47 protein-coding genes and 1 pseudogene are annotated in these 48,329 nt (G+C 63.5%); 23 read left to right on the top strand and 25 right to left on the bottom strand.

The genetic code is table 11. From position 1 onward, the window contains the following. A pseudogene (locus EOA19_RS35700) lies at positions 1-187 on the bottom strand (hypothetical protein); the annotation flags it as partial. 556 nt (positions 188-743) lie between these two features. Between EOA19_RS35700 and EOA19_RS29925 the strand changes: the two are divergent. Continuing rightward, positions 744-2,747 carry a PhoX family phosphatase gene (locus EOA19_RS29925; protein WP_128305641.1) on the top strand — a complete coding sequence of 668 codons (2,004 nt, stop codon included), beginning with the start codon at positions 744-746 and terminating at the stop codon, positions 2,745-2,747. A gap of 225 nt (positions 2,748-2,972) precedes the next feature. Further along, positions 2,973-3,197, top strand: a complete 225-nt coding sequence (locus EOA19_RS29920) for a hypothetical protein (RefSeq protein WP_013528677.1) — start codon at positions 2,973-2,975, stop codon at positions 3,195-3,197. Here the strand turns inward: EOA19_RS29920 and EOA19_RS29915 are convergent. Further along, positions 3,189-4,379, bottom strand: a complete 1,191-nt coding sequence (locus tag EOA19_RS29915) for an NAD(P)/FAD-dependent oxidoreductase (protein ID WP_128305640.1) — start codon at positions 4,377-4,379, stop codon at positions 3,189-3,191. The genes EOA19_RS29920 and EOA19_RS29915 overlap by 9 nt on opposite strands. A 351-nt stretch (positions 4,380-4,730) precedes the next feature. Between EOA19_RS29915 and EOA19_RS29910 the strand changes: the two genes are divergently transcribed. Beyond that, positions 4,731-5,768 (top strand): phosphatidylglycerol lysyltransferase domain-containing protein, encoded by a 1,038-nt coding sequence (locus EOA19_RS29910; protein WP_128305639.1) that lies wholly within the window; start codon positions 4,731-4,733, stop codon positions 5,766-5,768. A gap of 153 nt (positions 5,769-5,921) precedes the next feature. Here EOA19_RS29910 and EOA19_RS29905 read toward each other — a convergent pair whose 3' ends face one another. Then, complete coding sequence (locus EOA19_RS29905; RefSeq protein ID WP_128305642.1) at positions 5,922-6,683, bottom strand: ABC transporter permease; 762 nt, start codon at positions 6,681-6,683, stop codon at positions 5,922-5,924. Between the two features lie 14 nt (positions 6,684-6,697). Beyond that, on the bottom strand, positions 6,698-7,624 hold the full coding sequence (locus tag EOA19_RS29900; RefSeq protein ID WP_127268578.1) for an ABC transporter ATP-binding protein: 927 nt from the start codon (positions 7,622-7,624) through the stop codon (positions 6,698-6,700). A gap of 260 nt (positions 7,625-7,884) precedes the next feature. Here EOA19_RS29900 and EOA19_RS29895 point away from each other — a divergent pair, with 260 nt between their 5' ends. Both EOA19_RS29895 and EOA19_RS29890 read left to right on the top strand, forming a co-directional pair. Then, entirely contained in the window at positions 7,885-9,246 is a 1,362-nt protein-coding gene (locus EOA19_RS29895; protein ID WP_128305638.1) for a cytochrome ubiquinol oxidase subunit I, read from the top strand. Positions 9,247-9,255: 9 nt separating this feature from the next. Further along, positions 9,256-10,260, top strand: a complete 1,005-nt coding sequence (locus EOA19_RS29890) for a cytochrome d ubiquinol oxidase subunit II (protein WP_128305637.1) — start codon at positions 9,256-9,258, stop codon at positions 10,258-10,260. A 145-nt stretch (positions 10,261-10,405) separates the two neighbouring features. Here EOA19_RS29890 and EOA19_RS29885 read toward each other — a convergent pair whose 3' ends face one another. The 5 genes from EOA19_RS29885 to EOA19_RS29860 all read right to left on the bottom strand — a co-directional run bounded on the left by EOA19_RS29885 (position 10,406) and on the right by EOA19_RS29860 (position 14,326). Then, positions 10,406-10,693 (bottom strand): GIY-YIG nuclease family protein, encoded by a 288-nt coding sequence (locus tag EOA19_RS29885; RefSeq protein ID WP_031213667.1) that lies wholly within the window; start codon positions 10,691-10,693, stop codon positions 10,406-10,408. Positions 10,694-10,878: 185 nt separating this feature from the next. Further along, a complete protein-coding gene (gene msrA, locus EOA19_RS29880) occupies positions 10,879-11,616 on the bottom strand; it encodes a peptide-methionine (S)-S-oxide reductase MsrA (RefSeq protein ID WP_023813457.1) in 738 nt (245 codons plus the stop codon). A 142-nt stretch (positions 11,617-11,758) separates the two neighbouring features. Then, positions 11,759-12,016 carry a hypothetical protein gene (locus EOA19_RS29875; RefSeq protein ID WP_128305636.1) on the bottom strand — a complete coding sequence of 86 codons (258 nt, stop codon included), beginning with the start codon at positions 12,014-12,016 and terminating at the stop codon, positions 11,759-11,761. A gap of 102 nt (positions 12,017-12,118) precedes the next feature. After that, positions 12,119-12,811, bottom strand: coding sequence for a DUF1223 domain-containing protein (locus tag EOA19_RS29870; protein ID WP_128305635.1), 693 nt, complete (start codon positions 12,809-12,811; stop codon positions 12,119-12,121). A 345-nt stretch (positions 12,812-13,156) separates the two neighbouring features. Then, the gene (locus tag EOA19_RS29860) at positions 13,157-14,326 is read right to left on the bottom strand and encodes a TadE/TadG family type IV pilus assembly protein (RefSeq protein WP_128305634.1); all 1,170 of its coding nucleotides are present in this window, start codon (positions 14,324-14,326) and stop codon (positions 13,157-13,159) included. Positions 14,327-14,585: 259 nt separating this feature from the next. On the opposite strand from EOA19_RS29860, the gene lepA reads away from it, so the two are divergent. Further along, positions 14,586-16,391: a translation elongation factor 4 gene (lepA, locus tag EOA19_RS29855; RefSeq protein ID WP_128305633.1), complete on the top strand. Its 1,806-nt coding sequence runs from the start codon at positions 14,586-14,588 to the stop codon at positions 16,389-16,391. An 858-nt stretch (positions 16,392-17,249) separates the two neighbouring features. Here the strand turns inward: lepA and EOA19_RS29845 are convergent. Beyond that, a complete protein-coding gene (locus EOA19_RS29845) occupies positions 17,250-17,459 on the bottom strand; it encodes a DUF1508 domain-containing protein (protein WP_128305631.1) in 210 nt (69 codons plus the stop codon). 534 nt (positions 17,460-17,993) lie between these two features. On the opposite strand from EOA19_RS29845, the gene EOA19_RS35470 reads away from it, so the two are divergent. Continuing rightward, positions 17,994-18,563 carry a hypothetical protein gene (locus tag EOA19_RS35470; protein ID WP_245486371.1) on the top strand — a complete coding sequence of 190 codons (570 nt, stop codon included), beginning with the start codon at positions 17,994-17,996 and terminating at the stop codon, positions 18,561-18,563. Positions 18,564-19,015: 452 nt separating this feature from the next. On the opposite strand, the gene EOA19_RS29830 is transcribed toward EOA19_RS35470, so the two are convergent. From EOA19_RS29830 to EOA19_RS29775, 9 genes are all read right to left on the bottom strand, one after another. Next, positions 19,016-20,656, bottom strand: coding sequence for an ABC transporter substrate-binding protein (locus EOA19_RS29830; protein WP_128305630.1), 1,641 nt, complete (start codon positions 20,654-20,656; stop codon positions 19,016-19,018). A 484-nt stretch (positions 20,657-21,140) separates the two neighbouring features. Further along, entirely contained in the window at positions 21,141-22,088 is a 948-nt protein-coding gene (locus tag EOA19_RS29825) for an alpha/beta hydrolase (RefSeq protein WP_128305629.1), read from the bottom strand. A gap of 11 nt (positions 22,089-22,099) precedes the next feature. Beyond that, positions 22,100-22,780, bottom strand: a complete 681-nt coding sequence (locus EOA19_RS29820) for an isochorismatase family protein (protein ID WP_128305628.1) — start codon at positions 22,778-22,780, stop codon at positions 22,100-22,102. A gap of 346 nt (positions 22,781-23,126) precedes the next feature. Then, entirely contained in the window at positions 23,127-24,431 is a 1,305-nt protein-coding gene (locus EOA19_RS29810; protein ID WP_128305627.1) for a Xaa-Pro peptidase family protein, read from the bottom strand. Between the two features lie 302 nt (positions 24,432-24,733). After that, on the bottom strand, positions 24,734-25,705 hold the full coding sequence (locus EOA19_RS29800; RefSeq protein ID WP_128305626.1) for a GlxA family transcriptional regulator: 972 nt from the start codon (positions 25,703-25,705) through the stop codon (positions 24,734-24,736). Between the two features lie 295 nt (positions 25,706-26,000). Further along, complete coding sequence (locus EOA19_RS29795; protein WP_128305625.1) at positions 26,001-27,197, bottom strand: PLP-dependent aspartate aminotransferase family protein; 1,197 nt, start codon at positions 27,195-27,197, stop codon at positions 26,001-26,003. Then, positions 27,194-28,615, bottom strand: coding sequence for a pyridoxal-phosphate dependent enzyme (locus EOA19_RS29790; RefSeq protein ID WP_128305624.1), 1,422 nt, complete (start codon positions 28,613-28,615; stop codon positions 27,194-27,196). Before EOA19_RS29790 ends, EOA19_RS29795 begins: the two co-directional genes overlap by 4 nt. Before the next feature lie 360 nt (positions 28,616-28,975). After that, on the bottom strand, positions 28,976-30,310 hold the full coding sequence (locus tag EOA19_RS29780) for an FAD/NAD(P)-binding protein (protein ID WP_128305623.1): 1,335 nt from the start codon (positions 30,308-30,310) through the stop codon (positions 28,976-28,978). 31 nt (positions 30,311-30,341) lie between these two features. After that, positions 30,342-30,845 carry an Rrf2 family transcriptional regulator gene (locus EOA19_RS29775; RefSeq protein WP_128305622.1) on the bottom strand — a complete coding sequence of 168 codons (504 nt, stop codon included), beginning with the start codon at positions 30,843-30,845 and terminating at the stop codon, positions 30,342-30,344. Between the two features lie 910 nt (positions 30,846-31,755). On the opposite strand from EOA19_RS29775, the gene tauA reads away from it, so the two are divergent. From tauA to EOA19_RS29730, 9 genes are all read left to right on the top strand, one after another. Next, entirely contained in the window at positions 31,756-32,769 is a 1,014-nt protein-coding gene (gene tauA, locus EOA19_RS29770; protein WP_128305621.1) for a taurine ABC transporter substrate-binding protein, read from the top strand. A gap of 162 nt (positions 32,770-32,931) precedes the next feature. Further along, positions 32,932-33,741 (top strand): taurine ABC transporter ATP-binding protein, encoded by an 810-nt coding sequence (locus tag EOA19_RS29765; protein ID WP_128305620.1) that lies wholly within the window; start codon positions 32,932-32,934, stop codon positions 33,739-33,741. Continuing rightward, complete coding sequence (locus tag EOA19_RS29760; protein WP_128305619.1) at positions 33,738-34,598, top strand: ABC transporter permease subunit; 861 nt, start codon at positions 33,738-33,740, stop codon at positions 34,596-34,598. The genes EOA19_RS29765 and EOA19_RS29760 overlap by 4 nt, the downstream gene beginning before the upstream one ends. A gap of 29 nt (positions 34,599-34,627) precedes the next feature. Next, positions 34,628-34,813: a hypothetical protein gene (locus tag EOA19_RS29755; RefSeq protein WP_013528709.1), complete on the top strand. Its 186-nt coding sequence runs from the start codon at positions 34,628-34,630 to the stop codon at positions 34,811-34,813. A gap of 181 nt (positions 34,814-34,994) precedes the next feature. Then, on the top strand, positions 34,995-35,168 hold the full coding sequence (locus EOA19_RS29750) for a GIY-YIG nuclease family protein (protein ID WP_128305618.1): 174 nt from the start codon (positions 34,995-34,997) through the stop codon (positions 35,166-35,168). 257 nt (positions 35,169-35,425) lie between these two features. After that, entirely contained in the window at positions 35,426-36,397 is a 972-nt protein-coding gene (locus EOA19_RS29745) for a sulfonate ABC transporter substrate-binding protein (RefSeq protein ID WP_128305617.1), read from the top strand. 91 nt (positions 36,398-36,488) lie between these two features. Further along, positions 36,489-37,652, top strand: coding sequence for an FMNH2-dependent alkanesulfonate monooxygenase (gene ssuD, locus EOA19_RS29740; protein WP_164893076.1), 1,164 nt, complete (start codon positions 36,489-36,491; stop codon positions 37,650-37,652). Further along, positions 37,649-38,425: an ABC transporter permease subunit gene (locus EOA19_RS29735; RefSeq protein WP_128305615.1), complete on the top strand. Its 777-nt coding sequence runs from the start codon at positions 37,649-37,651 to the stop codon at positions 38,423-38,425. The genes ssuD and EOA19_RS29735 overlap by 4 nt, the downstream gene beginning before the upstream one ends. A 10-nt stretch (positions 38,426-38,435) precedes the next feature. Beyond that, positions 38,436-39,227 carry an ATP-binding cassette domain-containing protein gene (locus EOA19_RS29730; RefSeq protein ID WP_127268050.1) on the top strand — a complete coding sequence of 264 codons (792 nt, stop codon included), beginning with the start codon at positions 38,436-38,438 and terminating at the stop codon, positions 39,225-39,227. Positions 39,228-39,245: 18 nt separating this feature from the next. On the opposite strand, the gene EOA19_RS35465 is transcribed toward EOA19_RS29730, so the two are convergent. Beyond that, a complete protein-coding gene (locus tag EOA19_RS35465; protein WP_164893075.1) occupies positions 39,246-39,488 on the bottom strand; it encodes a hypothetical protein in 243 nt (80 codons plus the stop codon). Positions 39,489-39,797: 309 nt separating this feature from the next. Here EOA19_RS35465 and EOA19_RS29725 point away from each other — a divergent pair, with 309 nt between their 5' ends. The 5 genes from EOA19_RS29725 (at position 39,798) to EOA19_RS29700 (ending at position 43,936) form a co-directional block, all read left to right on the top strand. Next, positions 39,798-40,157 (top strand): septal ring lytic transglycosylase RlpA family protein, encoded by a 360-nt coding sequence (locus EOA19_RS29725; protein WP_023813428.1) that lies wholly within the window; start codon positions 39,798-39,800, stop codon positions 40,155-40,157. 234 nt (positions 40,158-40,391) lie between these two features. Continuing rightward, positions 40,392-41,669 carry a polyhydroxyalkanoate depolymerase gene (locus tag EOA19_RS29720; protein ID WP_128305614.1) on the top strand — a complete coding sequence of 426 codons (1,278 nt, stop codon included), beginning with the start codon at positions 40,392-40,394 and terminating at the stop codon, positions 41,667-41,669. A 235-nt stretch (positions 41,670-41,904) separates the two neighbouring features. Further along, positions 41,905-42,522 (top strand): transglutaminase-like cysteine peptidase, encoded by a 618-nt coding sequence (locus EOA19_RS29710; protein ID WP_128305613.1) that lies wholly within the window; start codon positions 41,905-41,907, stop codon positions 42,520-42,522. 186 nt (positions 42,523-42,708) lie between these two features. After that, positions 42,709-43,515 (top strand): glycosyltransferase family 25 protein, encoded by an 807-nt coding sequence (locus EOA19_RS29705; protein ID WP_128305612.1) that lies wholly within the window; start codon positions 42,709-42,711, stop codon positions 43,513-43,515. A gap of 181 nt (positions 43,516-43,696) precedes the next feature. Beyond that, complete coding sequence (locus EOA19_RS29700) at positions 43,697-43,936, top strand: hypothetical protein (RefSeq protein WP_023813425.1); 240 nt, start codon at positions 43,697-43,699, stop codon at positions 43,934-43,936. 85 nt (positions 43,937-44,021) lie between these two features. Here the strand turns inward: EOA19_RS29700 and EOA19_RS29695 are convergent, their stop codons facing one another. Genes EOA19_RS29695 through EOA19_RS29680 form a run of 4 tightly spaced genes read right to left on the bottom strand, consistent with a single transcriptional unit; the run spans position 44,022 to position 46,791 of the window. After that, positions 44,022-44,390: a helix-turn-helix transcriptional regulator gene (locus tag EOA19_RS29695; protein ID WP_013528719.1), complete on the bottom strand. Its 369-nt coding sequence runs from the start codon at positions 44,388-44,390 to the stop codon at positions 44,022-44,024. Between the two features lie 25 nt (positions 44,391-44,415). Beyond that, complete coding sequence (locus tag EOA19_RS29690; RefSeq protein ID WP_023813424.1) at positions 44,416-44,943, bottom strand: Smr/MutS family protein; 528 nt, start codon at positions 44,941-44,943, stop codon at positions 44,416-44,418. Then, a complete protein-coding gene (locus tag EOA19_RS29685; RefSeq protein WP_023813423.1) occupies positions 44,940-46,058 on the bottom strand; it encodes a murein transglycosylase A in 1,119 nt (372 codons plus the stop codon). The genes EOA19_RS29690 and EOA19_RS29685 overlap by 4 nt, the downstream gene beginning before the upstream one ends. Positions 46,059-46,083: 25 nt before the next feature. Beyond that, positions 46,084-46,791 (bottom strand): Tim44/TimA family putative adaptor protein, encoded by a 708-nt coding sequence (locus EOA19_RS29680; RefSeq protein ID WP_023813422.1) that lies wholly within the window; start codon positions 46,789-46,791, stop codon positions 46,084-46,086. A gap of 217 nt (positions 46,792-47,008) precedes the next feature. On the opposite strand from EOA19_RS29680, the gene EOA19_RS29675 reads away from it, so the two are divergent. Continuing rightward, positions 47,009-47,509, top strand: coding sequence for an FxsA family protein (locus EOA19_RS29675; protein WP_023813421.1), 501 nt, complete (start codon positions 47,009-47,011; stop codon positions 47,507-47,509). Between the two features lie 129 nt (positions 47,510-47,638). Beyond that, on the top strand, positions 47,639-48,136 hold the full coding sequence (secB, locus tag EOA19_RS29670; protein WP_023813420.1) for a protein-export chaperone SecB: 498 nt from the start codon (positions 47,639-47,641) through the stop codon (positions 48,134-48,136). 68 nt (positions 48,137-48,204) lie between these two features. On the opposite strand, the gene EOA19_RS29665 is transcribed toward secB, so the two are convergent. Beyond that, the coding region (locus EOA19_RS29665; RefSeq protein ID WP_164892907.1) for an IS3 family transposase at positions 48,205-48,329 on the bottom strand (125 nt) is incomplete at its 5' end.

Here is a 48,329-nt window from a genome sequence, read left to right as displayed (position 1 = left end):
CCCCACTGTTGCCTCCGCCCCCACCACCACCGTTGCCGCCGCCACCTTTGCCGGCGTATGCGCTGGCGGTCTGGATGCCGGAAACGGAGCCGTCCAGGACAATTTGGTAGGGAGCAATCGTCAACGCCAGCGCCGCTGCCGATTTGAGCGCCAGCCGGCAACAACGGGTCGTGACCAATCTGTGCATTTTGATCTCCGACGACTGAGCCCGGCGCGCCCCACCCAACGTTGCAGTGCAACAACATTGCCGAAAGACGCGGCGCCCGGAAGCGACCTCCGACCGTTGCGGTTGTCAACTAGGACCTTTGCAAGCGCAAGATTGGACTAAGGTCCCAAGCCTATGCTACATTAGCTTTGCATGAACGGCGCCGCGACCGCCATCGCTAAACGGGAGACTCGCTTTCCCGACGCCTGACGACGGCAGACGCCGAACATCAAGTCACCTCCGCCGGGGGCGGCGGAGGTGACTTGTCGAGCCGGCTTTGTCCGTTGATCCGTTGGCAACGACTGACGTCATGCGCCGTTGTAAGATGCGCGCGAAACATGCCGCCGAAGGTCTCCTTCCTCTCGAAAAGACGATTCCGGAGCAGCTCACGGCCTTCGGGAATGCTGAGCCAGCGCTGCGCGCAATGCCTGTCGCGTCTGAAACGTCTCCCGATGTCACGAAAATGTGACCCGGCGATTATAAGGGGGTCAACAGGTACCCCACGCTCCAGCCACCCGACAGCCAGAGGCAAGCCACGATGACTGACCTTCGCTCCCCCGACACCCGATTCCGCACCAGCCTGCTCGAGGAAAACGACGGCCCGGCGATCAACGCCTCCGACAACCGCACCATGGGCGAGATCATCGCCGCGCGGTTCTCGCGCCGCGGCTTCCTCAAGGGCTCGCTGGCCGTCTCGGCCATCGCCGCCACCGTCAGCCCGCTGGCGCTGATCAGCGCCGACGAGGCCAGGGCCGCGGGAGGCTCGGCCTTCGCGTTCGACGAACTCGAGGCCGGCACCGACGACAAGCACCATGTCGCGTCGGGTTACGATGCCGATGTCCTGCTGCGCTGGGGCGATCCGCTATTTGCCGATTCGCCGGAGTTCGACCCGACGAAACAGTCGGCCGAGGCCCAGGCCAAACAGTTCGGCTACAACAATGACTATGTCGGCTACATCCCGATCGACGGCTCGGCCGAACATGGCCTGCTGGTGGTCAACCACGAATACACCAATCCGCATCTGATGTTCCCGGGCATCGTGAAGATCGTCGAAAAGGACGGCAAGAAGTCGGCAGAAGTCGCACCCCTTTCGAAGGAGCAGGTCGATGTCGAGATGGCCGCCCATGGCGGCACCATCGTCGAGATCCGCAAGGACGGTGGCAAATGGCAGGTGGTGCGCGACGGCAAGCTCAACCGCCGCATCACCTCCAACACCGAAATGGCGCTGTCCGGCCCGGTTGCCGGCCATGACCGCGTCAAGACCAATGCCGATCCGTCCGGCACCAAGGTGTTCGGCACGTTCAACAATTGCGCCGGCGGCGTCACGCCCTGGGGCACCTATGTGATGGCCGAGGAGAACATCCATGGCTATTTTTCCGGCGAGCTGCCGGAAGGCCACAAGGAAGCCGCGAACTACAAGCGTCTCGGCATTCCCGAAGGCGCCTATGAATGGGCGGCGCATTACGAGCGTTTCGACCTCGCCAAGGAACCCAACGAAGCCAACCGCTTTGGCTGGATCGTCGAGGTCGATGTCAACGACCCGACCTCGACGCCGAGGAAGCGCACCGCCATGGGCCGCTTCAAGCATGAGGGCGCCGAATCGATCGTCGCCAAGGACGGCCGCGTCGTCTTCTATCTCGGTGACGACGAGCGCTTCGACTATGTCTACAAGTTCGTGACCAGGGCCGCGTTCAATCCGAACGACCGTGCCGCCAACAAGGACCTGCTCGACGATGGCACGCTGCATGTCGCCAGGTTCGCCGAAGATGGCACGGTCGAATGGCTGCCGATCGTCTTCGGCCAGGGGCCGCTGACTGCTGAAAACGGTTTTGCCGGCCAGGCCGACGTGCTGATCGAGACGCGCCGCGCCGCCGACCTGCTCGGCGCCACCAAGATGGACCGCCCGGAAGACGTCCAGCCCAATGGCGTCAACGGCAAGGTCTATGTCATGCTGACCAACAATTCGAAGCGCAAGGCCGACCAGGTCGACGCTGCCAACCCGCGCGCCGAAAACGCCTTCGGCCACATCATCGAAATCGCCGAGGACCGCGGCGATTTCACCGCCGCCAAGGGCAAGTGGGAAGTGCTGCTGAAATGCGGCGATCCGGCGGTCGCCGATGTCGGCGCCACCTTCTCGACGGCAACGACGGCCAATGGCTGGTTCGGCATGCCCGACAATTGCGCGGTCGATTCGGCCGGGCGTCTCTGGGTCGCGACCGACGGACAGGGGCCGAAGGCCACCGGCCGCACCGATGGCCTGTGGGCAGTGGACACCGAGGGGGCGGCGCGGGCGACCTCGAAACTGTTCTTCCGCGTGCCGATCGGCGCCGAGATGTGCGGTCCGCTGTTTGCGCCCGACGACCAGACCGCCTTCGTCGCCGTCCAGCATCCGGGCGACGGCGGAGAGGACTGGGAAGCGTTCGGGCGCCCCTCTTACTATGAGGACCTGTCGACGCGCTGGCCCGACTTCAAGCCCGACATGCCGGTGCGGCCGTCGGTGGTCGCCATCACCAGACAAGGCGGCGGCAAGATCGCGGTCTGATTGCCCACTCGCATGGGCAGCAGCGGAGCAGAATTTGCGCCGCTGCTGCGCCTTGAAGCCGCGGCATGTATCCCTTGGGCTGCGGAGCAGCTCCAGAGGTCTGCGCCGCGTCGCTTCGCTCCTTGCTCCGCCCCAGGATGACGAGGCGACGGGGGAAGTCGGTCAAGCCTCGGGAAAGATTGGCAATTTAAACGTGGCGCTCTAGGTCTTTATCAGGAGATCGCCATGTCGAAGTCTGTCTATGACCGTGGCTTGCTCAAGCCAGCCGATATCGCCAAGCTGCAGCGCGTGTTCGACGAGGCCTGCCGGCGGCGCGAGGCACATCCCGATTCCGCCGACGCGCGGGAAATCGCGCTTAACCTGCTCGCCCTGCACAATGCCGGCATGGTGGAAGAAGACATGCTGATGGAAGCCGTCGGTTTCCGGCGGCTGGAACCGAAATCAGCGTGATGCGCTGGATTGGTGCGGGGCCGACCTTGCAATTCGTTTGGCGATCGCCTTGGCCAGGATGCCGGCATTGGCGAAGCAGCCGCGAATGCTTGGCCGCATGCCGGTGAACCACAGACCGGGCAATTTTGGATCGGCTTGGCCACCGTTGAAGAGCGGAACGCCCTTGGCGTCGAGCACGCCGAGCTTGCCGACCATGGGCTCCAGCCCGGTGCGGTAGCCTGTCGCGGCAATGACGATGTCGGGATAGATCAGGCTGCCATTGGCCAGGATCACGCCATCGCGGGTGAATTCCCGTATGCCCGGCACGACGGTGATCTTGCCGGCCTTGATGGCGCCGACGGCGCCGTCATCGGCGGCGATCGCGGTATAGTCCGAGGTCAGGCGGCTGGCGCCGCCCGCAGGCGCGGGCGGCAGGCCGAATTTGGTCAGGTCGCCGAAAACCAGCCGCTGCGTTGCCGCCATCACGGCATCGGCGATCCGCAAAGGCAGGCGCGCCATGAACGGCGAAAGCCTATGCACGGCGATCTTGGCAATCCGCTTGGGCAGCAAAGCGGGGCCGCTGCGGGCCGACAGCCAGATGGCGGCCGTGTCTATGCCGGCCAGATGATTGAGCGCGTCGAAACCCGAATTGCCGGCGCCGACGACCAGCACTCTTTGGCCCGCATAGGCTTGCGCGTCACCGAAATCCGCCGAATGGATGATGCGCCCGACGAAATCCTTCATGCCTTTCCATTCGGGGGTGAATGGCTGCCTGTCGCGGCCGGTGGCGATGACGACATTGCGGGCGAAGCGCAGTCCGGCGCTGGTGCGCAATGCCCAGTGATCGCCCTTGAAGGTGATCTCTTCGACCGCGACGCCAAACTGCACCGGCAGCCGGTTCTCCTTCTGGAAATCGTTCATGTGGCGGATGACGACCATCCTTTGCGGAAAGGCGGGCGTGCCAGGGGGAAAGGCGAGACCAGGCAGCGAAGAAAGATCGCGATGGGTGTTGAGATGCAATTGCTGGTGGCGCCGGTGCCAGGGCTCGGCCAGCCGGCTTTCCTTTTCCAGGATCGCCGTCGGCACGCCGGCGTTCATCAAGGCATGCGCGGCGGCCAGCCCAGCAGCACCGGCGCCGACGACGATTGCCGGCTCGACCATGGCCGGCAGATCCGCAACCGATCTGATTGTCGTATCCGTCATTCACTCGAATCCCATTGGACGTCCCGCCGCAAGGCTCGCAGGACGCTGTAACCGTTTGATCGCGCGCAGGATCCCTGCAGCAAACCGCGGCCGAATTTCGAGCGATGCGATTTAGAGCCACACGCCGGGCCGCGGTTGCGCTCTATATGGCATATGCGCGATATCAACGGTAATCAGGTCGCGGCAATGTGATTGATTCGAGGCCTTGGGTGGCTGGCGGGTCTCGGTTATCCCCCACGCGCATGTCCGAAATCGAGTCCGATTTTCGAGTCATGCGCAGAATCAAAGTGTTACAGCACCTTGGCGCGTCCTGGACGGCCGGCGCTGTAGGCGGCACGCGGAATCTCGACCATGCCCTCCTTGCGGTTCCATTTCGACAAGATCCTTGAGGCTGCCGCGCCCGAGGTCGAGCGGCAGGCGCTGACCCATGTCGAACGCCTGGCACTGGTGCGCCGCTATGGCGACTTCTCGCTCGCCTATTCCACCGCCGTGCAAGGCAAGCTTTCCTATTTCGGCGACGCCGACGGCTACATCGCCTTCGGTACCAAGATGAAGCACCATTTCGCGCTCGGCGACCCGGTGGCGGCTCCGGCGCGTCGGGCCGATTACATCAAGCGCTTCGTCGAGACCGCCGGCAGCCCATGGTTCGTGCAGGTGGGCGAGGACACCGCACGCGTGCTGGCCGGCCTTGGCTACAAGGTCAATCGCCTCGGCATCGACACCCGCCTCGCCCTGCCCGAGCATGATTTTTCCGGGAAGCGCAACGAGACCGTGCGCTACTCCGAGCGCTGGCTGCTGAAGAAAGGCTTTTCGTTCGAAGAGGACAAGCGCACCATCTACCTCGACGAGATCGCCCGGCTTTCGGAAAACTGGCGCGGCGACCGCATCGTCAAGCGCTGGGAGATGGGCTTTCTCAACCGCCATTTCGCCGACCATCTCGGCACCGACATGCGCCGTTTCGTCCTGCACGGTCCCGATGGCGAACTGGTCGCTTTGCTCGACTTCGACCCGTTGTTTGCCGACGGCAAGGTCATCGGCTACACCACCGCCTTCAAGCGCAAGCATCTCGACGCTTCACCGCATGCCGAGGTCGGCCTGACCAAATTCGCCGTCGACCGTTTTCGCGAAGAGGGCATCTCGGTGGTCACGCTCGGCCTGTCGCCGCTCGTCAATGTGGGTCCGAGCGGATTTGCCGAAAGCGATTTCTGGCGCAATGCCTTCCAGCGCGCCTATTCTTCGCCCTGGGTCAACCGCCGCAGGTTCAACCTGCAGGGCCAGGCGGCCTTCAAGCGCCGCTTCCACGGCGTCGAAGAGCCGGTCTATATCGCCTTCCGCAAGGGAACGTATGTCGAGATGCTGGGGCTGCTGCGGCTGGTCAAGGCGATCTAGGTCTGCTGATATTCAGGTGATGCCGGCCTGCAAATGGCGGCTTCCTGCGCTTCCGGTGCTCACGTACGTAAAGTACGCTCCGCTCCGGTTCTCGGAATCCACCATTTTCGTCTCGGCCTGACCTGAATCTCAACAGACCTGTACTTTCGCCGCTCAATTCCTCAGCCGATAACCGGTCCTGAAGATCCAGGCGACGATGCTTATGCAGACCAGCAGGAAGACGACCGTCATGCCGAGGCTGACGCCGACCGAAACGTCGGATTTGCCGTAGAAGCTCCAGCGGAAGCCGCTGATCAAATAGACGACCGGGTTGAACAGCGTCACCGTGCGCCAGATCTCGGGCAGCATGTTGATCGAATAGAAGCTGCCGCCGAGGAAGGTCAGCGGCGTGATGATCAACAGCGGCACCAGCTGCAGCTGCTCGAAACTCTTCGCCCAGATGCCGATGATGAAGCCGAACAGGCTAAAGGTCACCGCCGTCAGCACCAGGAAGGCGAGCATCCAGAACGGATGCAGGATGGTCAGCGGTACGAACAGCGAGGCGGTGGCCAGGATGATCAGGCCGAGGATGATCGACTTGGTCGCGGCGCCGCCGACATAGGCGATGACGATCTCCAGATAGGAGACCGGCGCCGACAGAAGCTCGTAGATCGAGCCGACGAATTTCGGGAAATAGATGGCAAAGGAGGCGTTGGAGATCGACTGCGTCAACAGCGACAGCATGATCAGACCCGGCACGATGAAGGCGCCGTAGCTGATGCCGTCGATCTCGGTGATGCGCGAGCCGATGGCCGAGCCGAAGACGACGAAATACAGCGATGTCGAGATGACCGGCGAGACGATGCTCTGCAGCACGGTGCGGAAAGCACGCGCCATTTCCATCCGGTAGATCGCCCATACTGCGCGAAGATTCATGGCGGCGCGCAGGTTCATGGCTCCCTCCTCACCAGATTGACGAAGATCTCCTCGAGCGAAGAGTTTTGCGTGTCGATATCGCGGAACTGGATGCCGCCGGCCTCGAGGTCGCGCATCAACGAGGCGACGCCGGGCCTCTCGGCCTGATTGTCATAGGTGTAGGTCAGCTGCCCGCCATCGGGCGACAATTCCAGCGCATAGCGCGAGAGCGCCTCGGGAATGGCCGTCAGCGGATTGCGCAGTTCCAGCACCAGCCGCTTGCGGCCGAGCTTGCGCATCAGTTCGGCCTTGTTCTCGACCAGGATGATCTCGCCGCGATTGATGACGCCGACGCGGTCGGCCATCGCCTCGGCTTCCTCGATATAGTGCGTGGTGAGGATGATGGTGACGCCGTCCTCGCGCAGCCGGCGCACCATCGCCCACATGTCCTGGCGCAGCTCGACGTCGACGCCGGCGGTCGGCTCGTCGAGGAATAGGATGCGCGGCTCATGCGACAGCGCCTTGGCGATCATCAGCCGGCGCTTCATGCCGCCCGACAAGGTGATCGCCTTGGCGTCCTTCTTGTCCCACAGCGACAGGTCGCGCAGCACCTTCTCGACAAAGCCGGGGTTGGCCGGCTTGCCGAACAGGCCACGGCTGTAATTGACCGTCGCCCAGACGCTCTCGAAGGCGTCGATGGTCAGTTCCTGCGGCACCAGCCCGATCAGACCGCGCGCGGCGCGATAATCCTTGTTGATGTCGTGGCCGTCGACGGTGACCGTGCCCGACGAACGGTTGACGATGCCGCAGACGATCGAGATCAGCGTCGTCTTGCCGGCGCCATTGGGTCCAAGCAGCGCGAAGATCTCGCCGCGCTGAATGTCGAGATTGACTTCCTTGAGCGCGGTGAAACCGGTTGCGTAGGTCTTGGAGACCCCGGAAATGGACAGGATGGAAGGCATGGATGAAAACGGCTGCTTGAAAGAGGTCCCCTGATATAGGACGAATGTCGGTGCTTGCAACCGCAAGTCAATGCCCTGCTGACAGTTCTCGACAATCGTGCCGGCCGGCCGTTGCAGGTGCGGCGCACAGGCCCGGAGTTGCGCGGCACGCAACCGGCAAAATTGTCCTGTGGCGTTCAGCCTCGCGGCAGGACGCCGCTTTGACGTGAACTCGCTTCGGGCCTATCCTTCGCGAGTATTTGCAGCAGCCGGAGCCCATCATGGACCCGCTCATACTTTCGCGTATCCAGTTCGGCACGAATATTTCATTCCATATTCTATTTCCGACGATCACCATTGCGCTGGGTTGGGTGCTGCTGTTCTTCAAGCTGCGCTACAACGCGACCAACGATTCCGCTTGGATGCGCGCCTATTTCACCTGGGTGAAGGTTTTCGCGCTGTCCTTTGCCATGGGCGTGGTTTCGGGCGTCACCATGAGCTTCCAGTTCGGCACCAACTGGCCGGGCTACATGGAAAAGGTCGGCAACATCGCCGGGCCGCTGCTGGCCTACGAAATCCTCACCGCCTTCTTCCTCGAAGCGGCCTTCCTCGGCATCATGCTGTTCGGCTTCCGCCGCGTCTCCAACCGCATCCACACGCTGGCGACGGTGCTGGTCGCCGGCGGCACCACCGTCTCGGCATTCTGGATCATCGCGCTCAATTCCTGGATGCAGACGCCGGCCGGCTTCGAGATGCGCGACGGCGTGGCGCATGCGGTCGACTGGTGGGCAATCATCTTCAACCCGTCAATGCCTTACAGGCTGACCCACATGCTGCTGGCGTCGGGGCTGACGGTGTCGTTCCTGATCGCTGGCCTGTCGGCGCTGCGCTATCTCACCGGCGACCGCTCGGAATCGATGTGGAAGGCGCTGCGCACCGGCGTCTTCACGGCGGCGACCCTGATCCCGATCCAGATCTTCGCCGGCGACCAGCATGGGCTGAACACGCTGGAGCATCAGCCGCAGAAGATCGCCGCCATGGAGGCCAACTGGAACACCGGCCCCAACGTGCCGCTGGTGCTCTTCGCGCTGCCCGACGAGGCAGCCAGGGAGAACAAATTCGAGATCGCCATTCCCAATGGGGCCAGCCTGGTGCTGCGGCACTCGACCAGCGGCGTGGTGCCGGGGTTGAACGACTATCCCGGCAATCATCCGCCGGTCTTTCCGGTGTTCTGGGGTTTCCGCATCATGGTCGGCACGGGCATATTGATGCTGCTCGTCTCATGGTCGGCGGCCTTCTTCCTCAAGCGCCGGCACAGCCTGCCTAAGCCGCTGGCCATGCTGATGGTGCCGATGGCGCTGTCGGGCTGGCTGGCGACGCTGGCCGGCTGGTACACCACCGAGATCGGCCGCCAGCCCTGGCTGGTGACCGGCGTGCTGAGGACCGCCGACGCGGTCGGCCCGGTGGCCGGCAGCCATGTCGCGCTGACGCTCGCCATATACCTCGTTCTCTATGTGCTGTTGCTGATCGCCTATCTCGGCGTGCTGGTGCACCTGGCGCTGAAGGCGGCGAAGGACGGCGATTCATCGCCGCTGCCGGGCGTCATGAACGCCGCCATGTCGCAGCCGGCGGCTGGCGAGTAGGAGAAGAAAATGAGCTTCGACTGGCCAACCGCGCTCCCCTTGATCTTCGCCGGCCTGATGGGCCTCGCCATCCTGATCTACGTCATTCTCGACGGTTTCGATCTCGGCATCGGCATCCTGTTTGCCGCCGCTGAAGACGCCGAACAGGACACGATGATCGCTGCCATCGGCCCGTTCTGGGACGCCAACGAGACCTGGCTGGTGCTGGCCGTCGGCCTGTTGCTGGTCGCCTTCCCGCTGGCGCACGGCGTCATCCTGACCGCGCTCTACATTCCGGTCTTCGTGCTTTTGCTCGGGCTGATCCTGCGCGGCGTCGCCTTCGATTTCCGCGCCAAGGTGCCGACCGAGCGCAAGCACCGCTGGAACCGTATTTTCTTCCTCGGCTCCATCATCGCATCGCTGGCGCAGGGCTATATGCTGGGCGTCTATGTGCTGGGCCTCGATGTCGGCCTCGGCGGCGTGGCGTTCGGCGTGCTGGTGGCGTTCTGCCTTGCCGCGGCCTATGCGGCGATGGGCGCCGCCTGGGTGATCTACAAGACTGAAGGCGAGTTGCAGAGGAAGGCCGTGCGCTGGCTGCGCACCGCGCTGGTGCTGACCGCGCTCGGCATGGCGGCGGTGTCGCTGGCGACGCCCTTCGCCAGCCCGCGTATCTTCGACAAATGGTTCGTCTGGCCGGAAATGCTTTATCTGTCGCCGCTGCCGATCCTGTCGGCGCTTTTGTTCCTGTGGCTGTGGCGGCAGACCTTCCATCTGCCGAAGCCCGACGACCGCCATTCGTTGATGCCGTTCCTGACGCTGGCCGCCATCTTCGCGCTCGGCTTTGCCGGCCTCGCCTGGTCGTTCTACCCGTTCGTGGTGCCGGATCGCCTGACCATCTGGCAGGCGGCTTCCGCGCCGGAGAGCCTGGCCATCATTCTGGCCGGCACCGTGGTCGTGCTGCCGGTCATCATCTTCTATTCGTTCTATGCCTACCGGGTGTTCGGCGGCAAGGCGACGGATTTGACTTATGATTGAGGTGGGTCAGTGGGGGTGAAGGTGGCAGCGGCTACCGTGCCTTGTCATCCTAGGGCGGAGCAAGGAGCGAAGCGACGCAGCGCAGACCCTAGGATCCATGCCGTAACGGTGGTGCAGTGATCCGACGGTGCAAGAAACGGTGCGCCTACCACCCCGTCCCGCGAAAAAGCTTGAACCACTCCGGATTCGCTTTTTCGATCAGGTCGATCTTCCATTGGCGAGGCCAGCGCTTCAGTGATTTCTCGCGCTGGATGGCATCAGTGATGTCGAAAAATTCCTCATACCAGACCAGCCGCTGCACGCCGTAGCGGCTGGTGAACCCTGCGCCTTGGCCGGATTTGTGTTCCGGCATGCGGCGGCCGAGGTCATTGGTGACACCGATGTAGATCGTGCCACGCTTTTGGCTAGCGGTCATGTAAACGTAGCCTGTCATCGCGCGAAGATAGCTGGCGATCTGCCGGGCAGCCATCCCGCCCCGTTGCATTCTACGCCCAACGTCGCGGCATGGATCCTAGGGTCTGCGCTGCGTCGCTTCGCTCCTTGCTCCGCCCTAGGATGACGACGGAAAGGAGGGCGTCGCCGCCCTTCGCACACCCGCCCCCGCTTCTCGCGCTCGACTCAATTGCTCGCCGACAGCACCAGCACGGGCTTTTCGCTGTAGAGCGTCGGGAACAGTGCCTTCAAGTTCGCCACCTTGGGCAGGTCGTTGTAGACGATGTAGGGATAGGTCGGGTTCAGCGTCAGGAAATCCTGATGGTAATTCTCGGCCGGATAGAAGGTCTTGCCGGTTTCCAGCGTGGTGACGATCGGCTCCGGGAACACCTTGGCCTGGTCGAGCTGGGCGATGTAGCTTTGCGCGATCTTCCTCTGTGCATCGTTTTCGGTGAAAATCGTCGAGCGGTATTGCGTGCCGGAGTCCGGACCCTGGAAATTCAGCTGGGTCGGGTTGTGGGCGACCGAAAAATACACCTGCAGCAACTGGCCATAGGTGATCTCAGACGGATCGTAGGTGATCTCGACGGATTCGGCATGCCCGGTGCGGCCTGAGCCGACCGTCTCGTAGACGGCGGTGTCCCTGTCGCCGCCGGTGTAGCCGGAGACGGCCTTGGTGACGCCCTTGACGTGCTGGAAGACGCCCTGCACGCCCCAGAAGCAGCCGCCGGCGAAGATTGCCTTTTCAGTGCCGGTGGCCGCCTTCTCGTCGATTGCCGGCGGCGGGATCTTCACCGCGTCCTCGGCCGAAACCGCCGGCGTCAGCCAGAAGGCGGCGCCCGCTGCGGCAAGTGCCAGGGCGGCGAGCGCGCTGCGGAAGACGTTCGACGATTGTCTGGTGACTGGTTTTTGAATGTCGGTCATGGCTTGAGCTCCTGTGACGTCCATCATGTGGAGTCTATTGGATAAGATACGATCATGCGACGGGCGAGTTGCGGCCGAAGCCTCACTTTCACGTGCATCCGGATACGGACCCGCGGGACCGAAGCCGGAAACAGCACCACCTTTACTTGGCCGGCGCCATCGCATCCGTTGCCGGCTTCATGGCGTCGGCGGCCGGCTTCATGGAATTGGTGGCCATCGGATCGCCTGGCTTCATCGCATCGGTTGCAGGCTTCATCGCATCCGCGGCCGGTTTCATGGCATTTGCAGCCGGCTTCATCGCGTTGGTCGCGTCGTCGGCACGGGCGATGCCGCCGGCAAACAGCGCCGTCGAGCACAAAGCGAGAGCGAGCGCCGGCAGCGTCAGGCGGGAAATGGTCATGATGGTCTCCTTGGGGTTGGTCGTGAAGGCGCGCCCTCTTGGCGGCCGTGCTATGCGGCGCCGCTCCATGCGGCGGTGCGCAATCTCTTGCCGAAGCGCGATCTAGTCGGTCGCGGCAGCCAGGATCGGTCCGCCACCGGGCGACTGCACGAGCACGGCGGTGCTCAGGCCGCCGGATGCGGCGGGCAGCGGATACGTCGTGGCCGCGCCGGTCCAGCTGCCGAGGTTTTTGAGCGCATGCACGACATTGGCGTGCGGCAAGGTGCGGCCGGTGTTTTCGCCGCGCGCCACCGGCACCTCGACGACGCCCTTGGCATAGCGCACCAGCCAGACATCGGCGTGGCCGCCAGGTGCGGCGCCGGCGCCGATGCTGATCTTGCCGCCATCGAGCGACAGTGCCGGGCCTCTTATCCGGCCGCTCGCCGAGATCAGCTTTTCGATCTCGCCGGGTGCGGCGCCGACGACATCGGCATGGCCGTTGACCACCACTTGCGGCGTGAACGGCCCGTCATGGCCGAGCGCCGGCTCGTAACTGACTTGGCGCCGGGTGAATTCCTGTTTTCCGAAAATATCCTTCCAGCCGAGATAGTCCCAGTAGGTGACGTTGAACGACAGCGCCAGCACGCCGGGCTGGTCCTTGACCTTGATCAGATTGGCGTTGGCCGGCGGGCAGGACGAGCAGCCCTGGCTGGTGAACAGCTCGACCACGGTGAGCGGCTGGGCCGCCGCCGCACCGAGCGACGCCGCCAGCGCGAGCGCTGAGAGGCTGGACACTGTGACGAACTTGCGGGACATCGGCTTGCTCCGTGGGCGGCGGCGCCTGGAAGCACCGCTGATACCCCCACTTCGCCGCTGCTTGCTGCTTCGTTACAGCGTTCACCGGTTTGTGATGAAGGTTCGGGAGATCGCAGGGAAAGCCGGAGGGACAGCACCCCCCTCTGGCCTGCCGGCCATCTCCCCCGCAAGGAGGGAGATCGACCCTCATCACGGCTTTCGCCTATCACTAGCTTCGCAACAGGAGCGCGGCCGACGAAGCTGCCAATCTCCCCCCTTGCGGGGGAGATGTCCGGCAGGACAGAGGGGGGTGTGAAGGATCGCCAAGCCTCACAAGCCCATAGGGCGTTTAGCCTGGGGCAGCGTCTACTGCGTCAGCACCGTGTTGGAGGGCCGCTTGTTGAAGTCGCACTTGCCGGTCACGCTGTAGAAGAAGTCGGCGTTCGTGACGTCTGGCAGTGGAGGATTGTTGCCGCCGTCTTCCCATGCCTGGTCGCTGGTCTGGCTGCAAGGCACCACTTTGAAGATGTCGACGTCCGTGTTGCTGGCAACCTCGACGGGGAGGTATTTGGAAGGGTCCAGTGCCTTTTGTGCCGCGGTGCTGTACCCGGCGCCGAGGTAGAGCCGGTTCGACGTGTCTGTATTGTTCGACCTGAGCGGGTTGACCGGTCCGGACGGCACATCCATCTGCAGATAGAGCTTGTCCACCGTGCTGACGTTGACTGTTGCGCCACTGCTGTTTCCGGCGGTATTCGTGGTCGCGCACGTCGTCTTGAAATAGATGGTGGCGCTCGTCTTTCCGCTTTTTGCCACCGCGGTGCTTTTGTAAACTCCCGCAGTGGCAGTGAAATCGGTTGCCGATCCTACTGTCGTGCACACTTGGGTCTGAACCAGCGTATTGGTTGGTCCCGTGGTAATAGTTGTCGTGCCGTAACCTTTCGGCTCGGTAGCCGTGTAGGTCTTACCCCCGCTCGTATAGGAATAACTATACGCTTTGTAGTTATAGTTGGCCTTCATCATGGCCGTCGGTGTGGTCGTGGAGGTCCAACCGTAGGGAAGGCCGTACAAGGTCATGGTCTTGTTCCAGTAGCCTGAAACGTGATCGACGTTGAATGTGGCCTCCACCAGTGCGGGCGTCTTGCTCACCGCCGACGAGACACCGACCGGCACCGTCGGGATCCGGGCGATCTGCATGAACACGGTCGGCATGGCGTAGCTTGCCGAGGCCCGCGCTGTGGCGGTGCCGTTGGCGCTGACGTCGAAGCTGTTCAGGGTCGCGGCGCCCTGTCCGCCGTTTTCTCGGTAGGTATCCTGGAGCACCACCTGGCGCTGCGGCTTCGTCGAGGTCGTCTCCATCGTGGTGATGGACAGGATCGCGGCGTCGAGCGCCGCCTGCTCGGTCGACCTGGTCTGGACCGCGGAGGTGTAGTCGACGGAAAAGCCGATCGCGGTGATCAGCGGAATCATGGCGAGAACAAGTATCGGTGCGAACGAGCCGCTTCGCGACTCGATAAAACTGCCTGCAAGCCCCCGCATGCCTTCGTCCTTACATCAGATATTTCCCCCCGCTAACATGCCGATCACAAATTATGCTCTAACGCGCGTGGTTAAAATTTATCGATTTTTCGAGGAATCCGGGGGAAAAGGCGACAAGCGCCCGCACCGCTTGCCCCGACAGCCGGCTGCTCTGCTTTTCCGGCAGCGCCTGTACGGCTTGCAAGGCAACGGGCCGCGCCACATATGCGGCGGCAGCCTGCCGCTTGCTCGGGCAAGCCACCCCTGCTAAACGCGCGCCATGAGCACGCCCCTCGACCACATCCGCAATTTCTCCATCGTCGCCCATATCGACCATGGCAAATCCACGCTTGCCGACAGGCTGATCCAGCTGACCGGCGGGCTGGAGCTGCGCGACATGAAGGAGCAGGTGCTGGACTCGATGGACATCGAGCGCGAGCGCGGCATCACCATCAAGGCGCAGACGGTGCGGCTGAAGTACCGCGCCAACAATGGCGAGGACTATATCCTCAATTTGATCGACACCCCCGGACACGTCGACTTCGCCTATGAAGTGTCGCGTTCGCTGGCCGCCTGCGAGGGTTCGCTGCTGGTGGTCGACGCCTCCCAGGGTGTCGAAGCGCAGACGCTGGCCAATGTCTACCAGGCGATCGACAACAACCACGAGATCGTCGTGGTGCTGAACAAGGTCGACCTGCCGGCCGCCGAGCCCGAGCGCATCCGCGAGCAGGTCGAGGAGGTGATCGGCATCGACGCCTCCAACGCCGTGCTGATCTCGGCCAAGACCGGTCTCGGCATTCCCGACGTGCTGGAGGCCATCGTCCACCAATTGCCGCCGCCGCGCGAAGGCGACGCCACGGCGCCCCTGAAGGCGATGCTGGTCGACAGCTGGTACGACGCCTATCTCGGCGTCATCGTGCTGGTGCGCGTCATCGATGGCGTTTTGAAAAAGGGCCAGACCATCCGCATGATGGGGACCGGCGCAAAACACCTGGTCGAGCGCACCGGCGTGTTCACCCCGGCCCGCATCAATGTCGACGAGCTCGGCCCCGGCGAATTCGGCTTCTTCACCGGCTCGATCAAGGAAGTGGCCGACACCCGCGTCGGCGACACCATCACCGAGGACAAGCGCACCACCGCCAAGGCGCTGCCCGGCTTCAAGCCGGCGCAGCCGGTGGTGTTCTGCGGCCTGTTCCCGGTCGACGCCGCCGATTTCGAGGATTTGCGCGCAGCGGTCGGCAAGCTGCGCCTCAACGACGCCAGCTTCTCTTTTGAAATGGAAACCAGTGCGGCGCTCGGCTTCGGCTATCGCTGCGGCTTCCTTGGCCTCTTGCATCTCGAAATCATCCAGGAGCGGCTGGAGCGCGAGTTCAACCTCGACCTCATCGCCACGGCGCCGAGCGTCGTCTACCGGCTGGCTCTGACCGACGGCTCGATGAAGGAATTGCACAACCCGGCCGACATGCCGGATGTGGTGAAGATCTCGGCCATCGAGGAGCCGTGGATCCGCGCCACCATTTTGACGCCCGACGACTATCTCGGCGGCATATTGAAACTCTGCCAGGACCGGCGCGGCATCCAGGCCGACCTGTCCTATGTCGGCAAGCGCGCCATGCTGATCTACGATCTGCCGCTCAACGAAGTCGTCTTCGATTTCTACGACCGGCTGAAGTCGATCTCCAAGGGTTACGCCTCCTTCGACTATCACCTCACCGACTACCGGGAAGGCGACCTGGTGAAGATGTCGATCCTGGTCAATGAGGAGCCGGTGGATGCGCTTTCCATGCTGGTGCACCGCACGGCGGCGGAAAAGCGCGGTAGGCAGATGTGCGAGAAGCTGAAAGAGCTGATCCCCAACCATCTGTTCAAGATCCCGATCCAGGCCGCCATCGGCGGCAAGGTCATCGCCCGCGAAACCATCTCGGCGCTGCGCAAGGACGTGACCGCCAAATGCTACGGCGGCGACGTCTCGCGAAAGCGCAAGCTGCTGGACAAGCAGAAAGAAGGCAAGAAGCGGATGCGCCAGTTTGGGAAGGTGGATATTCCGCAGGAGGCGTTTATTCAGGCGCTTAAGATGGGGGATTGAGAAGCCGGTTGGCGCGCAAAGCGCGCCAAGTCATCGATCCGGTGGATCGATGGCAGGCTTCGAAAGCGGGGGAGCTGCCGGAGGCAGCGGGCCCCCCGCCAGCGCGGCGCTGAAGCTGCGCGGTGGAGTTTATTCTCCGGGAGGCGGCGGCGCGGGGTGATCTTCGGGCGCCGGCGGCGGTTCTCCCAAATCCGCAGCAATCTCTCGAAAAATGCCATCGATATTTGCGAATATTAACCGACCTAGCTCTGCAACCTCTAAGGCGTTACCCAGACGAACAAGACGCATGGTTCGCAGGCATAGAACGGCGATGTCATCAGGCGGATTGTTCGCCGTTTGATAGGCAGCCTGGAACGCGGACAGGACCGCTCGGACCAGTCTCGGTTCCAGTCGCGGCGCTGCGGTATTCCAAACATGTATCGCGACAGTTTGGCTTCCAACTCGAAGGCCAAAATTCGGTGTAAACGTAACTGAAAATATTTCGCCAAGGCTTCGTGCGGTGGTCGCTGGAAACTCCAAGATCGCGCCCGGGTTCAGGGCTCTCCAAGCGTCCAGCCGCCGTAGGCCAAGTTGGGCGGACTGTCTCTCTGGCCCTTGTGCAATTGCCAAAGTCGCGGCCAACAAACTCTCAAGCGACTCTCCAGCCATAAGGCGATGGCTGAGCCTACGGAGGCTGCTATGAAAGTCATATCCACCTTCTCTTGGCATGGATCTTCGGCGTAGCTCGGTTCGCTGTGGCCGAACGTTCATATGGACAATTCTCAAGAATGCAGAAATTCCAAAAGATGGCATTTGATGTGCCCTTTCTGAGGTCCTTGAACCATACGAAAAGGCCCGCCAGCGGCGGGCCCTGTCGTATCATGCGGCATTCTCAAGACTTGACGGGTACCACACCTGGCTACTGATTGACGCTTTCACGATGTCTATACCGCGCTGGGCATCGACACGGCGCTTGTAGCCCTCACTGCTTACGGCGATGGTCTCGCCATTCACAGCTTCGTAAGTCCAACGCCATTCACCACTATTGTCCTTGTACAACCAGTACGAAGGGTAAGTACGCTGCGCCATTGGAGTCGCTCCTCAATTTGGTGTGAGCGAACGTCAGGCTTGACCATGGCGGGTTATTCTGATTCAAGATCAGTGTACCAAATACGCCATACTCCGCGCCTGACGTCCAATCTTGTGCGGGTTAGAACTCTGAAACCGCCGCGGCTCGCCAGCTTTGCGGCGGTTTCTTGATTCTGGACGACTTGTAGATGAGATTAAGCAATGCCGAGAGTCAAGATATGCCTAATAGACCGCTGACTTAAGTCAGCAGCCTCGGAAATTTCATAATAAATACAAACGCTTACTCAACTCCTCCCAGCGGGATAACTCAGCGCAAAGCGACCACCGCCTTGGTGGACAATACTTCTGTTCATAAAAAAAGCAAACATTGTGATCGATCTGATTCTATTGCACTGCAAAATAGGTCTGCATTGCTGACTTTTTATTGTAATGGCGTCGCAACATTAGAAGGGCCTACCGCTGCTACCCCCATCGTATTCTCTTTGAGAGCGCACCTCCTAGCAGTATCCTCCCCCCCGCCTGGGGGGACATCGCATGCGCAGCACTTCGGACACAGTCGCCGCGATCGGCCTTGCCATCGGTGGCGCCTTTGGCCTCGCCGGCACCTTCGTCGCCAGCGCTCCGCTGCGCGAAACACTCTGGACGATCGACGGCGCGGCGCTCGTGGTCGCCACCGCGCTGCTGACCATGAAATACCAGCGGCTTGGCAATGACTGCATAGCTGCCGGGTTCCTGACCTTCCTCGCCGGCGAGAGCCTGCTGCTGGCCGGCAATGCGGCCGGCTTGCAGGCCAGCGTTCCCTCTTATGTCGGCGGCATCTCGCTGTGGGCGGCCGCACTCGCCATGGTCAGCGCGCCGAAGACTTTCGCCGTGTGGATGCGGCTCCCTCGTGGCCGCCGTGCTGTTTGTCGTCTCGGCCGGCATGATCCTGTGGGGCGCGCCCTTGCTGCCGACCTCCGCGCCCCTGCCCGCCGCCGGCTACCCGTTTCTGGTGCTGACTTTTATCGGCTGGATCTGCACGCTTCTGAGGGCGGCGCGGTGAGCCTTTGTCTGCTTCCGTACCAAACGTCCGGCCTAGTTGATCGAGCATCACCGGAACGCTAAAAAATCCGGGCGGCGGACCTTAATCAGTTCGCCAGTGGCCGGCGCGGGCTCAGGCAACTGCCTCACCGGCATTCGCGCCGGCCATTTCCCAGGTGCAATTCGGCCAACGTTGGCGCCGCCCCTCATCTGCCGCCATCTTCTCCCCGTAAACGGGGCGAAGGACGCGGTGGTCGATGATTTCGCTAGTCGCCAACCTTGCAATGGAGGCGCGGGGATGGCGCGGCTTGGTTCCTCGCCCCACGAAGTGGGGAGAGGTGGCCCGGCGAAGCCGGGACGGAGAGGGGCCAGCGCGGCGTTGGGAGGTAGTTTCTCAAGGGTTGCTGTCGTGTCAGCCAGCTCTCATTCTTGATACGGTTTTGGTTTCGCGAAGGGCGTCCCCCGCTCCGTCCCGGCTTCGCCGGCCCACCTCTCCCCCACTCCCGTGGGGGCGAGGAACCCAAGGATGGAAAGCCTCAACTCTCAATCCAAACCTTCTCGAAATGCTGCTCCAGCGCCTGGTGCTGTTCGCAGCCTTCGACGCCCTTGCGGTAGGTCCGGTAGACCGAGCGCCAGTAGGGTTGGATGATGATGCCCGAGTCGCGCAGATTCTGCTCGATCTTGCCCATGATCTCCTTGCGCGCCTTGGCGTCCGGGGTCGCCAGCGCCTTGTCGAGCAGCTCGTCGAACTCCTTGCTGGCGTAGGCGCTCTCGTTCCAGGCGGCGCCCGATTTGTAGGCCAGCGCCAGCACCTGGACGCCGAGCGGGCGGCCGAGCCATTCGGTGCAGGAGAAGGGGTATTTGCTCCAGTCGTTCCAGAAGGTGGCGGCCGGCAGCACGGTGCGCTTGATCTTCAGGCCGGCCTCGCGCATCTGCGCGCCGATGGCGTCGCCGGTACTCTTTTGCCATTCGACATCGACGGAAATGAGCTCGAACTCGTGGTCGGCCTTGCCGGCCTCAGTGAGCAGCTTCTTCGACTGCTCGACGTCGCGCCTGGCCGGGCCGATATCGGCATATTCGGGGTGCATGGGGCCGACATGGTGGTTGTCGGCGGGCTTGCCGCGGCCGCCGAGGCCGAGCGCCAGCACGGCGGAATTGTCGACGGCGAGCTGGGCGGCGCGGCGCACCTTGACGTCGTCATAGGGCGCGTTGGCGACGTTGAAGCGGGCAACGATGGTGGAGCCGGTGGCGATCTCGGAATTCATCAGCCCCATCTGCTCGGTCTGCGAGACGGCATCGGAAGCGGTTTCGTGGTCGGTGTCGATCTCGCCGGATTCGAAGGCCGACAGCATGGCGTTGGGGTCGGAGCCGTAATCGACCCATTTGATGCCGTCGAGGTGGAATTCGCCCTTCCACCAGGGCTTGTCCTTGCGCCTCACCTCGGCGCCGGTCTCGGCATCCCAGCTGACCAGCTCGCAGGGGCCGGTGGTGATGGCAAGCGCCTTCAGCGGGTCGCCGTCGCCCTCATAGGAGCGATGCATGATCAGTGCGGGATAGTCGGCCATGCCGGCGATCAGCGAAATGTCGGGTTTCGGCAAATTGAGCTTGATGGTGAAGTCGTCGACCTTGGCGATGCCGCCGTCGACGACCTTCTTGGTGTCGGCATTGACCAGCGCGCCCATGCGCGCGGCGACCGAGTTGCCGGGCACCGAGGCATCGCACCAGCGGGTGAGGTTGTGGATGACATCGTCGGCGTTGAAGGCATCGCCATTCGACCAGGATATGCCCTTTCGCACATGCAGTGTGAGCGTCCTGGCGTCGTCGCTCGCCTCCCAGCTTTCGAGCAGCCAGGGCTCGAAGGAGAAGTCGGTGTTCCAGCGCACCAGATATTCGTTGCAGTGGCGGGCGACATTCGACATCTCCACGCCGTCAAAGGTGCGCGGATCCTTGAAACCCTTGACGTTCATGGCGACGCGCAGGACGCCGCCCTTCTTCGGTTCCGCCGCGCGGGCAGGGGTGGTGCTGAGCCCGCCCAGTGCCAGCGCGCCGGCGGCGCTGACGCCGAGGCCGGCCATCAGGGCCATATATTCGCGGCGGTTGATGCCGCCGGTCCTGAAATCGTCGGCGACGGGCTTGGCTTTCGGGTGCAATTTGCGATCGGTCAGCATGAATTTCATCGTCGTTCCCCTGTTGTTGATGCATGCCGCCCAAAAGTGCCCAGCGGTTTTGGGACAACGGCATGCACAGAAAAATCGCCCCGGCCGATCGACAGACGCGGGGGCGGACGCGATCGCCGGGGCGCCATTGCCTGAGGGGGAATGATAGAGCGGGGTGACGCCGGGGAGTGTTCGGTTTTCCGCAGTGATTGTGCGGAGTTCCGCAGGGGGCCAAGCGAGGGCCTCCCCTTCGAAAATTGGTGAAGGGTGACGTGACAGCCAATCTCCCCCCTTGCGGGGGAGATGTCCGGCAGGACAGAGGGGGGTGTGAAGGATCGCCAACCTTCGATCCCCAGATCATTTAAAATCGGTCTGAGAGCGCGGCTGGACTTAGCTGATTAGCTGAAAGGTCAGCGGGACAGCACCCCCCTCTGTCCTGCCGGACATCTCCCCCGCAAGGGGGGAGATTGGCGCCTCACCGCCGGCGCCTTCCTTCCTCAGCCACTCAATACGGCCACTCGCCCTTACCCAACGCACCAACCGCCGCAATAATCCGCGCAAACGCCTCCGCCGCTGCCGGTACAGTCGTTCGGGCGCGCAGGAAGCTGTGCACCAGCCTCGGCTCCTCGTGCCACCAGGCCTTGCCACCGGCAGCCACAATACGGTCGCGGTAGGTCTCGCCATCCGACGACAGCGGGTCGCATTGCGCCGTGACGATCACCGTTGGCGGCAGGCCGGAGAAGTCGGTGTCGCGCAGCGGCGAGAAGGTCGGGTCGTCGGGCGACTGCCGCTTGGCCGAGCGGACGTCGCGGTAGAAGGCTAAGTCGGCCACCGACAGCAGCGGCGCCTCGGCGTGCTCGATGTAGGAGCCGGCGCTCTCGTCGCCGCCGAGTTCGGGGTAGATCAGCACTTGCCCGACCGCAGCTCTGATATGGCGGCGCGTCGCCTGCGCCACCGCGGCGGCGAGGTTGCCGCCAGCGCTTTCGCCGCACAGCACCAGCGGCAGATCTGATGACACTGCCGCCCATTCGAAGGCGGCCACCGCATCGTCGAAGGCGGCGGGATGAAGATGCTCCGGCGCCAGCCGGTAGTCGACCGACAGCACGTCAAAGCCGGTGCCGGCGCAGAGCTCGGCGCAGATGTCGTCATGGCTTTCGAGCCCGCCGAGGATGAAGCCGCCGCCGTGGTAGTAGATCACCATCGCCTGGGCGGCCTTGCCGGCAAGCTGGTAGCGGCGGATCGGGATGTCGCGGCCGGCGGCGGCGATCAGGCTGTCGCTGGCCGTGACGCCGGGCGGGCGGCCCTGATGGAAGGCGCGGCTCATCCGGTCATAGACTTCACGCTGCCTGTCGATCGGCAGGCCGATGATCTCAGGCGGATACCAGGTGTTGACCGCGTCGATATAGGCCCAGAGTTCGGGGGCGAGCCGGGTTTCGTATTTGCCCCGAGTCATGCTTTCGACAGTCATAGATCGGCGTAGAGCGCGGCCGCGTTGTCGAAGGAGAAGCGCAGCGGCACCGAGCCTTCGACCTGCCAGGCGGTGACGGTCTCGCCGGCCAGCAGCCGGCAGGCGCCGTCGGTATCGGTGACGGCGCCACCATAGAGCCGGTTGGCGAGGTTGAGGATGCCGGTCTGGTGCATGGCGGCACTGCCGCTGCCACAGGCATCCTTGACCAGCAGCACGCGAAAGCCCTTTGCCACCGCGTCTTTCACCGAGGCGTCGATACAGGCCTCGGTCCAGACGCCTGATACGACCAACCATTCGATGCCGGCGGATTTGATGTCGCGCGCCGCCGGCCCGGTGCGGAAGGCGCTGGCCTCGGCCTTGACCAGCAGCGCCTCGCCCATGGCCGGCGCCACCTCATGGCAGATCTCGGTCAGCGGATCGCTCTTGTCGGAAAAGGCCGACTTGCCGTCCTCACCGACCGGATGAAACGGCCGGTCCTGCTTGTCGAGATCGACGATGTAGGCCCAGTGGTAGAGCGGCACATGGTGCTGCCGCGCCGCCGCCTGCAGGCGCTGGACGTTGGCGAGGATGCCGGCAAAGCCGTCGACCAGGTAGCGCTTGTCCTGCCGGTGCTCTTCCTGCAGGTCGATGAAGATCGCGGCCACCGTGCCGCGCTTGATGGCGATGGGGGTTTTCATGCGGCGCATGCATGCATGGGCGGCCCCGCTTGGCCGAAAGCCGACGCCGGTCCGTTACCGTGCTGGCGCAAGCGGTGGTGATTGGCCGAAGCGCCCCCGACTTCGTCATCCACGGGCGGAGCGGGAGCGAAGCGGACGCGCAGACCCGAGGATCCATGCCGTGACGTTGATCGAATGGTGCAGCGGAGCAGAATTTGGACCGTGGCGACACGTTGGAGTCCCGGCATGGATCCTAGGGTCTGCGCCGCGTCGCTGCGCTCCTTGCTCCGCCCTAGGATGACGAAGTTGTGGGGGCTCGCGACGGCAGCAAAGGCTCGCGATCCGGCGCCGGTGTGCGAAGCCACCCTCAAACCTGCTTCTCCAGAAACTCATCCTCATAGGGAAAGCGCGACAGGAGTTCGGTGCCGGTGTCGGTGATCAGGATCTCGTCCTCCAGCTTGACGCCCTCGCGGCCGCCTTTCTCGCCGATATAGCTTTCGACGCTCACCACCATGCCTGGCACGATATGGCCGTCGCGGCCATAGGTCTCGTAATCCATGGCGTGCGCAATGAACGGCGTTTCGCCATGCATGCCGACGCCGTGCATGACCGAGGTGTAGCGCTGGTCGACGAAACGGTCGGGGATTTTCCACGCCTTCTCGGCAATCTCGCGGAACGCCATGCCGGGTTTGACGACCCCGATGTTGTGCTGAACCTGGTCGTGCGCCATGCGGTAGAGCGACTTCTGGTAGGGGGTCGGCTTGCCCGGTCCGCAGCGGAAGGTGCGCGAGAAATCCGAATAATAGCCGTAGCAGCCGATGGTGTCGGTATCGAGCGCCAGCAGTTCGCCGGGGCGGATCTTGCGGCCGCTGGCCTCGTTGAACCAGGGGTTGGTGCGCTGGCCGGAGGTGAGCAGCCGGGTCTCGATGAACTCGCCGCCCTGGCGGATGACCTCGCCATACATGATGGCGAACAGGTCGTTTTCGGAGACGCCGGGCTTGATCGCCTCGCGCACCGCATAGACGGCGGCCTCGGCGCCGGCCATCGACACCTGCAGGCATTTGACTTCCTCGGGCGTCTTCACGGCGCGCACCGCCAGGATCTCGCCCTGGCAATCGCGAACCTCGCAGCCGCGCTTTTCCAGCGCCTGCGCCTGCAGATGGCTGCAGCGGTCGAGGCCGAGCTTCATCGAGCCGCCGCCATGCTGCTTCAGAAGCTCGGCGATCTCGTCGGCGAAGGGACCGGCGGTTTCGTCGTCGCGGCCCGACACCGACGACCAGACGAGCTTGGAAGGACGCGCCTCGTCGATCGTGTCGAGCACCATGGAGACATGATAGCTCTGCGGGTATTCGAACAGCACGATCGGCCCAACGGTCGGGATAAAGAAATAGCGGGTCGAGTTGCGCAGGAAATAGCCGAACATGTTGCGCGAGCCGGTGGCGTAGCGCTGGTTATAGGGGTCGAACAACACGACGCCGCCATAGCCGGCCTCACGCATCCAGCCGCGCAGTTTCGCCAGCCGGCCCTTGCGCAGCGCATCGGCATCGATGAAGGACGGCTCGGTGTCCGACAGCCACATACCGCCGGCCGGATCGGCGGCAGCGGGGTGGCGCATGCGGTCCTTGAAGTCCACGTCCTGCGTGCTGTCAGGGTCGAATACGACGATGCTCATGGGGTACGGCCTTGGGTCGGTTGCGAGGCCGGAGCATGGCGCAAGAGGGGCGGAAGGATTGTGCGGAAAACCGCGTTTGTTGTGCGGGATGCCGCGGGCAGATGCGGAACGCTGGCGGGACAGCACCCCCCTCTGGCCTGCCGGCCATCTCCCCCGCAAGGAGGGAGATTGGCTGTCACGAGCGCTTTCGCCAATTTTCAACGTTGAAGAAAGCGCGGGAGGCCAAAGCCGCTGATCTCCCCCCTTGCGGGGGAGATGTCCGGCAGGACACAGGGGGGTGCTGTCCCGCCAACATCGACAAACTAATGCCTCCTCGCCAATCTCGGCGGATGCCCGTGCTCCTCGCGAAACGCCCGGGCAAAGCTCGACATCGAGGCGAAGCCGCAGGCCAGCGCCACGTCGCGCACGGCGAGCGTCGAATGCGCCAAAAGGTCGGCGGCACGCTTCAGCCGGAGCCGCCGGTAATAGCCATTGGGCGAGATGGCGAGTTCGGAGCGGAAGGAGCGTTCGAGCTTGTCGGAGGAGACGCCGAGCTTCGCGGTCAGCTCGGCCATGCCGAGCCGCTCTTCCACCGCATCCTCCATGATGGCGATGGCCGACAGCACCAGCTCATTCTGGACGCCGGTGCGCAGCCGCAGCGGCATCATCTTGCGGTCGATGCTGGAGCGAAGCTGGCTGTGCACGAACCATTCGGCGACGCCGGCGGCAAGCTCGGCGCCGTAGTCGCGGGTGATGATCTCCAGCATCATGTCGAGGCTGCCGACGCCGCCGGCCGAGGTGAAGCGCTTGCGGTCGATGACATAGAGGTCGCGCCTGAGCTCGATGTTGGGGAAGGCTTCGGTGAAGGCGGCCTGGCTGGTCCAGTGCAAGGTGCAGGCATGGCCGTCGAGCAGGCCAGCGCGGGCGAGGAAGAACGCGGCATCGGCCACCGCGCCGATATGGGCGCCGTTGCGCAGGCTCTTGCGGATCCAGTGTGCCGCGTCCTCGGCGACGAGATGATCGGCATCGCCGCCCGAGCAGACGACGATGCGGTCGACCTTCGGGGCATCCTCGGCGTAAAAGCCCGGCTGGATGACGACGCCGTTCGACGCCTCGACCGCGCCTTTCGTGCCGCCGACGATGATCCAGCGATAGCATTCTCTTTTCGCCAGGACATTGGCGGCACGCAGCGGCTCGATGACCGAGCTGAACGCCATCATCGGAAAGCCGGGAAACACCAGCACCGCGAAGGTGAGCGGGGTGTCGGTGGGTTTGGGTGGGGCGTGTGTAGCCATGGGGCGCTACATTTCGGGCAGATGGGGTTCGGGGTCAACGGGGCTTGGCTGAACGATGCGCGAAGCGCGGTTTGCCGTTGACCGTTGTGGCGGCGAAGAGATCGGTCCGACGTCGGCGGGACAGCACCCCCCTCTGGCCTGCCGGCCATCTCCCCCGCAAGGAGGGAGATTGCAGCTTCGATGGCGCCGCTCGTCTTGCAACGTTCGAGATTGGCGAAAGCGGAAGTGACATCTGATCTCCCCACCAGAGGGGGAGATGTCCGGCAGGACAGAGGGGGGTGTGAAGGATCGCTGCCTAACCCCCCAACGCCTGATCCAGATCGGCGATCAGATCGTCGCCATCCTCGATCCCCGCCGACAACCTTACCAGCGAATCCGAAATCCCGATCTCGGCCCGTTTCTCGGCCGGTATGGACCCGTGCGTCATCAGCGCCGGGTGCTCGATCAGGCTTTCCACCCCGCCGAGGCTTTCGGCCAGCGTGAACAGTTGCGTGCGTTCGAGGAAGCGTTTGGTGCCGGCAAGGTCGCGGTCGAGCACGGCTGTGATCATGCCGCCGAAGGCGTGCATCTGCTGGACGGCGACGGCGTGCTGCGGGTGGCTGGCGAGGCCGGGATAGATGACGCGGCGCACGTCGCGGCGCGCTTCCAGCCATTGCGCGATCTTGAGGCCATTGGCGGAATGTCGCTCCATCCGGAGCGCCAGGGTCTTCAGCCCGCGCAGCGCCAGAAAGCTGTCGAACGGACCCGAAATGGCGCCGATGGCGTTCTGCAGGAATTTCAGCTGGGCGGCGAGCTCCTTGTTGTCGCCGACCACGGCGACGCCGCCGACCATATCGGAATGGCCGTTGAGATATTTCGTCGTCGAATGCACCACGATATCGATGCCGAGCTCCAGCGGCCGCTGAATATAGGGACTGCAAAACGTGTTGTCGGCGACCGTGAGCAACCCCTTGTGCTTGGCGAGTGCCGCAACGCCTTCGAGGTCGACGATGCGCAGCAGCGGGTTGGTTGGCGTCTCGACCCACAGCATTTTCGTCTCGGGCCGGATCGCCGCCTCGACGGCAGCGAGGTCGGTGAAGTCGACGAACGAGACCTGCAGGTTGGCCGAGCGTTTGCGCACCCGCTCCATCAGCCGGAACGAGCCGCCATAAATGTCGTCGGTGGCGACGATGTGGGCGCCGGAATCGAGCAGTTCCAGCACGGTGGCGATCGCCGCCAGGCCGGACGCGAAGGCAAAGGCGGCCGAGCCGCTTTCGAGATCAGCCACGGCGCGCTCGAAGGCAAAGCGCGTCGGGTTCTGGCTGCGGGCATATTCAAAGCCCTTGTGCACGCCGGGAGACTGCTGGGCAAAGGTCGAGGTGGCGTAGATCGGCACCATCACCGCGCCGGTCAGCGGGTCGTGGCTCTGGCCGCCATGGATGGTGCGCGTCGAGAAAGCCAGACGGTTCTTGCCGGCTGAAGATGGGCCGGCTGGCGGAGTATTGCTGGTCATCGTGCGCGCCTCAAATGGTTGATCAGGTCTATGCGGGTTATCAGGCCGACGAACTCTTCGCCGTCGAAGATGATGGCGACCTCGTTGCGGTCGAACACCGGCAGCAGCGCGTCCAGCGTCTGGCTTGCCTGCAGCGTGTGCAGATTGGAGGTCATGGCCGTGCGCACCGGGCCGTTGAAGCGCTCCCAGCGGCCGTCATAAGGGCCGTCGACCTTGGCCAGGATGTCGCTTTCGTCAACGATGCCGACGAGCTTGCCATTGTCGAGCACCGGCAGCTGCGAGACATCGGAACGGCGCATGCGGCCATAGGCGTTGAGCAGGCTTTCGTCCGGGCCGACATAGACGGTGTCGCCGGTGCGGTGCGAGCGCATCACCAGGTCGCGCAAATCGCCATGCTGCTCGTGCTCGGCAAGGCCTTGCTCGGCCAGCCAGAAATCGTCGAACACTTTCGACAGATACTTGTTGCCGCTGTCGCAGACGAAGGTGACGACGCGTTTCGGCACCGTCTGCTCGCGGCAATAGCGCAGCGCGGCGGACAAAAGCGTGCCTGAGGACGAGCCGGCGAGGATACCTTCCTTCGACAAGAGGTCGCGGACCGCCAGCATGCTCTGCTTGTCGGGGATGGAATAGGCCTTCTTGACCAGCGACAGATCGGCATTGGGCGGCACGAAATCCTCGCCGATGCCTTCGACGGTCCAGCTGCCAGCCTCTTCCATCTTGCCGGTCTTGATCAGCGGCGCCAGCACCGAGCCGACCGGGTCGGCCAGCACCATTTCGGTCTTCGGCGATACCTTGGCAAAGTAACGGCCAAGCCCGGTCAGCGTGCCGCCGGAGCCGACGCCGACGACCACGGCATCGACGTCACCGTCGAGCTGCGAAAAGATCTCCGGGCCGGTGGTGGTTTCATGCGCCAGCGGATTGGCCGGGTTGGCGAACTGGTTGGCATAAAAGGCGCCGGGCGTTTCCGCTGCGATCTTCTCGGCCATGTCCTGGTAATATTCGGCATGGCCCTTGCCGACATCGGACCGCGTCATGCGCACTTCGGCGCCGAGCGCGCGCAGATGCTGGATCTTTTCGCGCGACATCTTGTCGGGCACAACCAGCACGATGCGATAGCCCTTTGGGATGCCGACCTGGGCAAGGCCAAGCCCGGTGTTGCCGGCGGTCGCCTCGACGATGGTGCCGCCGCGCCTGAGCCTGCCCTGCTTTTCAGCCGCGGCGATCATCGACAGTGCGATGCGGTCCTTGATCGAGCCGCCGGGGTTCTGGCTTTCGAGCTTGATGAACAGCCGGCACTTGCCGGTGTCGAATTTGGTCAGCTCGACCACCGGCGTCTGGCCGATCAGGTCGAGAACCGACGCATAGGGCGGACGCAGGCGGGACAATTCGTCGGCTGCGGCGATCTCGTGCTCGTTCATATCGATGCTCCATGACCAAGCGACCGCCTCGAGGCCGAGCGGCAGCGTATCCTCTTTTCCAGCCCTTTGCAGTCGGAAAGAAGATAGATCGTGCCAATCAACCGGCCAGATGTGGAATGAAATTCCGGGTTGTGGCTGTGGTCTCAAACTAAACGCTACCGCAGCACTCCGTCACACCCCCCTCTGGCCTGCCGGCCATCTCCCCCGCAAGGGGGGAGATCGGATGTCGCCGCCGGTTTCGCCAATCTTCAACGCTGAAGAGAACGTGCCAAAAGTGAAGCTGCCAATCTCCCCCCTTGCGGGGGAGATGTCCGGCAGGACAGAGGGGGGTGCTGTCCCGCCGGCATCAAAGGTTCTGCTTCACCCCAGCAGCTGCTTGCTCAGCCTCGCACATTGCACGCGGATATCCGGAATGGCGTCGATCTCGAAGAAGGTGCCGCGCGTCAGCGGGCCGACGGCGAGGATCTTGGCCGAGACGGTCCCGTCGCCGGCGATGATCTCGCATTTGGCCGATACATCGAGGCCGATGCGCAGCGGATCCGGCCGTGCCAGGCCGCGGTCGACCAGCGAGCGCACGACGCTGTTCGACGAGGTCGAGATGTCCCTGACGATACCAGAGCAATCGTAGATGCGGGCGACCTCGAAGGCCTCGAGGCGCTGCGTGTGGCGCGACTGGACCTGGACGGTGAATTCGCCGTTGCGCGCGATGTCGACGACGCGGCCGGCGACCAGGCGGATGCGGCCGGACCGCACGGCTTCGGTGACGCGGGCGTAGACCTCGGGCGCCATGCGATGGCGGTGGATGTCCCACCAGGCCTTGGTGTGCTCGACGAAGCGGCGCTTGGCGGAAGCCGGCCAGTTCTGCCAGATCTTCTGGTTGAACGGCCGCAGGCCGTCGACGACGTCGCGCCAGTCGATGCCGGCCTTCTGGTTTTCCTTGATCAGGTCGCGGAACCAGCCGACGAAATAGGAGAGCTGCGTGCCGAGCGGAATGTCGGCGACGTCGAGCTTGATCGGATTGCCCTTACGATGCGGCGAGGGCAGCAGGCCGCGCCGCGACACAGCTATGATGTCGCCGCGATGGCCGCGCTGCTCGAGCGCCAGGAAGGCATCGACCATGCTGAGGCCGGTGCCCAGCACCATGACGCCGGCGTCGGGGGGAAGTGCTGTGTCGGCTTCCGACCCCATCCTGACGGCATGGCCTTGCGCCGGCTCCTCGTCGTGGCCGGTGGCCAGCACGGCGAGATGCGCAACGACGCTGGTGCCGTTGGCCAGCGCCACTTCGACACCGGATGCGGTGGGCGTGATCGAGAGGCTTTCCTCGCGGATCAGCCGAAGCCGCCCGGTCTGCTTTTCGCGCGCCTGCAGCTCGTCGAGCAATTCGCCGAGGTAACGGGCATAGATGCTGCGCGGCGCATAGAAGGGCGCCTGCTCGGCCGTTGCCAGGCCGCGCTCCTGCAGCCAGCGCCAGAAATTGCCGGGATCGTCGGCATAGGCGCTCATGCCGGCGGCGCTGACATTCAAGACATGCGCCGAGAGCAGCGTCGAATAGGCGATGCCCTGGCCGAAATGCGGGCGCCTTTCGATCAGCGTGACGCGCAGGTCGGGATTGGGCGACTTCAGGAGATGCGCGGCCAGCACGACGCCGCTGGCGCCGCCGCCGACAATGATGATGGAGTTGGCACGCCCGGTCATAGGCATGCCTTCGCTCTGCGCAGCGCCAGTGTCAGGCCTGGACCTTCACCGCGACCGGCAGACCGCCGATGTCCCTCGCAACCGGCAGATCGTCGATGCCCTTCGCGACCGATAGGTCGTCGAGGACGATGTCGCGCATTTCGGCGAGGCTGCGCTGATCGAGCACCTCGGCGATCGCCTGCCGGACCTCGAGCATCAGGTGTCGGACTTGGCATGTCGCCTCGTTGCAATCTTCACAGCGCTGGTACTGGGTGCGGCTGGCGCAGGGGATCGGCGCCAGCGGACCGTCGAGGACGCGCACGACATGGCCGACCTTGATCTCGTCGGCGGGGCGCGCCAGGCGATAGCCACCATCCTTGCCCTTGCGGCTCTGGACGAAGCCCGCATTGCGCAACTCGCCCAGGATGGCGTCGAGAAATTTCTTCGGGATGTTGTTGCCGGTGGCGACGTCGTTGACGAAGGCAAGCTGCCCGGCCGGCAATCGCGCGAGATGGACGAGCGCCTTGAGGCCGTACTTGCCCTTTTTCGTGAGCATGAGATCAAAATTTCTCTGTCATGCGACGGCGTGGAACCATCGGTTGCAAAACGCCTGGCGTGCGTTGCCGCCGCGTCCAAGCCCGCATGACACATAAATTCTAGTGACATGATGTACAAGCCGAGAACTGTTGATTTTGCTTCGTTTTCAAGCCGCTGTGGCCATTTTAGCCCGACCTTGTGCCCTCGAAAGCACAAAAATGCCCTTTGAGAGCAGTGGGATGGCAAAATGGTCCTCCAGGGCCGGATGTGGTCGGCATCGACTGACGCGACGGCGAAAGCCGATCCATGCCGCGAGCGATCATGGTGATGTGGTGGCCGCTCATCGCCGACTCCAACTCTCTCATGTCGATCAGAATACTATACTTATGCTGGAGCACTGTGGAAGGTGTTTTCGAATCCATGGCTTTTTTGGGTATGGATTTGCCTGACAGGGGCAAGACTAGGAATTCTCGTTCGCGATCGAGGTCATGCCATTCCTTCGAGCGTTGGTGCGTGCAGGACCTTGCCGGACGCTGGCAGGACAGCACCCCCCTCTGCCCTGCCGGGCATCTCCCCAGCAAGGGGGGAGATTGGCAGATCCACCGTAGGTTCAACACCTGCAACGATGGCGATTGGCGAAAGCCGGGATGACAGCGATCTCCCTCCTTGCGGGGGAGATGGCCGGCAGGCCAGAGGGCGGTGCTGTCCCGCCGACATCGGAAGACTTCGGACGGTAGCCGAGCCCCCAACGTCACGGCTTGGATCAAGCCAGGAAATCGCTTGCAGCCGCCACATCCGCTTCGCCACCCAGCACCGACAGCTTTTTTCTAACAAGCTCGCCTTGGTTGGAAGGATTTAACTCTACAAGAGCGATAGAATTAGCTGACTATCATAGGGCATTCCGGTTTTTCTCTTTTCAGGAGCCCTTCATGTCCACCATTTCGCGACGCATTATTCTGCTCTCGTCGGCGGCACTGGCCGGTGCGGCCTTCCTCGGCCCGGCCCTTGCCGACGACCTCAAGATCACCATCGGCTATCAAACGGTAGTCGAGCCTTCGAAAGTGCCGCAGGCCGACGGCGCCTATGAAGAGGCGACGAAGGCCACCATCGACTGGCGCAAATTCGATTCCGGCGCCGATGTCATCGCCGCGGTCGCTTCCGGTTCGGTCGATATCGGCTATGTCGGCTCGAGCCCGCTGGCGGCGGCGGCGAGCCGCGAGCTGCCGATCCAGACCATCTTCATCGTCGGCCTGATCGGCGAATCCGAAGCGCTGGTTGCCCGCAACGGCGCCGGCATCGCTGAGGTCGCCGACCTCGCCGGCAAGAAGGTCGCCGTGCCCTTCGTCTCGACGACGCATTACAGCCTGCTCGCCGCACTGAAGCACGAGGGCGTCGATCCTAAGTCGGTCGAGATCCTCAATCTGCGGCCACCGGAAATCGCGGCGGCCTTTTCCCGCGGCGATATCGACGCGGCCTATGTCTGGGATCCGGCGCTCGGCCAGATCAAGACGACCGGCAAGGTGGTGCTGGATTCCTCGCAGGTCGCCGCCTGGGGCGCGCCGACCTTCGACGCCTGGATCGTGCGCACCGACTTCGCCGAAAAGAACCCTGAGGCAGTGCGCGACTTCGTCAAGGTGACGGGCGCCGCCTATGCCGAGTTCCTCGCCAAGCCCGACGCCTGGTCGGTGTCGTCGCCGCAGGCGGCCGCGATCGCCAAGATCACCGGCGCCAAGCTGGAAGAAGTGCCGCAGTTGCTCAAGGGCTATGTCTTCCCGACGCTCGAAGAACAGGCCTCCGACAAATTCCTCGGCGGCGGCACGGTCAAGGCGGTGGAAGCGACATCCGCCTTCCTCAAGGAGCAAGGCAAGATCGACGCCGTGCTTCCCGACTATTCGAAATACGTGTCGTCGAAATACGTCACAGAGGCGCTCGCCTCAAACTAGTACCCGCTTAACGCAATTCCGGACGGAAAACCGCATTACACTTTTCCTGGAATTGCTCTGAACCCGGGCCCGCGCGCTTCTTCCCTGACGCCGCGTGCTGACTGCCCCGGAACCGCTGACGAGGGCCGGGGCAGTCGGATTTCAACGAACCGCGAGGCATCCATGCCGCATCTCGTACTGGACCCCCATCTTGTACTGGACCCCCATCTCGTACTGGACAAGGTCTCGATCCACTATGACGGCCAGGCGGAGCCTGCCGTCGAACGGGTGTCGATCGATGTTGCCAAGGGCGATTTCGTCGTGCTGGTCGGCCGTTCCGGTTGCGGCAAGACCTCGCTGCTCAACGTCGCCGCCGGCCTTGTCGCGCCGGCGCGAGGTACGGCTTCCATCGACGGCAAGCCGATCACTGCGCCGGGCTCGGACCGGGCGGTGGTGTTCCAGAACGATGCTTTGTTCCCATGGCTGACGGCGCGCGAAAACGTTGCCTTCGCGCTCAGGCTGCGCGGTGTCAGGCCAGCCGAGCGGGCCCAGCGCGCCGATGAGCTGCTGGCGCTGGTGAAGCTCACCGACGCCGGCGACAAGCGCATCTGGGAGCTTTCCGGCGGCATGCGCCAGCGTGTCGGCCTGGCCCGGGCGCTCGCCGCCGAACCCGAATTCCTGCTGCTCGACGAACCGCTCGGCGCGCTCGATGCGCTGACGCGCGAACGCATGCAGACGACGCTGCTCGATCTGTGGACGGCAAGCGAGGTCGGCGTGCTGATGGTGACGCATGGCGTCGAGGAGGCGCTGGTGCTGGCCACCCGCATCGTCGTGCTGGCGCCCGGCCCGGGCCGCGTGGTGCGGACTTTTGAACCCGGCTTCTCCAGGCGCTACGCATCGGGCGAGGCGATCCGCACCATCAAGGCCGATCCGGCTTTTGCCGCGGCGCGCGGCGGGTTGACCGACGCGATCTTCGAAGGAGAAGCGGCATGACCGTTACTTCCTACACGGAGCGACCGGGACACAAGATCGACGAGGCCGACGGCCTGTCGGTGCCATGGTCGCGCCCCAGCCCCAAGCGCAAAGGCGTTTCGGCCCGCGCGGTCAGCGCTGTCACCATCCTGGTGGTGCTGGCGCTGTGGGCGCTGTCGGCCCGCCTGCAACTGGTGTCGCCAGTGTTTCTGCCATCGCCTGCCGCCGTGTGGAACAAGTTCATCACCGTCGCTCGTGACGGCTTCGTCGATGCGACGCTGCTGCAGCATGCCGTCGCCAGCCTGTGGCGGGTATTCGCCGCGCTGGTCGCCGCCATCCTCATCGGCGTGCCGGTTGGGCTCGCCATCGGCATCAGCACGATCGGGCGCGGCATCTTCGATCCGCTGCTGGAATTCCTGCGGCCGATCCCGCCGCTCGCCTACCTGCCGCTGGTCATCATCTGGTTCGGCATCGGCGAACCGTCCAAGATCCTGGTGATCGCCATTGCCATGCTGGCGCCGGTGGCGCTGTCGACCGCGTCCGGCGTTCGCGGCGTCTCGCAGGAGCGCATCAACGCGGCGCGCTCGCTGGGTGCTCCCCAGCGCCAAGTGGTCCGCCACGTCATTCTGCCCAGCGCGCTGCCGTCGATCCTGACCGGACTGCGCATCGCGCTCGGCGCCGGCTGGTCGACGCTGGTCGCCGCCGAACTGGTGGCGGCGACACGCGGGCTTGGCTTCATGATCCAGTCGGCCGCCCAGTTCCTCGTCACCGACGTGGTGGTGATGGGCATATTGGTGATCGCGGCCATCGCCTTCGTGCTCGAATTCACCATCCGCAGGATCGAGCGCGTGCTCGTCCCGTGGGCGGGACGCGAATGATCGAAGCCCAGAGGAGCAGGAGAATGACGATGACCCATTCCACCGCCGTGCTGTTCGCTCAAGCCGGCAACTGGCTTCTCGCCTGGACCAGGGAAAGCCAGCCGCTAGAACAGCAACCGAAATCGCCAACGCCGGTCCGCTGGGACGCCGAGCGCGACCGCCTGCCGCCACGCGACGAGAGTTTTTACTGGGCCTGGCAGTATTGGTCGCAGTGAAGGGCGTGGGGCACGACTTGTGTCACGAAGACGGCTTAACTTAAGCTTCGTCATCCTAGGGCGAAGCAAGGAGCGAAGCGACGCGGCGCAGGCCCTAGGATCCATGCCGTGGCGGTGGTCGTAGAATGCGGCGGATCAGAAATGTCGCTTTGCACGCCATCACGCGGGCTACCCTTCAACCATGACCGGCTATGCTTACATGACCGCGAGTCAGAAGCGCGGTACGATCTACATCGGTGTCACCAACGACCTCGGCCGCCGCGTACCCGAGCACAAGTCACGACAATGGAAGATCGAGCTGATCGAGAGGGCCAATCCGGAGTGGTTCGAGCTCTTTCGTGGAACCGGCTGGTAGGCGCTCGGTTCCTTGCACCGCCGGAGCATAGCATCACCGTCACGGCATGGATCCTAGGGTCTGCGCCGCGTCGCTTCGCTCCTTGCTTCGCCCTAGGATGACGAAAGCTGGGGCTGCCGGCAGAAAACAAATCCGCTCTTCAAGTCCATCTCGCAAAATTATTCCTCTACTAAATTTATAGAACTACCTAGCCTGATCCATCTTCCAACCGGCGAGGCCATTTCCCGGCGCCGATCCGCAGCGAAGGAGAGGGATCAATGTTCAATCTGACCAAGCCTTTCAATCTGACGAGACGTGTTTTCGGCATCGGCCTGCTGGCGGCTACGGTTGTCCTGTCATCCGGCGCCACAGCGCAGGAGCTGAAGCACCTCAGCATCGGCTATCAGAAGACCGGCCTGCCGGTGATCGCCAGGCAGCAGCAGGTGATCGAAAAGGCACTTGAAGACAAGGGCGTGACGGTCAAATGGGTCGAGTTCACCGCCGGGCCGCCGCTGGTCGAGGCGCTCAATGTCGGCGCCATCGATGTCGGCTGGACCGGCGACGCACCGCCGATCTTCGGCCAGTCGGCCGGCGCCAACATCGTCTATGCGGCGGCACTGCCGTCGAATGGCGACGGCGAGGCGATCTTCGTCAAGCCGGCGTCGCCGATTCAGTCGGTCGCCGATCTCAAGGGCAAGCGCGTCGGTGTCGGCAAGGGCACCAGCGCGCATAATCTGCTTGTCGCCGCACTGGAAAAGGCCGGTATTCCGTTCGACCAGATCACGCCGGTCTATCTCAGCCCGGCGGATGCAGCCGCAGCCTTCGCCAGCGACCAGATCGATGCCTGGAGCGTTTGGGATCCGTTCTTCGCCATCGCCGAAACCCGCTACCAGCCGCGTGTGCTGGCTCGCTCCAGCGAGGTGCTCAAGGTCAACACCTACTTCCTCGCCAACAAGGATTTCGCCAAGGCGCACCCCGAAACCATCACCACGACGATATCGGCCCTTGGCGAGGCGGCGAAATGGGCCGACCAGAACCGCGACAAGGTGGCCGCGGCGCTGCATGAGGTGACCGGTGTGCCGCTCGACGCGCAGATCATCGCCGCCAACCGCACCAAGTTCGGCATCTTTCCGATCACCGACGAGATCATCGCCGGCCAGCAGGCCACCGCCGACCGCTTCTACAAGCTCGGGCTGATCCCGAAAGCGGTCCGCATCTCCGACGCGGTGTGGACAGCACCCGGCAACTAACTTGTCCCCTGACGGCGCCGGGTGAGAACGCCCGGCGCCATTTGCGTTTGCACCCATATCTCCAGGAGATCCGCCCGTGACTGTGCCAGACATGACCGCGCCTGCCAGCACCGCACCGCTCGATTTCTTCTGGTTCATCCCGACGCATGGCGACGGTTCTTATCTCGGTTCCGAGGAGCAGCAGCGACCGCCCGAATTCGGCTACTTCAAGGAGATCGCGCAAGCGGTCGACCGGCTCGGCTTTCCCGGCGTGCTGCTGCCCACGGGTCAGAACTGCGAGGATTCCTGGATCACCGCGACAGGTCTCGCGGCGCTGACCGAAAAGCTGAAGTTTCTCGTTGCGCTGCGGCCGGGCGTCACGCTGCCGACTTTCGCCGCGCGCCAGACCGCCGCCCTCGATCGCTTGAGCAATGGCCGCCTGCTGCTCAATGTCGTGGTCGGCGGCAATCCGACCGAGCTCGCCGGCGACGGCGTCTTCCTGCCGCATGACGAGCGCTATGCCCAGGCGCATGAGTTCCTGACCATCTGGCGCGGCCTGGTGTCGGGCGAGCGGGTCAATTTCGACGGCAAATATTACCGCGTCGAGAGTGGCCGCCTCGACCTTCTGCCGCACCAGGAGCGGCCGCCGCTCTATTTCGGCGGGTCGTCGGACGCAGGCCAGGACCTCGCCGCCGACCTCGTCGACATGTATCTGACCTGGGGCGAGCCGCCGGCGCAGGTTGCCGAGAAGCTGGCCGCGGCGCGCGCAAAAGCGGCACGGCGCGGCAGAAAACTGCGTTTCGGCATCAGGCTGCATTTCATCGTCCGCGAGACCGAGGACGAAGCGTGGCGCGCCGCCGACCGGCTGATCAGCCATGTCACCGACGCGCAGATCGAAAACGCGCAGGCGCGCTTCCTCAACCAGATGGATTCAGTCGGCCAGCGCCGTATGGCGCAATTGCATGGCGGACGCCGTGACAGGCTGGTCGTCTCGCCCAATCTGTGGGCCGGTGTCGGGCTGGTGCGCGGCGGCGCCGGCACGGCGCTGGTCGGCACGCCGGAACAGATCACCGAGCGCATCCGGGAATACCAGGCGATCGGCATCGATACCATCATCGGCTCGGGCTATCCGCATCTCGAGGAGGCCTACCGCGTCGCCGAGCTTCTGTTTCCAAAGCTCGGGCTCGGCACCAGGCGGCAGCGGGCGCATGAGAACATCGCCAACGAATTCTCGGTCGGCTTCCATGGCGCCAACCGCCTGCAGGCTTCGTCATGAGCTTTTCCACGCGCCTGCGCAGCAATGGCATCGGCTGGCTGCTCCCGGCGCTGGTTATTGCCGGCTGGGAGATTGCCAGCCGCGCGGGCGTCATGCCCGCCAACGTGCTGCCGGCGCCGAGCGCGGTCGCCGAAGCCTTCTGGCGGCTGACGCTGTCAGGCGAACTGATCCGCAACATCGGGGTCTCGACCGCGCGCGCCCTTGCCGGCTTTGCCATCGGCGGCTCGATCGGCTTTGCGCTTGGCCTTGCCAACGGGCTGTCGACGCTCAGCCGCGGCCTGACCGACACGACGCTGCAGATGATCCGCAACATCCCGCACCTGGCGCTGATCCCGCTGGTCATCCTGTGGTTCGGCATCGACGAGGAAGCCAAACTGTTCCTGGTGGCGCTCGGCGTGTTCTTTCCGATCTATGTCAACACGCTGCTCGGCATCCAGAGCGTCGACCCGCAGCTGGTCGAGATGGGCCGCGTCTACGGCATGGACCGGCGCGCCCTGTTCTTCCGCGTCATCCTGCCCGGCGCGCTGCCGGCGATCTTCGTCGGCCTGCGCTATGCCCTGGGCATCATGTGGCTGACGCTGATCGTCGCCGAAACCATCTCGGCCAGCTCCGGCCTCGGCTACATGGCCATGCAGGCGCGCGAATTCCTGCTGATCGACGTCGTCGTGCTGTCGATCCTGATCTACGCGCTGCTCGGCAAGCTCGCCGACAGCCTCGCCCGCCTGCTCGAGCGGCTGTCGCTCGGCTGGCATCCGGCCTTCCAGAACGGATGAGAGATTGCCCATGACCGCCGCCAGCCTGACCGCAGCCCGTTCCTTCGTCGCCACGCCGGTGCGGCCGATCGGCTCCGTCGAAGGGCAGCGGGCCTTTGCCTTCAGGCAAGCCGGCAAGCGCTTCGGCGACAAGACCGTGCTCGACGGCATCGACCTGGACGTGCCGGCCGGACAGTTCCTTGCCGTCATCGGCAAGAGCGGCTGCGGCAAGAGCACGCTTTTGCGGCTTCTGGCCGGGCTCGACCGGCCGACATCGGGATCGCTGACATTCGGCGTCGAAGAGGAAGGACACAGCCGCACGCGCTTCATGTTCCAGGAGCCACGGCTCCTGCCCTGGGCCAGCGTGGTGAAAAACGTCGAGGTCGGGCTGACCGGGATTGCTTCCGGCGCGGAGGCAAGGCAACGCGCGCTCGACATTCTCGGCGAGGTCGGGCTTGCCGATCGGGCCGACGAATGGCCTTCGGTGCTGTCCGGGGGTCAGAAGCAGCGCGTGGCGCTGGCCCGCGCGCTGGTCGGCCACCCGCAGATCCTGGCTCTCGACGAGCCGCTCGGCGCACTCGACGCCCTGACCCGCATCGAGATGCAGCAGCTTCTGGAACGCATCTGGATCGCGCAGAAGTTCACGGCTGTGCTGGTCACGCATGATGTCGCCGAAGCCGTCGCGCTGGCCGATCGGGTCGTGGTGATCAGCGAAGGCCGGATCGCGCTTGATCTGGATGTGCCCGTGGAACGGCCGCGCCGGCGCGGTTCGGTCGAGTTGGCCCGGCTGGAGGGCAAGATCTTGGACCGGCTGTTCGGGTAGGGTTGTTGGGGGAAGAGGCTAGCTTCGAGACGTCGGCGGGACAGCGCCCCCCAAGGATCGCCGCCTCGCGTTCTGCAGCTCACCCCTACCGGTTCGCCCACACCAATCCACCAGCCCGACCAGCATGGTGACGACGCCGATATAGAGCCATTGCGACTGGCCGGTCATGAAGCTGCCGCCGACCACGCCGGTGCCTTGCAGCGACCACAGCGCGCCGACGGCAAGCACAATCAACGCCAGCAGATTTTTGGTCGACCTCATTGCCGGATCTCCCTTTTGAAGTCGATTGGTTGCAGCATCGGGGCCGCGATAAAAGAGCCGAAGGAAGTGGCCCGACTGTGCCGGACTCTACTTGGATATTAATGTTCGATCTTGTCAAACGGATGCCTGGCAGCAGGACAAAGATCATCATTGATTGATCATCGCGTGCCGGAAGATCCCTGACAGACTGTTACCTAGCGACTCCAAACGTGTGCCATTGCCACGGAACCGCCAGATGACTGCCGCATTTCGCGCCTTATTTGGCACCTAACGGCTGGGGTCTGTCAAAAACGGAGCCATCCCCCAAATATGAAGAACCCAAAACAGACCGCGCTTGTCGCGGTAACGATCGCTGCTGGCCTCATGGTCGGCGCTTCTTCGGCGACCGCCGCCGCCCAGTGCGGCCGCGCCTCATGGTACGCCCTGCACTCCAAGACCGCATCGGGCGAGCGCATGAACCCGTCAGCGCTGACCGCCGCGCATCGCACCTTGCCTTTCGGCACCAAGCTCAGGGTGACCAACAAGAACAACGGCCGCAGCGTCGTCGTGCGCATCAACGATCGCGGTCCGTTCATCAAGGGACGCGTGCTCGACCTGTCGAAGGGTGCGGCCGGCCAGCTCGGCTTCATCGGCTCCGGCCATACTTCCGTGTGCATGGCGCGCGTCTAGAGTTTTCTGTGTCCGGCAACATAGGCCGGACACATTGCCTACACATTTCGCAGTCGCACACTGAGCCGGCTCGCATCGTTCGGCCCCGATTTCCACGGTCTTGAACCAAAGAAGCATTGGTCACGCCGCGTGACGTATTGCATCGCAGCAATTAGTTGTTAACTTCCCCGCGAGACATCTAGGGCTCGGCGCGGCTCGCCGTCCCTTCGGTCGCAGGCAGCAGCGGGGTTCTCGATGTTCTACCAGCTCTATGAGATGAACCACGCCGCCCTGCAGCCGGCGCGCCTCTATGCCGACGCGGTGCGGATGTTTTACTCCAATCCGCTCAATCCGTTTTCCCACACGCAATGGGGCCGTTCGATCGCGGCGACGGCCGAACTGTTCGAGCGCACCACGCGCCGCTACGGCAAGCCGGCCTTCGGCCTGACCAAGACCGTGGTCGACTGGAAGAGCGTCGAGGTCACTGAAAAGACCGTCTGGTCGAAGCCGTTCTGCAATCTCGTCCGCTTCGAGCGCACGGTCCCCGCCGGACGCAAGCCCGATCCGAAGCTTCTGATCGTGGCGCCGATGTCGGGCCACTATGCGACGCTGCTGCGCGGCACGGTCGAAGCCATGCTACCCTATGCCGACGTGCACATCACCGACTGGGTCGATGCCCGCATGGTGCCGCTTGCCGACGGCCAATTCGATCTCGACGACTACATCGACTATGTCATCGACATGCTGCACACGCTGGGGCCGGACACGCATGTGATGGCGGTGTGCCAGCCTTCCGTGCCGGTGCTGGCCGCCGTGGCGCTGATGGAAACCAAGGGCGACCCCTTCGTGCCCTCGACCATGACCTTGATGGGCGGCCCGATCGACACCCGCAGCAACCCGACCGCGGTCAATCTGCTGGCGCAGGAAAAGGGCATCGACTGGTTCCGCGACAATGTCGTGATGCAGGCGCCCTGGCCGGTGCCGGGCTTCGGCCGCGAGGTCTATCCAGGCTTCCTGCAGCTGTCCGGCTTCATGAGCATGAACCTCGACCGCCACATCATCGCTCACAAGGACTTCTTCATGCATCTGGTGAAGCATGATGGCGACAATGCCGAGAAGCACCGGGATTTCTACGACGAGTATCTTGCCGTCATGGACCTGACGGCGGAATTCTACCTGCAGACCGTCGACACGGTCTTCGTGCGCCAGGCCTTGCCCAAGGGCGAGATGACGCATCGCGGCACCAGGATTGATCCGTCGGCGATCCGCAACGTCGCGCTGTTCACGGTCGAAGGCGAAAACGACGACATATCGGGCCTTGGCCAGACCAAGGCGGCGCATGATCTGTGCCCCAACATCCCGGCAGACAGGCATGCCCACTACATGCAGCCGGCGGTTGGCCATTACGGCGTGTTCAACGGTTCGCGCTTCCGTTCCGAAATCGTGCCGCGCATCGTCGACTTCATCACCAGCTATGGCCGCCAGGAGCGTGTCGCGGTGAAACCGAAGCTGGTCCGCGCCGCCAAGAGATAATGCAAGGCCGCCCAAAATTGCGGGGTTTTGGGAAGATGACCTGCATAAACCAAGCTTAACGGCGATAAACCGTGAAATTGGACGGTAAAAGCCGACTGGCTGGCCGATTCTGTTGCACAAGTGCCGCTGTCCAGCCCCTCGGGTAACCATGCCGACAATCCGACCGTCGTCGTAATTGACACGGACTGTAAATCCCCCTTAACCTTTCGTTAATAACAAAGGGTGAGCGGGGACAATGATTTCCTCATCGATGGCGCGACGGCTGCGCGTGTATGTGGCGGCCGGGCTGGCAATGACGGCGGGCTGGGTGGCACCGGCTTTGGCGGGTGGAGCGATGGCGACCGGGGGGCTCACCTCGCAGCCGATCGGCCACTATGATTTCTGCAAGCTGCATCCGGGCGAGTGCTCGATCCGCCCGACCAATCTGGCGCCGGCTCCGATGAGCGACGGGCTGATGCGCAAGCTTCTCAATGTCACCGCCAGGGTCAACGCCGCCGTCAAGCCGATGAGCGACATGGATATCTACGGCAAGGACGAGGTCTGGGCCTATCCCGACAAGGGCGTCGGCGATTGCGAGGACTATGTGCTGGAAAAGCGGCGCCAGCTTTCGCGCATGAGCATCTCGCTTGCCGATCTTCTGATCACCGTCGTGCGCAAGCCCGACGGCGAGGGTCACGCCGTGCTGACGGTGCGCACCGACGAGGGCGACTATGTGCTCGACAATCTGACCGACAAGGTCAAACCATGGGACGCGACCGGTTACCGCTTCCTCAAGCGGCAGGCGATCGACAACACCGGCCGCTGGGTCTCGATCCGCGGTGGCCAGCAGGTTCTGGTCGGCGCGGTGCAGTAATACGGCGTTTGCCGGAAGCATCCATCGCTTCGTCATCCTAGGGCGAAGCAAGAGCGAAGCTCCGTCACGGCGACTCTAGGCCACGCTCGATCGCTCCACTTCCTCAATATCATCCTCACTGACAACCGGCGCAAAAAGTTCATCGCTGATGAGCTGGTGCGTGCTCCTGGCAAACGAGAATAATCAATGAGATCCTATGTGATCAACCTGGACCGCAGTTCCGATAGACTGGTGCGGATGACTGATCGATTCGCGTCTGTCGGGCTTAGCTTCGAGCGAGTCTCGGCGGTGGACGGACGACTGCTGAGCCCGACCGACATCTCCGATGTCTACAAGCCCGTTTTCGGGGCGGCCACAATGACGCCGGAAGAGGTAGGCTGCTTCTTGAGCCATCGCCGGTGTTGGGAAAGGATCGCCTCGGAAGCAGACCCCTACGGCTGTGTTTTCGAGGACGACGTGTTGATGTCCAGGCATGCGGATCTGTTTCTTGGCGATGACACCACATGGATTCCAGCAGGCGCGGACATCGTAAAGATCGAGGCGATTGCTGGACGGGGGGTATGGCTTGACCGCGCTGTCAAGCTGCTGTCTGGAGACTTCAAATTGGGGCTTCTTCGCGGCTTCGCATTCGGGTCCGGCGGGTACATCCTCTCGAGGTCGACAGCCGAGCGCCTTCTATTGATCACGCGGGTATTCTCGGATGCCGTCGACCATGTGAAGTTCAACCCCGGATGTGGGATAGCTGACAGTCTGAAATCCTATCAGATGTTCCCGGGTCTCTGTATTCAAACCCAAGTCTTTTATCCCAAGGGATCTAGTCTAGTCGATGCGCCTGCACTCGCCACCCATAGTGTACCGCGTTTTCCGGGGAGAAGTAGGCCATGGCTGGTACAGAAGAGCCTGCAGGCTTTTCGTCGGATGTCGCACAAGTTGCGTCGTCATCGACGAACCGTGATACTCTTTGCCGATGAGGGCTGCCCGGCAGAGCCATGAGATATCGGGAGTACACCCCGGTCGCTGGCAAACTCCAACCAAACGCCTGACGGCCCATCTGATCCTTGGGTCTGCGTGCCCGCTTCGCTCGTAGATGACAGAAGTTATATTTCTCCGTGAACCATTTCGCTCCGGCCTGCGACACACAGCCGTGAACCGAAACCAACCATGGAGACTTCAGATGACTGCTTTTCTGCGAAATACCCTTCTTGCCGCTCTCGCGGTGTCGAGCATGGCCGGATCCGCCATGGCCGATCAGACCACCACCAGCTGTGCCAAAACCAACCTCAACGACCTCTGGGCCGGCCGCTGTTGCGGTGATGCCGGGGCGTCGGACTGCCTGGGTGGCGGAAACAATGGCCATGGCGGCAATGGCGATCACGGCCGGGGCGGAAATGGCGGCACGGCCGGCAAGAAGTGATCTCACCACTGTGCCCGCTGGCGGTCCGCCGGCGGGCAGTTTCCTTCTGAAGCAGGCGAACTTGCATCACGCTCGGATCGTCGGACTACGGCCGCTGGTTTAACGCCGCGCGGATCGATGCGGTGATGCGGCGGAGCTCGGTTTCGTCGAGTTTCTCGATGTTTTCCGCCAGCAGATTGGCAAGCTCGGTGGCGGCGGGGGAAAGACCCGACGTGTCGAGTTTTACACGCGGATGCGAGGCCTCGGCCAGCCGCGCCAGTTCCTCGGCATCGTCCCAGATGATGTTGAAATAGCCGATGATCTTCTGGATCAGCGTCCAGGTCGGGGCACCGCGCCTGCCATGTTCGAGCGCCGATAGATAGGCGGCGCTGACGCCGATCGCCGCCGCCATGTCCTTCTGGCGGACACCGCGTTCGCTCCTAAGCGTCCGCAGCTTCTCTCCGAACGGGGTCATGTCCCCACCCTCATGATAGAGCTCCTCACAGGCGCGCCCGCCGCAGGCGGATATAGAGCGCACCCGAACCGCCATGATTGCGGGCGGCATGGTCGTGGCTGGAGACCAGCGGCCGGAAGGCGGGCGTCGACAGCCAGGCCGGTACCGCGCGCCGCAACACGCCATCGCCGCCGGAGGACGAGCCCTTGCCGGTGATGACCAGGACATAGCGGACGCCGCCGGCATGCGCCCGGTGCAGGAATGAAAACAGCAGCGAATAGGCCTCGTCCTGGGTCAGGCCGTGCAGATCGACGCGGCCCTCGATCGGCAGCCGGCCCTTCGACAGCTTGTCCAAGGTCGGTTCGTCGAGCGCATGCGCGACATGCTGCGTCTTTGGTTTGGCTGCCCCGGGATTGGCCATGGGCTGAACCGGTTGCGGCTGACTTGGCCTGACCTCGGCAGGGATTTCAGGGATGTCGACGGCAAATTTGCCCTTCAGCGGCTTGGCCGTGCGCGCCACCAGGTTCCACAGAACCCGGTCGTCCTCGCTGAGCTTGTCCGGGCGCCGGGTCATCGGACCGCACCTGCAACGAGCGCGCGCGGGATCAGCGCATAAAAATCCGCGGCATTGCGGACCACGCCGGCGATCTCGCCCGCGGCATCGCCCGAACCGGCGAACAGGTCGCCCCGCGCGGACCCGGTGATGGCCGAGCCGGTGTCCTGCGCGATCATCAGCCGGCGGAACGGTTCTGCGTCGAAAGCAGTCAGCGTCGGTGCGTCGATGTAAAAAGGCGTGCCGAATGTATGCAGCAGGCGGTCGACGGCGATCGAGCGGCCCGGCGTCAGCGGCACCTTGGCGGCGGCGATCGGGCCAAGGGCCGCGTCCTCGACATCGGCCTCGCGGAAGAAGATGTAAGAGCGGTTCTGCCGCAGGATCTCGTCGACGCGGCCCGGATGCGCCTTGAACCAGGCGCGGATCGACTGCATCGTCACCTTCTCCAGCGGGATCTCGCCAAGCTCGCTCAAGATCTTGCCGGATCCGGTGAAGCGCTGGCCGGATTTGGCGGCATAGGTGACGCGGACAAGCCGGCCGTCGGTCATGGCGAGGCGTGCGGCACCTTGCACGTGAATGAAGAAGGCATCGACCTTGTCGGCCAGCCAGGCGATTTCCAGACCCTTGCCGTCGAGCGCGCCACGCTCGATCTCGCCACGGTCGGGATACTCGACCGGCCCGCTCGGCGTCTGGCGCGCGAAAGCGAGGTAGGGATCCAGGCCGGGCGGCCGGTTGCTCTCGTCGATATCGACGAGATCGGCCGGGCGCGACAGCAACGGCACCGAAAACCGATCCGTGCGCACCGGTGACGCCTCGACCTGCGGCTCATAGAAACCAGTGACGAGCCCGGCGCCGGCATGTTCGGCGGGGATAAGCGCCGGGACGAAATGGCGCTCGAAGAAGGCGCGGGCTTCCCCGCGGGTCGGCGACTGATTCGCCGGCGAAACGGTCCGGGCCTTGGCGTAGGCATCGGCAAAGGCGTCGAAGTCGATGCCGAGCGCACCACTGCGATAGGGTTTGGTCAGGACATGGAAGGCCGAGCGGCGAAAGGCGGCGAAAGCCGCCGAATGGTCGTCATCTCCCCAGCCGGGCAGGTCGCCGAAGGCTTTCTCGACAAAAAGAGGCGATAGCGACACCGGAGCCTCGCCGCGTGTTTCCGAACTAGTCTTCTTCCTCGGTGGCGACGAGCTTCCAGTTCGGGTCGCGCGAGCGCGTGTCGCGGGCGAAGGTCCAGACATCCTTGACCTCTGCGACGGTTTCCGGGTCGCCGTCGATGACCGCGCCGGCCTTGTCGCGGGTCGCCGAAATCAGCTCGCTGATGATGCGCAGCGTGACATGCGCCTCGCCGCCCTTCATCTCGGCCGAGACGATGTCGGCCTTGTCGATGCCGACGAAGGAGGACTGGATCTTTTCCGCCTTGGCCTCGCGCTCGCCGATGGCGGCGACAAAACCGTCATAGACCTCGCGCGACAACAGGTTCTTCAGCGTTTTGCGATCGCCGTCGGCATAGGCCATGACGATCATCTCGTAAGCCATCTTGGCGCCGTCGACGAAACCCTTCGGCTCGAAGGACGGATCATTGTCCTTGATCGTGCGCAGGCCCTTGTTGAGGTCGGTATCGGGCTTGGCGAAAGCGTCGATCGCGGCATAGGTGTCGGGAGCCGGCTCGCCTGGCGGGCGCTTGCGCGGCAGCGAGACGACATTTTCTGATTTCTGGGCGGCATCCTTGTCGCCGGTGCGAGCCGCCGAATAGGGATCGAAGGGCGGCCGTTCGCTGCCGGTGCGGCGGCCCAGCACATTGCGCAGCTGGAAAAAGATGACCACCGCCGCAATCAGGAAGAAAATCGTGCCGAAGTCGAAGAATCCCATATCTTCCGCCAATCAATCCCTGCCCTGTGGCCGGACCGTCAGGCCTAATGGCCACGGTCGCATAGCGTTCAACATTCAAAGCATATAGAACGCAAGGCGCAATCATTCAAATCAAAGGCAGGCATACCTATCTAACAGCCTCAGTGCCAGCGGCGATTGCCAACTGGCGGCCAAAACAATCGAAACGTCATAACAATCGAAAAAAGGTTGGCAAGACTTGCGCATTTCGCTGCTTCCCTTCTTTCTCCTCGCGCTTCCGCTGCTGGAAATCGCCGGTTTCGTCATCGTCGGCCGTGAGGTCGGCGCGCTGGCGACGGTCGGCCTCGTGCTGGCCTCGAGCATCGCCGGCGTGCTTTTGCTCCGGTACCAGGGCTTTGGTGTCATGGCCCGCATCCGCACCGAGATGGCCGCCGGCCAGAACCCAAGCCGCCACCTTGCGCACGGCGCCATGATCGTGGTTGCGGCGATCCTCCTGATCATCCCCGGCTTCATATCAGACATCATCGGCCTGCTTCTGTTCCTGCCGCCATTGCGCGACTTTGCCTGGAACCGGTTCAAGGGCCGTATTGTCGTCGCCACCGATTTCTCGACCGGCGGTTTTCGCAGCCGCCAGCGCGACAGGGTCATCGACCTCGAAGACGGCGACTATTCGCGCGAGGACGATCTGAAGCGCGGCCCGGATCACAACTCGCCGTGGCGCCGCCTGAAGGACGATTAGGGCGCCGTCCCATCTATATCCGCAGCCGAGAAGCAAGGCGGCAAACCTTGTCTTGTCATCCCCGCCATGGTAGCGAACGCCCGATTTCAATTCGGTCAGCGACGCTGCCCAGGCAAGAGGACAAGGCTTATGGCCAGCAAGGATGACGCGCCGGTCGGCGCAGCCAACGGAAACGGCAATGCGGCGCAGCCGTCGCTCAACGTTCTGGCGCAATATGTGAAGGACCTGTCGTTCGAAAGCCCCGGCGCGCCGAATTCGCTGCGCGGCCGCGACAAGGCGCCGGGCATCGCCATCAACGTCAACGTCAACGCCAACCCGCTCTCCGACAAGCAGTTCGACGTCAATCTGACGCTGAACGCCAAGGCGTCCTTCGACCAGGAAGTGCTGTTCAATGTCGAGCTGGTCTATGGCGGCGTGTTCGCCATCGCAGGCTTTCCGCAGGAGCACATGCTGCCGATCCTGTTCATCGAATGCCCGCGCCTTTTGTTCCCGTTCGCCCGGCAGATCATCGCCGAGGCAACCCGCAATGGCGGCTTCCCGCCGCTGATGCTCGACCCGATCGACTTCGCCCAGATGTTCCAGCAGAAGCTGGCCGAGGACGAGGCGTCCAAGGTCAAGGTGAGCTGAGGCCTGCTGTCATCGTTGTTGTTTCTGAGAACCCGGCCTTGTGAACTGACCCCTTAAAGTTGGACAGTTTAAGGTGGCGGCAGATTTAAGGGCTGGGTTCTGTATTGCACAGGGCTCAGCCCTTTCAGTTTCAGTTTGATGCGATCATGATTGTAGTAGTGGATGTAATCCTCGATGCTGGCCTTGAGGCTCT

The organism is Mesorhizobium sp. M7A.F.Ca.US.010.02.1.1, assembly GCF_004023085.1.
In the GTDB taxonomy this organism is placed as follows: Bacteria; Pseudomonadota; Alphaproteobacteria; order Rhizobiales; family Rhizobiaceae; genus Mesorhizobium.
This window is presented reverse-complemented; position numbering and strand designations above follow the sequence as displayed.

Excerpts from the sequence above, each read along its gene's own strand:
- secB (WP_023813420.1), top strand. The coding sequence starts at position 47,639 with ATGGCCAGCAAGGATGACGCGCCGGTCGGCGCAGCCAACGGAAACGGC.
- EOA19_RS29690 (WP_023813424.1), bottom strand. The coding sequence starts at position 44,943 with ATGACCCGGCGCCCGGACAAGCTCAGCGAGGACGACCGGGTTCTGTGG.
- EOA19_RS29730 (WP_127268050.1), top strand. The coding sequence starts at position 38,436 with ATGACCGCCGCCAGCCTGACCGCAGCCCGTTCCTTCGTCGCCACGCCG.
- EOA19_RS29820 (WP_128305628.1), bottom strand. The coding sequence starts at position 22,780 with ATGAAAACCCCCATCGCCATCAAGCGCGGCACGGTGGCCGCGATCTTC.
- EOA19_RS29890 (WP_128305637.1), top strand. The coding sequence starts at position 9,256 with ATGAGCTTCGACTGGCCAACCGCGCTCCCCTTGATCTTCGCCGGCCTG.
- EOA19_RS29725 (WP_023813428.1), top strand. The coding sequence starts at position 39,798 with ATGAAGAACCCAAAACAGACCGCGCTTGTCGCGGTAACGATCGCTGCT.
- EOA19_RS29750 (WP_128305618.1), top strand. The coding sequence starts at position 34,995 with ATGACCGGCTATGCTTACATGACCGCGAGTCAGAAGCGCGGTACGATC.
- EOA19_RS29735 (WP_128305615.1), top strand. The coding sequence starts at position 37,649 with ATGAGCTTTTCCACGCGCCTGCGCAGCAATGGCATCGGCTGGCTGCTC.
- EOA19_RS29925 (WP_128305641.1), top strand. The coding sequence starts at position 744 with ATGACTGACCTTCGCTCCCCCGACACCCGATTCCGCACCAGCCTGCTC.
- EOA19_RS29875 (WP_128305636.1), bottom strand. The coding sequence starts at position 12,016 with ATGACCATTTCCCGCCTGACGCTGCCGGCGCTCGCTCTCGCTTTGTGC.
- EOA19_RS29745 (WP_128305617.1), top strand. The coding sequence starts at position 35,426 with ATGTTCAATCTGACCAAGCCTTTCAATCTGACGAGACGTGTTTTCGGC.
- EOA19_RS29790 (WP_128305624.1), bottom strand. The coding sequence starts at position 28,615 with ATGAACGAGCACGAGATCGCCGCAGCCGACGAATTGTCCCGCCTGCGT.
- EOA19_RS29905 (WP_128305642.1), bottom strand. The coding sequence starts at position 6,683 with ATGAATCTTCGCGCAGTATGGGCGATCTACCGGATGGAAATGGCGCGT.
- tauA (WP_128305621.1), top strand. The coding sequence starts at position 31,756 with ATGTCCACCATTTCGCGACGCATTATTCTGCTCTCGTCGGCGGCACTG.
- EOA19_RS29680 (WP_023813422.1), bottom strand. The coding sequence starts at position 46,791 with ATGGGATTCTTCGACTTCGGCACGATTTTCTTCCTGATTGCGGCGGTG.
- EOA19_RS29860 (WP_128305634.1), bottom strand. The coding sequence starts at position 14,326 with ATGCGGGGGCTTGCAGGCAGTTTTATCGAGTCGCGAAGCGGCTCGTTC.
- EOA19_RS29775 (WP_128305622.1), bottom strand. The coding sequence starts at position 30,845 with ATGCTCACGAAAAAGGGCAAGTACGGCCTCAAGGCGCTCGTCCATCTC.
- EOA19_RS29825 (WP_128305629.1), bottom strand. The coding sequence starts at position 22,088 with ATGACTCGGGGCAAATACGAAACCCGGCTCGCCCCCGAACTCTGGGCC.
- EOA19_RS29845 (WP_128305631.1), bottom strand. The coding sequence starts at position 17,459 with ATGGCGCAGCGTACTTACCCTTCGTACTGGTTGTACAAGGACAATAGT.
- EOA19_RS29795 (WP_128305625.1), bottom strand. The coding sequence starts at position 27,197 with ATGACCAGCAATACTCCGCCAGCCGGCCCATCTTCAGCCGGCAAGAAC.
- EOA19_RS35470 (WP_245486371.1), top strand. The coding sequence starts at position 17,994 with ATGCGCAGCACTTCGGACACAGTCGCCGCGATCGGCCTTGCCATCGGT.
- EOA19_RS29920 (WP_013528677.1), top strand. The coding sequence starts at position 2,973 with ATGTCGAAGTCTGTCTATGACCGTGGCTTGCTCAAGCCAGCCGATATC.
- EOA19_RS29900 (WP_127268578.1), bottom strand. The coding sequence starts at position 7,624 with ATGCCTTCCATCCTGTCCATTTCCGGGGTCTCCAAGACCTACGCAACC.
- EOA19_RS29915 (WP_128305640.1), bottom strand. The coding sequence starts at position 4,379 with ATGACGGATACGACAATCAGATCGGTTGCGGATCTGCCGGCCATGGTC.
- EOA19_RS35465 (WP_164893075.1), bottom strand. The coding sequence starts at position 39,488 with ATGAGGTCGACCAAAAATCTGCTGGCGTTGATTGTGCTTGCCGTCGGC.
- EOA19_RS29870 (WP_128305635.1), bottom strand. The coding sequence starts at position 12,811 with ATGTCCCGCAAGTTCGTCACAGTGTCCAGCCTCTCAGCGCTCGCGCTG.
- EOA19_RS29800 (WP_128305626.1), bottom strand. The coding sequence starts at position 25,705 with ATGGCTACACACGCCCCACCCAAACCCACCGACACCCCGCTCACCTTC.
- EOA19_RS29910 (WP_128305639.1), top strand. The coding sequence starts at position 4,731 with ATGCCCTCCTTGCGGTTCCATTTCGACAAGATCCTTGAGGCTGCCGCG.
- EOA19_RS29695 (WP_013528719.1), bottom strand. The coding sequence starts at position 44,390 with ATGACCCCGTTCGGAGAGAAGCTGCGGACGCTTAGGAGCGAACGCGGT.
- EOA19_RS29830 (WP_128305630.1), bottom strand. The coding sequence starts at position 20,656 with ATGAAATTCATGCTGACCGATCGCAAATTGCACCCGAAAGCCAAGCCC.
- EOA19_RS29755 (WP_013528709.1), top strand. The coding sequence starts at position 34,628 with ATGACCCATTCCACCGCCGTGCTGTTCGCTCAAGCCGGCAACTGGCTT.
- lepA (WP_128305633.1), top strand. The coding sequence starts at position 14,586 with ATGAGCACGCCCCTCGACCACATCCGCAATTTCTCCATCGTCGCCCAT.
- EOA19_RS29720 (WP_128305614.1), top strand. The coding sequence starts at position 40,392 with ATGTTCTACCAGCTCTATGAGATGAACCACGCCGCCCTGCAGCCGGCG.
- EOA19_RS29700 (WP_023813425.1), top strand. The coding sequence starts at position 43,697 with ATGACTGCTTTTCTGCGAAATACCCTTCTTGCCGCTCTCGCGGTGTCG.
- EOA19_RS29705 (WP_128305612.1), top strand. The coding sequence starts at position 42,709 with ATGAGATCCTATGTGATCAACCTGGACCGCAGTTCCGATAGACTGGTG.
- msrA (WP_023813457.1), bottom strand. The coding sequence starts at position 11,616 with ATGACCGACATTCAAAAACCAGTCACCAGACAATCGTCGAACGTCTTC.
- EOA19_RS29710 (WP_128305613.1), top strand. The coding sequence starts at position 41,905 with ATGATTTCCTCATCGATGGCGCGACGGCTGCGCGTGTATGTGGCGGCC.
- EOA19_RS29765 (WP_128305620.1), top strand. The coding sequence starts at position 32,932 with ATGCCGCATCTCGTACTGGACCCCCATCTTGTACTGGACCCCCATCTC.
- EOA19_RS29810 (WP_128305627.1), bottom strand. The coding sequence starts at position 24,431 with ATGAGCATCGTCGTATTCGACCCTGACAGCACGCAGGACGTGGACTTC.
- EOA19_RS29885 (WP_031213667.1), bottom strand. The coding sequence starts at position 10,693 with ATGACAGGCTACGTTTACATGACCGCTAGCCAAAAGCGTGGCACGATC.
- ssuD (WP_164893076.1), top strand. The coding sequence starts at position 36,489 with ATGACCGCGCCTGCCAGCACCGCACCGCTCGATTTCTTCTGGTTCATC.
- EOA19_RS29895 (WP_128305638.1), top strand. The coding sequence starts at position 7,885 with ATGGACCCGCTCATACTTTCGCGTATCCAGTTCGGCACGAATATTTCA.
- EOA19_RS29780 (WP_128305623.1), bottom strand. The coding sequence starts at position 30,310 with ATGACCGGGCGTGCCAACTCCATCATCATTGTCGGCGGCGGCGCCAGC.
- EOA19_RS29760 (WP_128305619.1), top strand. The coding sequence starts at position 33,738 with ATGACCGTTACTTCCTACACGGAGCGACCGGGACACAAGATCGACGAG.